Source organism: Mesorhizobium sp. M7A.F.Ca.US.011.01.1.1 (assembly GCF_003998295.1).
Taxonomy (GTDB): domain Bacteria; phylum Pseudomonadota; class Alphaproteobacteria; order Rhizobiales; family Rhizobiaceae; genus Mesorhizobium.
In genome coordinates, this window is the sequence record NZ_RZRT01000001.1 from 56,498 (window position 1) to 112,415 (window position 55,918).

The 55,918-nt window shown below is 60.6% G+C and carries 55 protein-coding genes, 1 tRNA gene and 1 pseudogene (2 of these 57 cut by a window edge); 25 read left to right on the plus strand and 32 right to left on the minus strand.

Going from position 1 to position 55,918, the window contains the following annotated elements; translation table 11 throughout:
• Positions 1–69: the end of an aldo/keto reductase family oxidoreductase gene (locus EOA13_RS00270; RefSeq protein ID WP_127288720.1), read on the plus strand. It extends 804 nt beyond the left edge of the window; 69 of the gene's 873 nt are visible here — the last part of the coding sequence; the start codon falls outside the window, past its left edge; the stop codon is at positions 67–69.
• Between the two features lie 177 nt (positions 70–246).
• Here the strand turns inward: EOA13_RS00270 and EOA13_RS00275 are convergent, their stop codons facing one another.
• Positions 247–1,305: a glycerophosphodiester phosphodiesterase family protein gene (locus EOA13_RS00275; RefSeq protein ID WP_127288722.1), complete on the minus strand. Its 1,059-nt coding sequence runs from the start codon at positions 1,303–1,305 to the stop codon at positions 247–249.
• 96 nt (positions 1,306–1,401) lie between these two features.
• Positions 1,402–2,610 (minus strand): acyltransferase, encoded by a 1,209-nt coding sequence (locus EOA13_RS00280; RefSeq protein ID WP_127288724.1) that lies wholly within the window; start codon positions 2,608–2,610, stop codon positions 1,402–1,404.
• 123 nt (positions 2,611–2,733) lie between these two features.
• Between EOA13_RS00280 and speB the strand changes: the two genes are divergently transcribed.
• From speB to EOA13_RS37820, 4 genes and pseudogenes are all read left to right on the plus strand, one after another.
• A complete protein-coding gene (speB, locus tag EOA13_RS00285; protein WP_127288726.1) occupies positions 2,734–3,741 on the plus strand; it encodes an agmatinase in 1,008 nt (335 codons plus the stop codon).
• Positions 3,742–3,771: 30 nt separating this feature from the next.
• Positions 3,772–4,698, plus strand: a complete 927-nt coding sequence (gene argC, locus EOA13_RS00290) for an N-acetyl-gamma-glutamyl-phosphate reductase (protein ID WP_127288728.1) — start codon at positions 3,772–3,774, stop codon at positions 4,696–4,698.
• Positions 4,695–5,536, plus strand: a pseudogene (locus tag EOA13_RS00295) (aminoglycoside phosphotransferase family protein). The gene argC and the pseudogene EOA13_RS00295 overlap by 4 nt, the downstream one beginning before the upstream one ends.
• 231 nt (positions 5,537–5,767) lie before the next feature.
• Positions 5,768–5,932 carry a hypothetical protein gene (locus EOA13_RS37820; protein ID WP_164779930.1) on the plus strand — a complete coding sequence of 55 codons (165 nt, stop codon included), beginning with the start codon at positions 5,768–5,770 and terminating at the stop codon, positions 5,930–5,932.
• A gap of 19 nt (positions 5,933–5,951) precedes the next feature.
• Here EOA13_RS37820 and EOA13_RS00300 read toward each other — a convergent pair whose 3' ends face one another.
• Positions 5,952–7,043 (minus strand): COX15/CtaA family protein, encoded by a 1,092-nt coding sequence (locus EOA13_RS00300; RefSeq protein WP_127288730.1) that lies wholly within the window; start codon positions 7,041–7,043, stop codon positions 5,952–5,954.
• A 198-nt stretch (positions 7,044–7,241) separates the two neighbouring features.
• Here EOA13_RS00300 and EOA13_RS00305 point away from each other — a divergent pair, with 198 nt between their 5' ends.
• Entirely contained in the window at positions 7,242–7,457 is a 216-nt protein-coding gene (locus tag EOA13_RS00305; protein ID WP_013532215.1) for a DUF2842 domain-containing protein, read from the plus strand.
• A gap of 15 nt (positions 7,458–7,472) precedes the next feature.
• On the opposite strand, the gene EOA13_RS00310 is transcribed toward EOA13_RS00305, so the two are convergent.
• Positions 7,473–8,531, minus strand: coding sequence for a polysaccharide deacetylase family protein (locus tag EOA13_RS00310; protein WP_127288732.1), 1,059 nt, complete (start codon positions 8,529–8,531; stop codon positions 7,473–7,475).
• A 91-nt stretch (positions 8,532–8,622) separates the two neighbouring features.
• Here EOA13_RS00310 and EOA13_RS00315 point away from each other — a divergent pair, with 91 nt between their 5' ends.
• On the plus strand, positions 8,623–9,846 hold the full coding sequence (locus EOA13_RS00315; RefSeq protein WP_127288734.1) for a GNAT family N-acetyltransferase: 1,224 nt from the start codon (positions 8,623–8,625) through the stop codon (positions 9,844–9,846).
• A 4-nt stretch (positions 9,847–9,850) separates the two neighbouring features.
• Positions 9,851–10,687 carry a GNAT family N-acetyltransferase gene (locus EOA13_RS00320; protein ID WP_127288736.1) on the plus strand — a complete coding sequence of 279 codons (837 nt, stop codon included), beginning with the start codon at positions 9,851–9,853 and terminating at the stop codon, positions 10,685–10,687.
• A gap of 46 nt (positions 10,688–10,733) precedes the next feature.
• Here EOA13_RS00320 and EOA13_RS00325 read toward each other — a convergent pair whose 3' ends face one another.
• A complete protein-coding gene (locus tag EOA13_RS00325) occupies positions 10,734–13,004 on the minus strand; it encodes an exopolysaccharide transport family protein (protein ID WP_127288738.1) in 2,271 nt (756 codons plus the stop codon).
• Between the two features lie 257 nt (positions 13,005–13,261).
• Here EOA13_RS00325 and EOA13_RS00330 point away from each other — a divergent pair, with 257 nt between their 5' ends.
• The 5 genes from EOA13_RS00330 (at position 13,262) to EOA13_RS00350 (ending at position 19,030) form a co-directional block, all read left to right on the plus strand.
• A complete protein-coding gene (locus EOA13_RS00330) occupies positions 13,262–13,825 on the plus strand; it encodes a polysaccharide biosynthesis/export family protein (RefSeq protein WP_013532220.1) in 564 nt (187 codons plus the stop codon).
• Positions 13,826–13,835: 10 nt separating this feature from the next.
• Positions 13,836–14,966, plus strand: coding sequence for a glycosyltransferase family 4 protein (locus EOA13_RS00335; protein WP_127288740.1), 1,131 nt, complete (start codon positions 13,836–13,838; stop codon positions 14,964–14,966).
• A gap of 94 nt (positions 14,967–15,060) precedes the next feature.
• Complete coding sequence (locus EOA13_RS00340; protein WP_127288742.1) at positions 15,061–16,596, plus strand: undecaprenyl-phosphate glucose phosphotransferase; 1,536 nt, start codon at positions 15,061–15,063, stop codon at positions 16,594–16,596.
• Entirely contained in the window at positions 16,593–17,849 is a 1,257-nt protein-coding gene (locus EOA13_RS00345) for an O-antigen ligase family protein (RefSeq protein WP_127288744.1), read from the plus strand. The genes EOA13_RS00340 and EOA13_RS00345 overlap by 4 nt, the downstream gene beginning before the upstream one ends.
• Positions 17,850–18,259: 410 nt before the next feature.
• On the plus strand, positions 18,260–19,030 hold the full coding sequence (locus EOA13_RS00350; protein WP_127288746.1) for an outer membrane beta-barrel protein: 771 nt from the start codon (positions 18,260–18,262) through the stop codon (positions 19,028–19,030).
• Positions 19,031–19,398: 368 nt separating this feature from the next.
• Here EOA13_RS00350 and EOA13_RS00355 read toward each other — a convergent pair whose 3' ends face one another.
• Together EOA13_RS00355 and EOA13_RS00360 are read right to left on the minus strand one after the other, a co-directional pair.
• A complete protein-coding gene (locus EOA13_RS00355) occupies positions 19,399–20,511 on the minus strand; it encodes a site-specific integrase (protein WP_245490272.1) in 1,113 nt (370 codons plus the stop codon).
• Complete coding sequence (locus EOA13_RS00360; RefSeq protein ID WP_127288750.1) at positions 20,394–20,696, minus strand: helix-turn-helix domain-containing protein; 303 nt, start codon at positions 20,694–20,696, stop codon at positions 20,394–20,396. The genes EOA13_RS00355 and EOA13_RS00360 overlap by 118 nt, the downstream gene beginning before the upstream one ends.
• Positions 20,697–20,993: 297 nt before the next feature.
• On the opposite strand from EOA13_RS00360, the gene EOA13_RS00365 reads away from it, so the two are divergent.
• The 4 genes from EOA13_RS00365 to EOA13_RS00380 all read left to right on the plus strand — a co-directional run bounded on the left by EOA13_RS00365 (position 20,994) and on the right by EOA13_RS00380 (position 23,624).
• Positions 20,994–21,449, plus strand: coding sequence for a MucR family transcriptional regulator (locus EOA13_RS00365; RefSeq protein WP_127288752.1), 456 nt, complete (start codon positions 20,994–20,996; stop codon positions 21,447–21,449).
• A gap of 34 nt (positions 21,450–21,483) precedes the next feature.
• The gene (locus EOA13_RS00370) at positions 21,484–22,278 is read left to right on the plus strand and encodes a TIGR02391 family protein (protein ID WP_127288754.1); all 795 of its coding nucleotides are present in this window, start codon (positions 21,484–21,486) and stop codon (positions 22,276–22,278) included.
• Between the two features lie 530 nt (positions 22,279–22,808).
• Positions 22,809–23,021 (plus strand): hypothetical protein, encoded by a 213-nt coding sequence (locus EOA13_RS00375; RefSeq protein ID WP_127288756.1) that lies wholly within the window; start codon positions 22,809–22,811, stop codon positions 23,019–23,021.
• 42 nt (positions 23,022–23,063) lie between these two features.
• Positions 23,064–23,624 (plus strand): hypothetical protein, encoded by a 561-nt coding sequence (locus tag EOA13_RS00380; protein ID WP_127288758.1) that lies wholly within the window; start codon positions 23,064–23,066, stop codon positions 23,622–23,624.
• Here EOA13_RS00380 and EOA13_RS00385 read toward each other — a convergent pair.
• Positions 23,621–23,845 carry a hypothetical protein gene (locus EOA13_RS00385; RefSeq protein WP_127288760.1) on the minus strand — a complete coding sequence of 75 codons (225 nt, stop codon included), beginning with the start codon at positions 23,843–23,845 and terminating at the stop codon, positions 23,621–23,623. The two genes, EOA13_RS00380 and EOA13_RS00385, sit on opposite strands and share 4 nt — an antisense overlap.
• A 749-nt stretch (positions 23,846–24,594) precedes the next feature.
• Here EOA13_RS00385 and EOA13_RS00390 point away from each other — a divergent pair.
• The 3 genes from EOA13_RS00390 (at position 24,595) to EOA13_RS00400 (ending at position 28,273) form a co-directional block, all read left to right on the plus strand.
• Complete coding sequence (locus EOA13_RS00390) at positions 24,595–25,056, plus strand: hypothetical protein (RefSeq protein ID WP_127288762.1); 462 nt, start codon at positions 24,595–24,597, stop codon at positions 25,054–25,056.
• On the plus strand, positions 25,053–25,607 hold the full coding sequence (locus tag EOA13_RS38490; RefSeq protein ID WP_245490273.1) for a hypothetical protein: 555 nt from the start codon (positions 25,053–25,055) through the stop codon (positions 25,605–25,607). Before EOA13_RS00390 ends, EOA13_RS38490 begins: the two co-directional genes overlap by 4 nt.
• A 1,439-nt stretch (positions 25,608–27,046) precedes the next feature.
• Positions 27,047–28,273 (plus strand): hypothetical protein, encoded by a 1,227-nt coding sequence (locus EOA13_RS00400; protein WP_127288764.1) that lies wholly within the window; start codon positions 27,047–27,049, stop codon positions 28,271–28,273.
• A 353-nt stretch (positions 28,274–28,626) separates the two neighbouring features.
• Here the strand turns inward: EOA13_RS00400 and EOA13_RS00405 are convergent, their stop codons facing one another.
• The 13 genes from EOA13_RS00405 to EOA13_RS00465 form a co-directional block, all read right to left on the minus strand.
• Positions 28,627–29,241: a CBS domain-containing protein gene (locus EOA13_RS00405; protein WP_127288766.1), complete on the minus strand. Its 615-nt coding sequence runs from the start codon at positions 29,239–29,241 to the stop codon at positions 28,627–28,629.
• Between the two features lie 147 nt (positions 29,242–29,388).
• A complete protein-coding gene (locus tag EOA13_RS00410) occupies positions 29,389–30,573 on the minus strand; it encodes a phospholipase D family protein (RefSeq protein WP_164779932.1) in 1,185 nt (394 codons plus the stop codon).
• Positions 30,552–31,082, minus strand: coding sequence for a hypothetical protein (locus EOA13_RS00415; protein WP_127288770.1), 531 nt, complete (start codon positions 31,080–31,082; stop codon positions 30,552–30,554). Before EOA13_RS00415 ends, EOA13_RS00410 begins: the two co-directional genes overlap by 22 nt.
• A gap of 5 nt (positions 31,083–31,087) precedes the next feature.
• Positions 31,088–32,005 (minus strand): hypothetical protein, encoded by a 918-nt coding sequence (locus EOA13_RS00420; RefSeq protein WP_127288772.1) that lies wholly within the window; start codon positions 32,003–32,005, stop codon positions 31,088–31,090.
• Positions 32,006–32,211: 206 nt separating this feature from the next.
• Complete coding sequence (locus EOA13_RS00425) at positions 32,212–35,640, minus strand: DEAD/DEAH box helicase family protein (protein ID WP_127288774.1); 3,429 nt, start codon at positions 35,638–35,640, stop codon at positions 32,212–32,214.
• Positions 35,640–36,170: a hypothetical protein gene (locus EOA13_RS00430; RefSeq protein WP_127288776.1), complete on the minus strand. Its 531-nt coding sequence runs from the start codon at positions 36,168–36,170 to the stop codon at positions 35,640–35,642. The genes EOA13_RS00425 and EOA13_RS00430 overlap by 1 nt, the downstream gene beginning before the upstream one ends.
• 68 nt (positions 36,171–36,238) lie before the next feature.
• Entirely contained in the window at positions 36,239–37,072 is an 834-nt protein-coding gene (locus tag EOA13_RS00435; protein WP_127288778.1) for a DUF3883 domain-containing protein, read from the minus strand.
• A gap of 2 nt (positions 37,073–37,074) precedes the next feature.
• Positions 37,075–38,253: a restriction endonuclease subunit S gene (locus tag EOA13_RS00440; RefSeq protein WP_127288780.1), complete on the minus strand. Its 1,179-nt coding sequence runs from the start codon at positions 38,251–38,253 to the stop codon at positions 37,075–37,077.
• Positions 38,250–39,839: a class I SAM-dependent DNA methyltransferase gene (locus tag EOA13_RS00445; RefSeq protein ID WP_127288782.1), complete on the minus strand. Its 1,590-nt coding sequence runs from the start codon at positions 39,837–39,839 to the stop codon at positions 38,250–38,252. Before EOA13_RS00445 ends, EOA13_RS00440 begins: the two co-directional genes overlap by 4 nt.
• 28 nt (positions 39,840–39,867) lie before the next feature.
• Positions 39,868–40,596 carry a hypothetical protein gene (locus EOA13_RS00450; RefSeq protein ID WP_127288784.1) on the minus strand — a complete coding sequence of 243 codons (729 nt, stop codon included), beginning with the start codon at positions 40,594–40,596 and terminating at the stop codon, positions 39,868–39,870.
• Between the two features lie 234 nt (positions 40,597–40,830).
• Positions 40,831–44,328: a DEAD/DEAH box helicase gene (locus EOA13_RS00455; RefSeq protein ID WP_127288786.1), complete on the minus strand. Its 3,498-nt coding sequence runs from the start codon at positions 44,326–44,328 to the stop codon at positions 40,831–40,833.
• Positions 44,315–45,085: a Hachiman antiphage defense system protein HamA gene (locus EOA13_RS00460; protein ID WP_127288788.1), complete on the minus strand. Its 771-nt coding sequence runs from the start codon at positions 45,083–45,085 to the stop codon at positions 44,315–44,317. Before EOA13_RS00460 ends, EOA13_RS00455 begins: the two co-directional genes overlap by 14 nt.
• A gap of 20 nt (positions 45,086–45,105) precedes the next feature.
• Positions 45,106–45,969, minus strand: a complete 864-nt coding sequence (locus EOA13_RS00465; protein ID WP_245490274.1) for a restriction endonuclease — start codon at positions 45,967–45,969, stop codon at positions 45,106–45,108.
• A 292-nt stretch (positions 45,970–46,261) separates the two neighbouring features.
• Here EOA13_RS00465 and EOA13_RS00470 point away from each other — a divergent pair, with 292 nt between their 5' ends.
• Both EOA13_RS00470 and EOA13_RS00475 read left to right on the plus strand, forming a co-directional pair.
• A complete protein-coding gene (locus EOA13_RS00470) occupies positions 46,262–46,819 on the plus strand; it encodes a hypothetical protein (protein WP_127288790.1) in 558 nt (185 codons plus the stop codon).
• A 96-nt stretch (positions 46,820–46,915) separates the two neighbouring features.
• Positions 46,916–47,353 carry a hypothetical protein gene (locus EOA13_RS00475; RefSeq protein ID WP_127288792.1) on the plus strand — a complete coding sequence of 146 codons (438 nt, stop codon included), beginning with the start codon at positions 46,916–46,918 and terminating at the stop codon, positions 47,351–47,353.
• An 88-nt stretch (positions 47,354–47,441) separates the two neighbouring features.
• Here the strand turns inward: EOA13_RS00475 and EOA13_RS00480 are convergent, their stop codons facing one another.
• A complete protein-coding gene (locus EOA13_RS00480; RefSeq protein ID WP_127288794.1) occupies positions 47,442–47,756 on the minus strand; it encodes a hypothetical protein in 315 nt (104 codons plus the stop codon).
• A gap of 273 nt (positions 47,757–48,029) precedes the next feature.
• Positions 48,030–48,488, minus strand: coding sequence for an XRE family transcriptional regulator (locus EOA13_RS00490; protein WP_245490275.1), 459 nt, complete (start codon positions 48,486–48,488; stop codon positions 48,030–48,032).
• A gap of 277 nt (positions 48,489–48,765) precedes the next feature.
• Here EOA13_RS00490 and EOA13_RS00495 point away from each other — a divergent pair.
• Positions 48,766–48,842, plus strand: a tRNA-Pro gene (locus EOA13_RS00495).
• 130 nt (positions 48,843–48,972) lie between these two features.
• Here the strand turns inward: EOA13_RS00495 and EOA13_RS00500 are convergent.
• Together EOA13_RS00500 and EOA13_RS39530 are read right to left on the minus strand one after the other, a co-directional pair.
• Complete coding sequence (locus EOA13_RS00500) at positions 48,973–49,434, minus strand: YbaK/EbsC family protein (protein ID WP_127288798.1); 462 nt, start codon at positions 49,432–49,434, stop codon at positions 48,973–48,975.
• 187 nt (positions 49,435–49,621) lie between these two features.
• On the minus strand, positions 49,622–49,906 hold the full coding sequence (locus EOA13_RS39530; RefSeq protein ID WP_127289389.1) for a helix-turn-helix transcriptional regulator: 285 nt from the start codon (positions 49,904–49,906) through the stop codon (positions 49,622–49,624).
• Positions 49,907–50,190: 284 nt separating this feature from the next.
• Here EOA13_RS39530 and EOA13_RS00510 point away from each other — a divergent pair, with 284 nt between their 5' ends.
• Complete coding sequence (locus tag EOA13_RS00510; RefSeq protein WP_127288800.1) at positions 50,191–50,805, plus strand: hypothetical protein; 615 nt, start codon at positions 50,191–50,193, stop codon at positions 50,803–50,805.
• Positions 50,806–51,296: 491 nt separating this feature from the next.
• A complete protein-coding gene (locus EOA13_RS00520) occupies positions 51,297–51,521 on the plus strand; it encodes a hypothetical protein (RefSeq protein WP_127288804.1) in 225 nt (74 codons plus the stop codon).
• 52 nt (positions 51,522–51,573) lie between these two features.
• Here EOA13_RS00520 and EOA13_RS00525 read toward each other — a convergent pair whose 3' ends face one another.
• The 7 genes from EOA13_RS00525 to EOA13_RS00555 all read right to left on the minus strand — a co-directional run.
• On the minus strand, positions 51,574–51,876 hold the full coding sequence (locus EOA13_RS00525) for a hypothetical protein (RefSeq protein ID WP_023810245.1): 303 nt from the start codon (positions 51,874–51,876) through the stop codon (positions 51,574–51,576).
• Positions 51,877–51,968: 92 nt separating this feature from the next.
• Entirely contained in the window at positions 51,969–52,508 is a 540-nt protein-coding gene (locus EOA13_RS00530; RefSeq protein ID WP_023810244.1) for a MerR family transcriptional regulator, read from the minus strand.
• Positions 52,509–52,632: 124 nt separating this feature from the next.
• Positions 52,633–52,956, minus strand: coding sequence for an integration host factor subunit alpha (locus tag EOA13_RS00535; protein WP_013532231.1), 324 nt, complete (start codon positions 52,954–52,956; stop codon positions 52,633–52,635).
• 103 nt (positions 52,957–53,059) lie between these two features.
• A complete protein-coding gene (locus EOA13_RS00540; protein WP_023810242.1) occupies positions 53,060–54,031 on the minus strand; it encodes a beta-ketoacyl-ACP synthase III in 972 nt (323 codons plus the stop codon).
• Positions 54,032–54,040: 9 nt separating this feature from the next.
• Positions 54,041–55,111: a phosphate acyltransferase PlsX gene (gene plsX, locus EOA13_RS00545; protein ID WP_127288806.1), complete on the minus strand. Its 1,071-nt coding sequence runs from the start codon at positions 55,109–55,111 to the stop codon at positions 54,041–54,043.
• Positions 55,112–55,224: 113 nt separating this feature from the next.
• Positions 55,225–55,773 (minus strand): DUF177 domain-containing protein, encoded by a 549-nt coding sequence (locus EOA13_RS00550; RefSeq protein WP_127288808.1) that lies wholly within the window; start codon positions 55,771–55,773, stop codon positions 55,225–55,227.
• Positions 55,770–55,918: the 3' end of a ubiquinol-cytochrome C chaperone family protein gene (locus tag EOA13_RS00555; protein WP_127289391.1), read on the minus strand. Its footprint extends 400 nt past the window's final position; the window shows 149 of its 549 coding nt (coding positions 401–549); its start codon lies beyond the right edge, outside the window; it ends in the stop codon at positions 55,770–55,772. Before EOA13_RS00555 ends, EOA13_RS00550 begins: the two co-directional genes overlap by 4 nt.

Sequence of the window (55,918 nt, forward strand, 5' to 3'; positions counted from 1 at the left end):
GCTGCGGCTGAACTCGAATTGCCACAGGATGCACTCAGCGAACTGGACGGCGTGGCGCTGGCGGCTTGAAGCTAGCCAATCTCCCCCCTCGAGGGGAGATGTCGCCAAAGGCGACAGAGGGGGTCGGTCCGACAGGGTTCGACCTCTCCCGCGGCAGAGGAGGTTGGCGCTCTGTGCGCGGTGACCCCCTCTGGCCTGCCGGCCATCTCCCCCTCAAGGAGGGAGATTGCAGCTCCAGCGCCGGCTCTAATTGATACTCGCCGTATTCGCCGGCTCAGCCGGCCGCGCCTCGTCGGCATAAGGCACGCGAAAACCGTTCGCCGCCAGCCAGCCAATGGCCGCCTTCGGCTCGTCGGTCTGGATGATCGTGGCGCCGCGATCGGCCCAGAAACCCCAGCTTTCGCGCGGCAGGCTGGCCTGCACGGCCAGCTCGTCGCCGCGGCCGCCGGCAAGGAAGCCGCCCGGCTTGTTGGCGATGGCGTAGGTGTCGGCCCAGATGTGCCAGTTGCCCCTCACCGCGGCCGCGCGCATGCGCGTGCTGAACAGCGGCCCGCCGGTCTCGGTCAGCGTGTCGGCGCCTGCCCGCCAGTTGATCAGCTCGATCGCGCGCGGCGAAAAGGCATGGTCGACCGTCCGGGCGAAGCCGGCATCACGCACCGCATCATCGGCGATGATCGGCATGAACTGGAAGCCGCCGCCGATAGCGGTCATTGCCGCCTTGACCGTGGTGATCCGGTTCTGGTTCCACAAATTCTCCTTGACGATGACCTGCTCGGCCATGCCGAGATCGCGAGCCACCGCGATCATGCCCGAGAGGTCGCCGACGTCGAGCTTGTTGTCGAGGTTGATGAGGATCCTGTCCCTGGTCGCCATCAGCATCTCGCGCAACGTCGAGACTGTTTCACCTGTCACCGCACCGGTGCCTTCGACCACCAGCCTGCAGGTCTTCAGTTCGGCCAGCGTGTATTTGACCACCTCGCCCTTGCAGGTCGTGGTGCGGTCGAGCCAGCTGTCATGCATGACGACGAACTCACCGCCCTTCGAGCGCCTGATGTCGACCTCGACGATTTCGGCGCCCATGGCGATCGAGCCTTCGACGGCGGCGATCGAATTTTCCGCATAGAGCGTCTTGCCGGCCTGCATGCTGCCGGCGCGATGCGCGGCCACCATGACGTGGTCGCGCCATTGGTTGGCATGTTCGAAGCGATCGAGGATCTGCCTAGCGCGGGTTTCGCCGGCCAAGGCCTGGCCGGAGGCAGCCGCCAGGGCCGTGTAAAGCAGAAGGCTCAGCCAGATGGTCCGCATCGAGAATCGCTCCTTGCCGGATCGACACCCGGATAGGCGACGCCCGTGACAGGGAGGTGAACGAAGCCGGCTAGCGGAATACTCGCAGCAGGTGCCTCAGATGCGTTTCGAGAGCCGGCGGAACCACGCCATGGCCGGCATCTCAATGAGGCGCCAAGTGATCCAGGAGGCGGCAATGGTGGCGGCGAGCATGACGGCGATCGCCACCGCTCCCATCCAGCCGGCACCGAAGCCGGTGGCAGGCTGGCCGCGCAGCATGAAGTCGCCGATCAGGCCGAGGCCGAGCTTGCGCTCGACAAGCCCGGCGACGTTGATCATGCGCGCCTGGACGAAGATGTGGACCATGTAGATCGAATAGGACAGCGCGCCGAGCGTCAGCATGAACGGGGCTCTCAGCAAGGCGCTGATCCAGCCGCCCTCATGAGCGAACAGAAACAGCGCCAGCGCGAACACCAGCGGGGCCGCGATGCCAAAATCATTGTCGCCGGCCAGCGAGACGAAAAGCACGATGACGGCCACCATGACGATTTCGGCAAGGGTCCAGTCCATCCGTGGGCCGCCCCTGGCCAGGGCCTGTCGCGCCCCTGCAATGGAATCATGCTGAAACCAGGCCAGCAAGGCGCCGAGCGAGAAGCCATACAGGCAGCGGATGAAGCCGAAATCGAAGGACACATCCATATGATGGGTCGAGAAGCCGAGCAGGAACAGCGGTGCGGTGACGGCGGCGGCAACGAACCATATCCAGGCGCGCGCGCCGGCGACGAAGACCACGCCGGCAAACAAGAGATAGGCGAAGAACTCGGCCGAAATGCTCCAGCTCGGCGCATTCCAGGTCAGCTGATCCTCGAAGCCGACACCCTGGAGCAGGAGAAGATTGGCAAGCAAACTCTTGAGATCGAAGCCGCCGGTGAAGGGAGCAGCCCCGGTTCCATGCAGTTGCGGCAGCATCAGCCGCAGCAGCTCGAAGCCGGCAAAGGCGGCAAGCATGAGCAGGTGCAGCGGGTAGATGCGGCCGAAACGGACCAAGGCGAAGCGCGCGACCTGTTCCGGCTGGTTCAGCCGATCGCCGTAGCTGCTGGCGATGACGAAGCCGGAAAGGACGAAGAAGAAGTCGACGAACAGGTAGGACGAACCGATGAAGGCGCTTTGCGAAATCGTCGAAGCGGTCGGAAAGTGAAACAGCGCCACCAGAAGCGCGCAGATGCCACGCCACGAATCGAGCACCAGGAAGCGTTCACCGGCGACCGTGCCGGTGTGGGTCGACGCCGCGGCACGGGTGGGGTTGAGAAACGCGGTCTGCGTCATGATGATACAATCCTGTCTTGCCGTGGCACTCGGGCAGCGCCATTCCGTCTCGCCAAGCTGTGACTGGCATCTTCCGTGCCGGTTCTGTAGTTGTTGCAACCCGATGAAAAACGAGGAGCCGTAATGGCGAACAACAACATCGACAACGCCTTCACCGCCCGTTCCAAAACGGGCGCCGCGTTCGAGCCGACCTATTCCGGCGCGCTGTCGTTCATGCGGCGCAAATACACCAAGGACGTGAAGGGCGCGGATGCTGTGGTGTGGGGTATTCCCTTCGATGCCGCCGTCACCAACCGGCCCGGCGCCCGCTTCGGGCCGCAGGCCATCCGCCGCGCCTCGGCGATCCTCGACAACGACCCGCAATATCCGTTTTCACGCGATCTGTTCGAGCATCTGGCGGTCGTCGACTATGGCGATTGCCTGCTCGATTCGGGCAATCACCAGAAGACCCCCGGCACGATCGAGCGCGAAGCGGCCAAGATCCTCAAATCCGGCGCCTTCCTGCTGACGCTCGGCGGCGACCATTTCGTCACCTGGCCGCTGCTCAAGGCGCATGCCGCCATCCATGGTCCGCTCGCCTTGGTGCAGTTCGACGCCCATCAGGATACCTGGCCGGACGACGGCAAGCGCATCGACCACGGATCCTTCGTCGGCCGCGCCGTCAAGGAAGGCATCATCGATCCCGACCGTTCGATCCAGATCGGCATCCGCACCCATGCGCCCGACACGTTCGGCATCAAGATCCTCCATGGCCATGAAATCGAGGAGATGCGGGCGTCCGACATCGCCTACGCCATCGTCGACCGCACCGGCGGCAAGAAGACCTATCTCACCTTCGACATCGACTGCCTCGATCCGGCCTATGCGCCTGGCACAGGCACGCCGGTTGCCGGCGGGCCGTCCTCGGCGAAGATCCTGTCGACACTGCGTCAACTCAACCAGGTCGATATTGTCGGCGCCGATGTCGTAGAGGTTGCGCCGGCCTATGATCACGCCGATATAACGGCGATCGCCGGCTCGATGGTGGCCATGCAATATCTCGGCCTGCTGGCTGAGCGAAAGGCCCGGCTTGAAGAGTTGAACAACGGCAACCACAATGGTGCCGCAGTGATTCAAGGTCAGGGCATATAATCTTGAAATATCAGGGAATTTGATCAACCCATGAAACCGAAAATCTTCATCGACGGCGAACACGGCACCACCGGCCTGCAGATCAGGGCGCTGCTTGCCGAGCGCAGTGATCTGGAGATCATTTCCATCCCGACCGAGCGCCGCAAGGAAACGGCTGCGCGCGCCGAGTTCCTCAACGCCGCCGATGTCGCGATCCTGTGCCTGCCCGACGACGCGGCGAAGGAAAGCGTCTCGCTGATCGCCAACGACACCACCAGGGTTATCGATGCGTCGACCGCGCATCGCGTGGCTGAAGGCTGGGCATATGGCTTCGCCGAGATGGACAAGGCGCAGGCAAAGACGATTGCCTCGGCAAAGCGCGTCGCCAACCCCGGCTGCTGGCCGCAGGGACCCATCGCCACGCTGCGGCCACTGGTCGCCGCCGGCCTGCTGCCGGCCGATTTCCCGATCACCGTCAACGGCATTTCGGGCTATTCGGGCGGCGGACGGCCGATGATCGAGGACTACGTCGCCAAGGGCGAGGACGCCTCGGAATTCCTGCCCTACGGCCTCACCCTTCAGCACAAGCACGTGCCGGAATTGAAGGCCTATGCCAAGCTGTCGCATGATCCGATCATGCAGCCGGCGGTCGGCAATTTCGCGCAAGGCATGATCACCGTCGTGCCGCTGCAGCTTGGCGGCCTCGACCATGTGCCGACCGGTGCGGAGCTGCATGCCGCGATTGCCGACCATTTCGCCGCCATCAAGGGCGGCGTGGTCGAGGTGGCGCCCTATGCGCATTCGGAGCGCGTGCCGGAGATCGATCCGGAGATCTACAACGGCACCAACCGGATGAAGGTCTATGTCTTTGCCAACGACAAACGGGCGCAGGCCCTGCTGCTGGCGGTCTACGACAATCTCGGCAAGGGTGCCTCGGGCGCCGCCGTCCAGAACATGGATCTGATGCTCGGCCTCTGATGGACACGCCCGCCTTTCCGGTGCGCTGGAACGTCAGCGCTCCCGAACTCATTGCCGAGACCTTTTCGAGCCGCATCTGGAAGGTTTTGCGCGAAGACGGATCGCCGGCGATCGTCAAGGCGCTCAAGCCTTTCGATGACGTCGCCGACGAGTTGCGCGGAGAACATTATCTCGCCTGGCGGCGCGGCGAAGGCGCGGTGCGTCTGCTCGGCCGCGACGGCCACAGCATGCTGCTCGAATATGCCGGTGAGACCTTGTTGGAGCAGGTGCTCGACCAACAGGGCGACAACGCCGCCACCGCAATCGCGGCCGAGGTGATGGCGAAACTGTTTTCACAGGGGAAAGACCCCTTCCCGACCGAGCTTCAGCCGCTCCGGGAACGCTTCGCCGGCCTGTTCAACAAGGCAAATGCCGATCGCGACGCCGGCCATGACGGCCTCTATGTCGAGGCCGCCACTATTGCCGACCGGCTGCTGGCCGATCCGCACGATATCAGGCCCTGCATGGCGACCTGCATCACGAGAACATCCTGCGCGGACCGCGCGGCTGGCTGGCTATCGATCCGAAGGGCGTGCTCGGCGATCCCGGCTTCGACGCCGCGAACATGTTCTACAACCCGCTCGACCGGGACGAGCTTTGCCTCGACCCGGAGCGGATCGCACACATGGCCGGGATCTTTGCCAGAACGCTGGGCCAGACACCGCCGGCCATCCTCGATCATGCCATCGCCTACGGCTGCCTGTCGGCGTCCTGGCATCATGAGGACAACAATGCGGTCGAGGAGAATCGCGAATTGTCGATCGCCGAGGCGATCCGAGCGGTGCAGGCAGGCTTCTGATCGCACAGGCAACGGCGCGGTAACCGCTTGTTCACCACGATAGGCTACTGACTGGTCTCGGCTCCACTTCGGGATTGTCATGGTCAGCGCGATTTCGGGTTCCTCACCGGCAACCCAGTATTCCTCGTCCAGTTCGTCGAGCAATGCAGCCCAGGAGGCCGCGCTCGAAAGCAGATCCAGGACCTGGAAGACCAGGTCAAGGCGATCACCGATCAGGTCAAGGCCGCCCAGGTGCAGCAGGATATCGCCACGGCCCAGGCCAGGCTTGATGCACTCAAGGCCTCCGACAAGGCAGCCAAGGCCGATCAGGGCCAGTCCGCGCCGTCCGCTGCGGCGTTGCGGCAGGCGGAATTCGATGGCGAGAAGACGACATCTACAAACGAATTCTGGATGTAGTTGGCCGATCGATTCGAGGTCAGGCCCTGCGTGCGATTTCGTGCGGCAAGGGATAGGCGCCCTTGGTGCCGCGCCAATGGGCGGCTGCAAACCCCAGGACGATGAGCGCAAATCCCTGATGCGTTAGCGCCATATGCAGCGGCACATGCATCAGCAGCGTGCCGATGCCGATCGAGGCCTGCACCAGCACAGCCAAGAACAGCAGCGTCGCGCGGCGCGCATGCGTTGTTTCAGGCAGCCGCCGGCGCGTGGCGATCACGTGCCACAACGCCACGACGAATACCGTGTAGGCGCCAAGCCGATGGACGAACTGCACCGTCTTTGGGCTCTCGAAAAAATTGCGCCATGCCGGCTCGAGGATCAGCAGATCGCCCGGGATGATCTTGCCGTCCATCAACGGCCAGGTGTTGTAGCTGAGGCCGGCGTCGAGCCCGGCGACCAGGCCGCCGAGATAGATCTGGATCAGCGCCAGCAGCACGATGAAGCCGGCCAGCCTCTGCGTCGATCCATCGGCGGCAGGCTCGGAATGCGGCGCCAACCCTCGCGCGACCACCATGGTGGCGGTGAAGATCAGCGCGGCAAGCGTCAGGTGGGTCGCCAGCCGGTACTGGCTCACGGACACACGGTCGACCAGTCCTGAAGCCACCATCCACCAGCCGATGGCGCCCTGCAGGCCGCCAAGCAGGAGAATGCCCACGAGTTTCGGGCCCAGGCCGCGCTCGATGCGGCGCGTCGCCCAGAAAAACAGCAGCGGCAACGCAAAGACCAGACCGACGCTGCGGGCCAGGACACGGTGCGCCCATTCCCACCAGAAGATCGACTTGAAGGCCTCGATGCTCATCCCCTTGTTGAGCTCGGCATATTGCGGGATCTGCTGGTAGAGCTGGAATTCCTCTTGCCACTCGGCATCGTTGAGCGGCGGGATCACGCCGTGGATCGGTTTCCACTGCGTAATCGACAGGCCGGAATCGGTCAGCCTGGTGGCGCCGCCGACCAGCACCAGCGCAAACAGCACCAGAAGCACCACATAGAGCCAGCCGCGCAGCAGCGCCCGGTTATGCAGGTCGCGGTCGCGGGCGACGTATGGCGCGGCAGCTGATATGGCAGCCATGATCTTGTCCCGGCAGGTTGATTTGGCGGATTGGTGGACCATCGCACCCGTGCTGGCAAGACCATACGGCGCGGCACGCCGTCGCGCCGCGTCTCACCGGTTGCACAGTTTCGCCTCAAGGCCTATGCGAGGCCAATACCCCTTGAGCCTGCCAAGCCGCCTGTGCAAATTCCGGCATACTCGATCAGGAGACCAACCATGCCCCTGCGCCTGAAAAAGCTGATCGGAATGTTTCTGCTGGTGGCGCTGGTCATCATCTATGCGCTGGTCGCATCGATCTTCGCGGTCGCCCGGCTGTCGGAGTCGGGTCCGTGGGTGCATTTCCTTTTCTTCCTGCTCAGCGGCCTGCTCTGGGTGCTGCCGGCAATGGGCATCATCAAATGGCTGATGCTGGAGCCGAGGGCCAAGCGCTAGGCGAAACCGCCAGCGTCAGATGGTGACGACCATCTTGCCGGCATTGGCGAGCGGCGTCGTCACGCCCGACAGCATGGTGCGGATGTGGGCGAGGCTCTGGTAGCGGCCGTTGACGGAAATGCGCGGCAAGGCATGCAGGAACCCGGCATGTTCGGCGCGCAGCACGCCGTGGCGCGTCGTCACGGCGGAGGTATAGCCGGCGTCGCGGGCAAAGCCCACTTCGCGGCAGCCTACGGCACTCGCATAGCCATAGGGGTAAGCGAAATGGCGGGGCTCTTCGCCCAGTTCGGCCCGCAACATGGCGCGCACGTCACCGACCTCACGCCGGGCATCGGCTTCGGAAAGCCGCTTCAGATTGCTGTGGTTGATCGTATGGGCGCCGATCGTCACCAGCGAATGCGCGGCGATGCGGCGGATTTCATCCCAGTTCATCAATGTGCGCAAGCGTGGGCCGTCGGAGTCGACGCCATTTGAGCGAGCCAGATCGCGCAACACCGCCTGCAGGTCCTCTTCGCGGATTTCGGAGGTGAGATAGGCGTGCAGGCGTGCATTGGCCTGCAGCTTCTTCGCGGGGGTCGAGCAATCGATCGTCAGGGGACCGTTCGGCCGCGTCAGAGTGAGGGTATCGCGCGCGTTGACGATGTCCTCGACAACGTCCCACCACAGGTCGGCGGTGCCGTTGATCAGCCCGGGCGCGACATAGATGGTGATCGGCGCGCCGTGCTTCTCGAGCACCGGCAGCGCCTCGACCATGTTGTCGCGATAGGCATCGTCGGCGGTGATCGTGGCAAACTGACCGCCTTTGCCGCCCGCCTTGATGCACTCCACTGCCTCGTCCATGGAGACGAAGGCATAGCCATGCGCCTTCATGTCGGCGATCATGGCGTCAAGGAAGCCGGGCGCGATATTCAGATGCCGGTTGACGCTGTCCGGCTTTTCCGGCGTGGCGGTAACACGGTGCAGCATCAGGATGGCGCCAATGCCGCCGATGAACGGCTTGGCCAGCGGTGCAAGGCCGGTATAGCGGGCGACGTTCAGCGCCAGTTTCCGGATTGCCTCCCCGCCGTCGATCATTCATTCACCTTTTGCGCCTAGGCTGATCCAAGCACGGAATGCGCCTATGCGAACCCCCAAATCGCGATCAATACGCCCTAAGGATTGAGGTATGGTTGACGCAACTGCGTCATTTGACGGCAATCGGCTTGCGGCGACCGAGGCGGCGTCGCGCCACTTGCCATGGGACCACGCCGGCCTGTCGATTTCAGTGGTGTCCGCGGACGGCCTCGCGGCCTATGCCGAGTTCTGCCGCTCGGCTCTGTTTGGGCCGGCGCAGAGTGCTGCCTGGGTCCAGAATTGGGCGGGCGAGACACGACCGGACCTGCTCGTCGCGACGCTGAGTGCCGAGGGCAAACCGGTTTTTTCGCTGGCGCTGGAGGTTGCCTCCAAGGGGTCGTTCCGGATCGCCCGCTTCATGGGTGGGCGCCACGCCAACGGCAATTTCGCCGCCGCGGACCCGAACTGGCTGGCCAAGGCGGATATACCGGCCCTCCGATCGGTACTGGCGGCCATCGCCAAGGCACACCCGGACATCGATCTGGTCGCGCTCGAGCGGTTGCTGCCCGATCTCGACGGCGTCGCCAATCCGCTCGCATCGCTTGACCATTTTTCCAGCCCCAATCTGTCGCTGGCCGTCGATCTCGCCGGCGGCTTCGATGCGCTGCTTTCCCGCGCGAGCGGCAAACGCAAACGCAAGAAGCACCGGTCGCAGATCCGGAAATTCGAGGCCGTAGGCAGCTATCGACGCATCGAGGCCCGCACCCCCAACGAGGTGGACACGCTGCTCGACGCCTTCTTCGAGATGAAGGAGCTCCGCTTCCGCAAGATGGGCATCGCCAATGTTTTTGGCGACGCGCAGGTACGCGGCTTCTTCCGCGCGCTGTTCATGCAGGCGCTTGCCGAGGACAAGCCTTCCTTCGTGCTGCACGGGCTCGAGGTTGCCGGCAAGCTGCGCGCCATCACCGGTTCAAGCCGCTCGGGCAAACGCCTGATCTGCGAATTCGGAGCGATCGCCGAGGACGATCTCGGGCACGCCAGCCCCGGCGATTTCCTGTTCTTCGACAACATCCAGGAAGCCTGCGAGACCGGTTTCGAGGTCTATGACTTTTCGGTCGGCGACGAGCCTTACAAGCGGCTGTGGTGCGATATCGAAACGCGGCATTTCGAAGTGCTGGTCCCCTTGACGGTGAAGGGCCGCATGCTGGCGCTGACGCTTCGGCAAGGCGCGCGGCTGAAAGCCTTCATCAAGAACAGCCCAACGATCTGGAAGCTGACCAAGGTGCTGCGCCGCAAAGCCGCCGGCCAGGCAGCGCCCTCGGAAGAAGATAGCTGACGCCATGAAGCCGATCATCCGCACACTGTCCCTGCAGGAACTGGCGCTTCTCGTCGACTGGGCGGCCGCGGAAGGCTGGAACCCAGGTCTTGAAGACCCGGCGATGCTCCAGGCGGCGGACCCCGAAGGCTTCATCGGCGCCTTTGTCGGCGACGACATGGCCGCGGCAATTTCGGCCGTGGCCTATGGAAGCGAATTCGGTTTCATCGGCCTCTACATCTCCCGGCCTGACATGCGCGGCATGGGCTACGGCAAGGCTGTGTGGGACGCCGGCATGAAAAGGCTCGCTGGCCGGACCGTCGGCCTTGACGGCGTCGCCGAGCAGCAGGCCAATTACCGGCGCAAGGGCTTCGCACCGGCCTACGAGACCATCCGCTTCACCGGGCGCAAGGCAGGCCCGGCGGTCAGGGACGATGGGTTGCGGATGATTACAACGCAGCTCCTGTCCGATGTCATCGCCTATGACTCCCATTGTTTTCCGGCGCCACGATGGGCCTTCCTGCAGCGATGGCTGCAGGAACCGCATCATGGACTGGCGGCGATCGGTTCGCGCGGCGTGACCGGCTTTGGTGTGGCGCGCCGCTGTCGATCCGGCTTCAAGATCGGCCCGCTGTTTGCCGACGGCATGGAAACCGCTTTGCAACTCCTGGAGGGACTGGCCGGTGCCTGTGAGGGCGGCGAGCTGCACATCGACGTTCCCGCCGATAATACCGGCTTCATAACTGCGCTCGATGCGGCCGGCTTTGCGCCGACCTTCACCACCACGCGCATGTACAAGGGTCCTGCCCCGGAACTGGCCCTGCAAAGGGTGTTCGGCGTAACGACGCTTGAACTGGGATAGATCGGGCGAACCGCAGAACGGTTCCGCCAAGCGATCCGCGGCTCCCTCAGGCAGCGGCGGTGCGCCGTCCCGGGACCGGATTGCCGGGCGGTTCGTGGCCGAGCGGCGTCACCAGCGTCAGGTCGGGGTAGCCGTTCTCGATCAGCTTGACCGCAGCCTGCGTCACCTCATCGTCGGCCTCCAGCATGGAGAGAAAGACCTCGGTGGCATCGCCGGTCAGGCGGCCGATGCCTTGCGCGTCGGCCGGTCCGCACTCGACCACGACAAGGTCGTAGGCTGTCGTCAGCGACTGCATGATGATCGGCAGCCGGTCGGCGGCACGCATGGCACGAACCGGATCGGCGGTTCCGACGGGAATGACGTGACAGTCCGAGTAGAGATCGGCGTGGATGACGTCGCTGAACTGCGCTTCCGAAGCGAGCAGGTTGGTGATGCCCGGGAAAAGGCCGCTGTCCAGCATCGGCCGCGAGGCGGCCCCCGACGCGGTGAGGTCCAGCAACAGCACGCGCAGCCCGGCGTCGGCGACCTCGCGCGCCACCAGGATCGCGGATGCAGCCGCCTCATCGCCTTCCGGCGAGACGAATATGGCGCGCGCCGCACCGCTGGAGATCAGCTTTTCAGCAGCTTTCTCGATATCGATCTCGCCCAGGGTGGAACGCGCCGGTTCGGGCTCGACAGCCGTTTGCTCTGTCGCCGCAGTTGCGGGCATTGCGACCACATCCGGCGCCTCGGCCATGGCCGGCATCGCGGCGGCATAGGGCTCCGCATCTGCTTCATCCGCAAGGTCAGGCAGCTCCCGGCGAACGACGGGTTCCTGCAGGATGGCAGGCTCGTGGCGGACAATTGGCTTGGCGACCGGCGGCTGCGCCACATGGGGCATCGCGACCTCATCGATCCGTTCGAAACGGGAACCGCTCGCCGGCCGCATCGCGCGGCCTGAAAACAGCTCCCGCAGAAGCGTCACGATGGCCATGATCAGCAGCGATGCGGCGAAAGCCGCGCCGACGATCGGCCCGACCTTCGGGAAATAGGCCTCGGAGGGAACCGAAGCCTTCGAGGCGATCCGGGCGTCGACGGGCAGATAGTTGCGATCCTGGCGCGAAGCGGCTTCGCGGTAGTTGGTCAGGTAGAGCTCGAGTTGCTGTCGCTTGGCGGTCGCGTCGCGCTGCAGTGCGTCGAGATCGACCTGTTGTTCGCCGGCCTGCGCCGAAGCGGCCTTCAACGTGTTGACGTCTGCGACAAGCTGGTTCTCGCGGGCCTTTGCCGTCTCGGCCTGCGTCAACAGGCCTTTCATGATCTTCTGGGCCTCGCTGCGGATCTGTGCGTCGAGATCGGACAGTTGCGATTTCAGCGCGCGAATGCGCGGATGATTGCCAAGCAGTGTCGTCGACAGATCGGCGATGTTGGAGCGCAATTCGACCTGTCGCTCACGCAAGCGCTGGATCAGGTCCGATGACAGAACCTCCGGCACGGCATCCAGCGAACCGCCATTCTGCAGCGCCCTGCGCACACCGTCGGCGGTCGCTTCGGCAGCGGCGCGGTTGGCGCGCACTTTCGACAGTTCGCTCGACAGTTCTGAAAGCTGCTGGGTGGCCAACACCGAATTGTTGCCACCCATCAGAAGATCGGACTGGGCGCGATAGGCGGCGACTTTCGCCTCGGCATCCTTGACCTGCCGCTGCAGGTCGGCGATCTCCGGCGCCAGGAAGTCGGCGGCGGCGCTGTTCGATTCGAGCTTGGCCGCCCCTTGTCCCGCTATATAGGCGGCGGCGATGGCGTCTGGTATGGCGGCCGAGAGCTTGGGATCTTCCGATGAGAACTCGATGGCAATGATGCGGGTCTTCTCGACGCCGTAGACGTTGAGCTTCTCGTGCATTTTCTTGAGCACGCGCTCTTCCGTCGGAATTTCCATCGGGTCGCTTTTCAGGCCGACCAGGACCAGAGCGCGGCTCAGCGCCGACATGTCGAGCGCTTCATTGAACTCGGGCAGTTTTTCCAGACCGAGCTTTTGCGAGACCTGCTTGAGGATTTCGTTGGAGGAAATGATCTGGACCTGGGTGGCGACGCCCTGCTCGTCGAGAATAGGCTTGTCGGTGTCGTTGTTGTTGCTGGCCGGCCGCGTATAGATGGATTCGCGCGGCGCGATCTCCACCTGCGTCTCCGCCTTGTAGTGCCGGGTTGCCAGCGAGGCAAAAGCGAAGGCCAGCCCGGTAGCCAACAGGACGACGAGGACTATACGCAGCCAATTCCTCGCCAGGCTGGCGAAGAGCTGCCTGAGATCAACGTCGACATCTGCGGCCGCGGACTGAACGGACATGCATCCCTACTCCGATACTGGGTCAGCACGCACCGTAAACAACTATGGTAACTCAGCCGTTAAGATCGCGGTAAGTTTCCGTTAGGGTTTACTGGCGGGCGACAAACAAAACCGCCAAAAATCACAAAAACTCTTGCCGATGCGCCTCGTGTCGGCGCTCCCTTTACCGGCCATTAACCCTAACAGGATGATAACGGACCTCGATCCCTAGAGTTGCTGCGACGTTGCAGCGACCAGTCGAAGGTACCTGTCCGGCCATGAAAAGCACTGCTTCCCTGTTTCGCGCGCTGCTTGCCGTATCGATGCTGGCTGGCTGTTCCAGCTACCGGCCGACGCCGGCGGCCTTTCATGAGGTGCTCGATCAGCCCTATCGTCTTGGCGCCGGCGACCGCGTCCGCGTCACCGTGTTCGAGCAGGACGGGCTGACCAATACCTACAGCGTCGATCAATCCGGCTATCTCTCCTTCCCGCTTGTCGGCGCCATACCAGCGCGCGGCCACACCGCGCAGCAAATGGAAAAGGAGATTGCCGACAAATTGCGGCAAGGCTATCTGCGCGATCCCGACGTTTCGGTCGAGATCGACCGCTACCGCCCGATCTTCGTCATGGGCGAAGTGGGTGCCGCCGGCCAATATTCCTATGTTCCCGGCCTGACGGTGCAGAAGGCGATCGCCATTGCCGGCGGCTTCACGCCGCGCGCCAACCAGGAAAGCGTCGACATCACCCGCGACATCAACGGCAAGGTGATGACCGGCCGCGTGGTCACCTCCGACCCGCTGCTGCCGGGCGATACGGTCTACGTCCGCGAACGTCTGTTCTGACAGATACCACGTGGCGGACAGGCTCAGGATCGTCCATTGCTTTCGCTCACCCGTCGGAGGAATTTTCCGGCATGTGCGCGACCTGGCCGAGGCGCAGGTCGCCGCCGGGCATTCCGTCGGCATCGTCTGCGATTCGACGACAGGCGGCGCGTTCGAGGAACATTTGTTCGAGCAGATGAAGGACATGCTGGCGCTCGGCATTCATCGCACGCCGATGCAGCGCCACGTCGGTCCCGGCGACCTTGCCTCGGCCTGGCGCACATACAGGATCATCAAGGAATTGCGGCCGGACGTACTGCATGGGCACGGCGCCAAGGGTGGCGCCTATGCCCGTCTGTTCGGCTCATTGTTGCGGGTATCAAGGTCTCGCGTAGCCCGCCTTTATTCGCCGCATGGCGGCTCGCTCCACTATGACGAGAACACGGTCATCGGAAAGCTGTTCTTCGCGCTCGAGCGCTTCATGGCTCGCTTCACCGACTATCTGCTGTTTGTCTCGGACTATGAGCGGCGGACCTATCGCCACAAGGTAGGCGAGCCGCCCATTCCCAACACCCTCGTCTATAACGGCCTGCGCGCCACGGAATTCGAGCCGGTGATCACCGCGCCGGACGCTGCCGACCTGCTTTACATCGGCATGATGCGCGACCTGAAGGGACCGGACATCTTCATCGACGCATTGGCGCTCGCCGGCCCGCGGTTCGGCCGCGCGCTGACCGCGGTGATGGTCGGCGACGGCGACGACCTTCCGCGTTACCACGGGCAAGTGAAACGCCTCGGGCTCGAGCGCCATGTCCGCTTCCTGCCGCCGATGCCGGCCAGGGAGGCCTTTGCCCTTGCCGCGCTTATCATCGTTCCCTCGCGCGCCGAAGCCATGCCCTATATCGTCCTGGAAACGCTTGCCGCGGGAAAGCCGATGATCGCAACCGCGGTCGGCGGCATTCCGGAGATATTCGACACCGGTTCCCCTGCCCTGATCCGACCTGACCCGATCGAGCTCGCCGACAGGATGAGCCAGGCGCTGGCCGACCCGGCCGCCTATCGCGACCTGATGCCCGATGGGGCCAACCTCAAGGCACGCTTCGGCGCCGATGTGATGGCCGCCGACATCGAGAAGGCCTATTTCGCCGCGCTCGACAGGTAGGCGCAGGACCAAGCCGTTCCAAAGCCATGCGTTGTTTCAAGGGTTTCTTAGCTCTCTTTTGCTATGACCGGGGGGAAGCTTGCGGAAAGCCCTCATGAACGAGATCGACCCCGCGCGCCGCTTTTCAGCAGAGGCGGTGCGTAAATTCGACGGCCCGGCCGATGGCGACACGCCAAGCGGCATGAACGATGTCGCCCGCCAGGTCGCCTCGCAGTACAGGCGCGATACGATGTCGCCGATCATGGTCAGCGGTGTCCTGCGCATGGTCGAATTCGGCTTGCTGTTCCTGTCCGGACTCGCCGTCTATTTCCACTATGTCGGGTTCTTCAACTATCTCGCCTGGCAATATCCGGTGACGATCGCAGCGGGCTCGTTCCTTGCCGTGGTGCTGCTCGACGTCACCGACTGCTACCAGATCGTCGCCCTGATGCGGCCCATCGCCAATTTCGGCCGCGTGCTGCTCGTCTGGGCCGGCACTTTCGCCCTGATGGCGCTGACGGCATTCGTCATGAAGATGTCGCAGGACTATTCGCGCCTTTTGTTCGGCAGCTGGTTCGTCACCGGCTTCGTTCTCATCTTCGGCCTCAGGCTGGTGATGTCGAAGCTGATCCGGGCCTGGGCGCGCGATGGCCGCATGGAGCGGCGCGCCGTCATCGTCGGCGGGGGCAAGGCGGCGGAAATCCTGATCCGCTCGGTCGAAAAGCAGCCCTACAACGATATCCGCATCTGCGGCATCTTCGACGATCGCGGCGACAAGCGCTCGCCGCCCATCGTCGCCGGCTACCCCAAGCTCGGCACCATTTCGGAACTGATCGAATTCGCCCGCATCGCCCGTATCGACATGCTGATCGTATCGCTGCCGCTGACCGCCGAATCGCGCGTTCTGCAGTTGCTGAAGAAGCTGTGGGTGCTGCCGGTCGACATCCGGCTTTCGGCGCATTCCAACGCGCTGCAATTTCGCCCGCGCGCCTATTCCTACATCGGCGCGGTGCCGATGCTCGACATCTTCGACAAGCCGATCAACGACTGGGATTCGGTCGCCAAGCGCGCCTTCGACATTGTCTTCAGCCTGATCGGCATCGTCGTGTTCTCGCCGGTGATGCTGGCGACCGCCATCGCCATCAAGCTCGACAGCAAGGGGCCGGTGCTGTTCCATCAGAAGCGGCACGGTTTCAACAACGAGATCATCGAGGTCTACAAGTTCCGTTCGATGTATACGGACAAGGCCGATCCGACCGCCAAGCAGACGGTGACCAAGAACGACCCGCGCGTCACCCGTGTCGGCCGCTTCATCCGCAAGACCTCGATCGACGAGCTGCCGCAGTTCTTCAACTCGCTCCTGGGTTCGCTGTCGCTGGTCGGCCCGCGTCCGCACGCCATCGCCGCGCAGTCGCATAATTTGCTCTACAACGAAGTGGTCGACGGCTATTTCGCCCGCCACAAGGTCAAGCCCGGCGTCACCGGCTGGGCGCAGATCAATGGCTGGCGCGGCGAGATGGACACCAACGAAAAGATCCGCATGCGGACGGAGTATGACCTCTACTACATCGAGAACTGGTCGCTGCTGTTCGATTTGCGGATCCTGTTCCTGACGCCGCTCCGGCTCTTGAACACGGAAAACGCCTATTGAGCGCGATCAGCCATGATCTGCCGCGCGCGGCGGTCAACGCCAAGCTGGTCGCGCTGATTTCCTCGGGCGCGGTCTTCCTCGGCATTCTGCTGTCCGGCTTCGTCATCAGCGAGCCGGCGCCCTATGAGCTCTACATGGCCGGGCTGATCGCCATCTGGGCGCTTTTCGGCTTGAGGATTTCCCGCGCGGCCACGCCGCTGCTGGTGCTGCTGGTGACGATGAACATCGGCGGCATGATCTCCATGACGCAGATGGCGGACCTTGCCAACACGCCGCTCTACCTCGCCGTGTCGCTGTTTCTCGCCTTCAGCGCGGTGTTCTTCGCATCGATCACCGCCGTACAGCCGAACCTCTACCGGCTGATCTTCATTGCCTATGTGGTTTCGGCCGTGGCCACCTCGCTGCTTGGCATTGCAGGCTACTTCCATGCCTTTCCGGGCGCGGAGATGTTCACCAAATACGATCGTGCCGCCGGCGCCTTCCAGGATCCGAATGTGTTCGGCCCATTCCTGGTGCTGCCCGGCATCTATCTGCTCTATCTGCTTTTGACCGGACCGGTGACACGCATGCCGCTGCTGGCGGTACCGCTGCTGATCATCACCGCCGGCATCTTTTTTTCCTTCTCGCGCGGCGCCTGGGGCATGTTCGCCGTCTCGGCTGTCCTGCTCACCGGCTGCCTGTTCCTGCAGAGCGCCAGCGGCAAGTTCCGGCTGCGCGTGGTGGTGATGACGATGGCCGCGCTGGCGCTGCTGGTCGTCGCCATGATCGTCATCCTGCAGCTGCCCGGCGTGTCGGAGATGTTCTCCAACCGTGCCCATCTCGAACAGAGCTACGACACCGCCCGCCTCGGCCGCTTCGCCCGCTACGGGATCGGCTTCCAGATGGCGATGGAGCATCCGTTCGGCATTGGCCCACTGGTCTTCGGCACGATCTTTGGTGAAGACACCCACGACATCTGGCTGAAGATGCTGATGGACTATGGCTGGCTGGGCTTCGTATCGTTCCTCACGCTCGTCGCCTGGACGATGGCAGCCGGATTCCGCATCCTGCTGCGCGACCGGCCTTGGCAGCCGTATCTGTTGTGCGCCTATGTCGCCTTCATCGGCAACATCGGGCTCGGCACCTTCATCGACATCGACCACTGGCGCCATGTCTACCTGCTGCTCGGCCTGATCTGGGGCGCCATCGCGCTGGAATACAGGCACCAGCGGCTATTGCGGCCGGCCTTGCAGGGCTCGCCGGCACCGGCATAAAAGTCGCGGGAGTGAAGGGCTTCACGCTGGCCTTCGGTGGAGATCCCGCCCGCCCTACATCACGGCGATGACAGCTTCGAGAGCCTGCTTGCCGAAACGGAATTGAACAGCTGCCCGAATACGAAGTTTCTGATGGATCTCCTGACTAGATCAGGATGACGTTTGGTTCATCCTGATCTATCTCTTTGTTGGAGCATGAACTTTTCCGAAAACCGGTTCCCACTTTTCGGGATCATGCTCTGGGCACTCTACATGCGCTTTACTCCGCTTCATTTGCGTTTTGAAGCGTCTGACCCAATGTAAGTCCAGTTCTCGACGGACGGTCGGTCCATGGCAAAATATGCTGTTGCGGCAAGAATGTCACATACTTTTATTAAGGTACCGGCTATTGTCGTGCCCGAGGGAATTACTTGGGTTGGGAGAAATACGTGAATAGATTTTTAGCAGCTCTCGCGGTTGCCGCCCTGTCGGCAAGCACGGCCTCCGCAGCCGACATGGTGGCGGCACCGATCGCGGGGTCGACCTATGACTGGAGCGGTTTCTATGTCGGCGGCCATGTCGGCTTTGCCAATGGCGACATCACGGCGACGGATGTGACTGAGCCCCTCGGCGGCTTTTTCACGGATTCGGTTCCCGCAGGCACCGAGGGCTTTGACTTCAACAAGGGCGGCGTGGCCGGCGGTATTCATGCAGGCGCCCAATGGCAATGGGGCCAATGGGTTCTGGGCGGCGAGGCCACCTGGACGGCAACGGGCATCCGCAAGACCATCACCAGCCCCTACTTTCCGGACAGCGACACCGAGACCGCCAAAATCTCGAATTATGCGACGGTCGTTGGCCGCGTCGGCTACGCCTTCGATCGCGTGCTGATCTACGCGAAAGCCGGTTATGCCGGCGGCAAGGTGGATTTCCAAGCCCGAGACAACGACGCCCTCGTCACCTACGAGAAGAATGAGTGGCAAAACGGTTATGCAGTCGGCGCCGGCATCGACTATGCCCTTACGAACAACCTCTCACTTGGCGTGGACTACACCCACATTGACCTCGGCCATAAGACGAGCACGGGCAACAACGTGTTCGATGACGGAAGTCTCGGTGATAACCCTGAGACGTATCGTACAGAGGCAAAGGTCGATGCCGTAATGGCCCGGCTAACCTACAAGTTCGGAATGGGTCAGTAGTCCATCGACATCATTTTCGCGGATCAGATCAAGCGAAAGGGGAGCTCGTCAGCGCTCCCCTTTCGTCGTAGCGGGTTGTCACATCGCGACGCGGAGACGCCAGCTCCAGACTAACTCCCAACGCTACCGTCCGGCACATGTTGTCGGGGCGGATTTGCGCGGTCGAGTTATCCACAGAACGACTCGCGAACACCTGCGGCCTATCCGTGGGGATATATGCCGCTACCTGCGTTTGGCTGCTGTTCGGTTCCGTTATGTTATTGGCATGCCTTTTTGCCCTTGCGCCGGAACCCTTGAGAATATAGGGCTTTGCGCGGTCCGGAGTGTAGCGCAGCCCGGTAGCGCACTTGACTGGGGGTCAAGGTTGCTCAGGCCGATTTCTTATTTTCTTTCAAGCCATTAAGTGCCGATTCCGTTCCGCCGGTGTGACTTCCGGTGTGATTTGCTGCATCCATGGCAACACGCATGTCCTCGATCATCGCGTGTGCGTATTTCGCCGTCGTGGTGATGTTTTCGTGGCCAAGCATTCGCTGGACCACCTTCATGTTGCCGGCACGTAGAGTTCGCGTGGCGGCGGTGTGACGCGTATCATGGAAGCGGAAGTTCTCCACCCCAGACTTGGCGCTATAGCGGCGCCAGGCGGTCTTAAAGCCTTCCATCGTGATGGGATAACGCTTGCCGCGAATAAGGCTTAGGCGCTTGCTCGTCCTTTTCGCGACATAGGTGAAGACTGCAGTCGAGTGGTTGCCCTGGAGGAGCGAAAGCAGCTCGTAGACGGCATTCGTCATCGGAAGGATGCGGGTCTTGTCGCCTTTGCCTACGACCGTAATGGTCCTGCCAAAGAAATCCACGCGCGACCAGGCAAGATCGACAATCTCCATCCGCCGGCAACCGGTCAGTATCGCGAAGCGCACAGCAGGTGCATAGTCGTCGCGCATGGCGGCCAGAAGACGCATCTCTTCATTCACGCTGGCCTCGCGCACACGCTCCTTCGGCTCCTTGAGCAAGTGACGGCTCCAGTCGATGTCCGAGACAGGCACCTTCCAGGTCTTCTTTGCACGCGTCATGATTCCGCGCAGAGGCACAGTCGCCGTGCGATTCACCGTCGCGTTCGTGACGCCATCATTGCGGCGCGTAGACACCATGGCTGCGACCATCGAATCCGTAATGCGGTCGAGCGTGACATGCTTGCCGAAATGGCTGAGAAGCCGGCCTAGGAATCGGAAGCAATTGTCGGCATTTGAAAGATGCTGACCTACCTCGTGCCAGTAGCGAGAGGTCGCGATCTCCAGGGTCATTGGACCTTCGGCGGTGAAGGCAGCAGCGATTTTCAGTTTGGCGCGTGCCTCTCGCCGCTTCTCATCTAGGATGCGTTCCGCCTGCCGCTTGTTGCTCGTGCCCGTGGCGCCTGAAAATCGACGACCGTGAAAGATGAAGTCGTAGTGATATTCTGGTTTGCCGTGTTTTCGATATACTGACACGCGTTCCTGCTCCGCCGCACGATGAACTGAAGCACGTCTTCTTGTCGGTAGCGTCGCGTCGGCCGCCTGCCATCGAGACCAATATTCACCCAAGGCACTTGGCTGGCGTCGGTAAGCCAACGTAAGTGCTTTGGGCTGATCGCGAGAAGTTCGGCCGCTTCGGCTGGAGTAAGAAGGCGCTGCATATGTCCAATTATAGCGGAGAACCAGAAGGACTGCGGTTTACGCTACGTCACTTAGCCATCCTAACGATCACCGGCCGCTCCCATCGAAGCTCCACTAGGCGCCGAAAGCGGATCGTTGCTCGCCGGCGGCATGGAATAGGTGCGCGCTCATCCACTCGCGGCTCTTGCCTGTTGGCAGCGCGCTGGTCACGGTGCCTACCATGCCGATCACTTCACGCAACCACTTACGCGGGTGGAATTTCTCCGAAAACTGGCTAAGAGATTTCAGCCATAGCCGCCGCAAATAGGAGTTATTGCATGTCGGAAGAGAATGAGAACAGCCGAAGCCGACTGATCGAGCTCACTGCGGATGTCGTGTCCGCCTACGTCAGCAACAACCCTGTGCCGGTTGCCTCACTCCCAGATTTGATCGCAAGCGTGAATTCGTCGCTTTCGAAGATCGGCGGACCGGTCGAAACCGAGACACCGACCCAGGCTCCCGCGGTCAATCCCAAGCGATCGGTGTTCCCCGACCACATCGTCTGCCTCGAGGACGGGAAAAAGTTCAAATCGCTGAAGCGTCATCTCGACGTGCACTACGGCCTGACGCCCGACGAATATCGGGCCAAGTGGGCATTGAAGTCGGACTATCCGATGGTCGCGCCGAACTACGCAGCCCAGCGGTCGTCGCTGGCAAAGGCAGCCGGGCTCGGCCGGAAGTTGTTGGCCAAGCCGACGAGGAAAATGACTGCCAAGAGCAAAGCGAAGGCGTGATCCGCTGGCCAGATGGTTTTGAAAGGGAAATAGAATGGCCCGCCGACCGGAACCAACTTTACGCTCAGCGAACCTATCGGACGCGCAACTCCGCGCGGCTCTCCCAAAGCTGAAGAAGCGACTTCAGGAGCTATCTTCGTTCGACGTCCTTAGCTTGACGGAAAAGGACGGCGGGAATGTCCTCGATAGTTTTTCAACCAAGATCAATTCCACTCTTCGGGACATTTTTGGAGCCGATACGCTGGAATATGCAGAATACAGAATCGAGACATTCAAGCCTGTATTTAATGTCTGGTTTTCAGGGATGGACGACTCGCTGAGGGGCAACATCGATACGGTCGATGAGAAAGTCCGAGGTGGTATCTCCAAACTGAAGTCGGTCATCGAAATTTTCGAAGAGCGGGTAGGTGACGAGAGCGAGAACAGCATAGAAAGGACGGTCCGCGCTTACGGCGGGCTCGATCTCCAGCCCGAAATCGCGCGCGCGGCAAACAGGCTTTATCAGGACGGCCACTATGCCAACGCTGTAGAGGCCGCGGTGAAGGCACTCAACGGGTTGGTGCGTCTCCGCAGTGGGCTTGAGTTCGATGGCACGACACTGATGGAGCGGGCGTTCAACCCCTCTAACCCAGCACTGAAATTCAACGCCCTTCAGGATCAAAGCGACAAAGACGAACAGAAAGGCTTCATGCAGCTATTTAGCGGTGCTGTCTCGGGTCTGCGGAACCCCCGAGCACACGGGTTCATCAATGACGATGCAGAACGGGCCTTGGAGTTTATCGCCTTCGTCAGCCTGCTCGCGAAGCTTTTGGACGAAGCTCAGCCGTAGTCTGCCGCCAAGCCTACTCATGGCGCCAGATCACGCGCTTCTCCCAACGGATCTGCACGTTAGGCGCCGAAACCGGATCGTGTGGGCGTGCTCGCCGGTCGTGTGGAATAGCTGCACTCGCATCCATTCGCTGCCGCACTTCTGGCAGCGGGCCTTATCCCGCACCTCGTCGATCGTGACGTTGCCGACGACCCCCGCAACTCGCGGGCGATGATTCGAGCAAGGAAATGAAGAAGCCTGCCTTCGTGCGGCGGTTCGATATTGGCTTGCGCTGAAGCTGCTTCTTGCCGGGCTTAAGGCTGACTGAACGACCTTGACTGCCTACACCCACTAGGTCACTCTTGCACAGTGCCTCGAGAGAACCGGCGCCGGGCACTCTGAGTATCACGCCGCGTGATAACCGACGATGGGGGAGCCCTTACGTCGTAGACAACGAGCAGCACGGCTGCCCAACACAACTCCTTGAACATCAACTGGCTCGCGGACCTGCTCATGCAGGTCTGCAGCCCACGATCATTTAGGAGAAAACTATGTCGAAATTTGTTGAGTATCAGGACGGTGATGTGGAAGTGACTTCCCGCAAGCCGCTGAGAGGCACGCTGGAGTTGGTCACTGACGATGACGACACGGTCGATATGTTGCTCGACCGCGAAAATGCCGAGTGGCTGATGGGCGCGCTCGCTGAATTCCTCATACAGGGGGAAGGCGACGACATGCCCAAGATTTCAATCGATAGGCGGTGATCCGGCTTGCCCTGCTAAGCTAATGGCGGCATCCTTCTAACCATGGGGGATGCCGCCACGAAAAAAACGAAGGTTGTCCACGGCAAGGACCTGACGGCCTACGGCGTCTTCCGCTTCGCCCAGACCTACAGGATAAGCGCCGACGCCCTGGCGAAGATCGGGCCGCAGATGTCGGACCATCCACGGAGGCTTCTTTACTTCCAGGCCTTGGAAAACTACCTGCGATGTTTTCAGTTACTCGGCGGCACGACGCCGGAGGATGTCCGCGACTACAACCACCACTTTGCTGACAGGCTAACAGCCTGCAAGGCCCTAGGACTGCAGTTGCCAAAAGAGGTCCAAGACTTCATTCAATCGCCAAAGCGGTCGAAGGAATATGTCAAAATCCGATACGACTATAGGCTCGATAGCCAAGCTGCACCGTGGCAGGCGGAGCGAACTATGAAGCGGCTTCGAGCGGTGGTGGCAGAGGTCGAAAAGGCAGTCGACCTGGCCGTTCAGGCGTCGAACCCAGAATTCATAATGCTTGGCGATATCAAGCTAACCAAGATCTCCGCCTCCGGCCCTGAAAATGTGCCGGTGAGGTCTTCGACGGACGTTTAGCTTCGCTCCCAAAAGTCCTTTAGCGATGCGTGGCGAAGCTTCTCCTCGCCCTTCAGGAACTTCACTCGGCCGATCAGGCCGGGATTCAGCCATTCGGCCTTTTCCTTCGCGAGCCCTTTCGGTGCCGGCGCGCCGGCATTGTCACTCAAGGCCCGCCGCTTGTCGGCTTTGAAGGTGACTACGGCGCCGCCCATGTAACGGAACTGGTCCGACAGCACCATCGTGGGCTTACCCGCCTCCGGCTTCACTCTGATGATGTCGATTCCTTCTCGACGTGGCACGTGAGCTTGCGCCAGTTCATCTTCGCGCCACTGCGGCAGACGCCAGCCTTTAGACGATGACCCCTCAGCCGGTTTCGCATGCCGCTTCTGCCTTGGAAGGAGGGACAGCCATCACGAATGTTCCCAACTGCAGGCAGTCTATCGCGGGAAAGCGGCCGGCGGTGACGTCCCGACGAGCGGAAGCACTTCTAAATCTGCAGGACATGCGGGGGAGCTGGAGGCGCCCGGAGGCGCCTGCGAGCGTCTTGATGCAGAGGCCAAAGCCGAGGTAGATCGGCAGCTCCGGCAGGTGCCTGGTTTAGGTGGGTTCTTAAAATACCTATCCGCCGACCGAATCCTGACCTTCCGCCTTTCAGCGAATACCTATTTTCTGGACGGCCAGCGATCGGCCGTGAGCACGAATACCTATTCATAGGTTCTTGCGCGCGACGCTCTTAACCTGCCGCGTCCCAAGCACAGCAGCGTTACAAATGAAATATACAGAACCGCAGTGCAGACAGGAGCTCTGGGTGGCTATGCACGACATCGGTCCGACGGAGTTCCTGGTCGAGGACGAAAAGGTAGGTGTCCGAGCAGCATCCTCACCGAGGGCGAAAGGAAGAGGCGCTCAAAAAGGCATTCGAAGGCCCACTGTTTCCCGCGATCGAGTTCTAGGCTAACACCTAGCACACGCTAAAAGGGGGATGCAGGTGGCAGAAGTTGAGGATCCGCAAAAGCCGCGACGAACCAAACCTCGTCAGCAGACCGCGCCCGATCTCGAGGAAGAGCTGACAAGGCTCCAAGCGACGCTACGAGAGACACAACAGGCTCCGAGCAAGGAAGATGAGAGAGCGACGGCGCCCGTCCCGGATGACATCCAGGATCTCGCGGACGAGGAAGCCGCGATCGAGAAGGAAGCGGACTCTCTAAAGAAACAGAGGGAGCTTGAGCGCGAGCTGGCGAAATTCACAGCCAACGCGCTTGATCGAGCGTCTACCTCCCTACTGACTTTGGGCCTCATAGGACCTGGAGTTGGGTTCCTCTACCATACAACCTTGCTGGCTACTCTGACCGACTCGGAGCTCGTCGTGGCCACCATAAGTTGCTTGGGACTAGCGTTCGTCCTACATTCAATGGGTAGAGCTGTCCTCAACGAGGTATTCCTGCGATGAGCGCACCTTTTTGGATCTTCATGGCTGCACTAGCGGCGATTTGTGCCTGGGCATTCGTAAGTCGGAGTCTGCTCTCACATCGCGTCGCTAAAAATGCCAAGGCAGAAGAGGCTCTAAACACTCGCATCGCGGTGTTTAAGGACCGGGTCAGAATGCGCAATACTCGCATCCTGGAAAAAGAGGCTGCCGATCGCGGAGAGAAGCCAGTCGTTGATCAACCTCAAGGTCCGTCAGCGCGAACGTTTTACGCCGGCGAGGACGTCGCGATGAAGCTTCGTGAGGACCACTTGTTGGCCGGCGGTCCCGCCTTTGGCAGCTATAGAGGACATATCCTTGAGCGTATTGAGGGCGTGGGCGGAATTCGCAACGTTTATGCACCCGTTCTCCGCGCGCTGGGTCCAATCGCATTGATCGACAATGAGGAATATGAGCTGGAATATTTTGCCCGGAGGTTCGGGCTCAACGCGCAGGATGTGAGGGAGCTGATCGAAAGACGCCGCAGCGATCCCGAGGCTGCTATGCCGGCGTTTCTGCAGAAAACTCGTTGGTAGCAGTCCCGTCTGTTTGGGTGCTACCTAGCTGTTTCATGCAAAATTTTTCGCTAGCCACTTTCGCTTGCGCCCGAAATAGGATTGAGGCGCGGACCAGGATGAGAAAACTTGCCGTCATCGTCAGGGCAGCCCCGTGGGCTCTGATGGGAATTGCTCGTCGTTCTCGCAACCACAAAAGCGAAGGCAATGCGGAGATGCACTGACCAACCGATGCATCGCAGCAATCCGAATCGGCAAACTGGCTCGACAAAAATCGGGGAATGGCTCGCTATTCGTCCTCGGAAGCAGGTGGAATCTGTCTCCCGTGGAAATCCATCGAAGTCCTAGGGTGGGGGTGCAGATGCGATGGGGATGCCTTTTGCAACCACCGCAATTTTTGGCCCCAAACCTCCTCTACCGCTCGCGATGAAAAAGGTGCCGATACCTCGACAACCGAATACGTTTCGCCACTACCTTAGATTGCAATACCCCGTTGACACTCAACCTTGCGGGTGTCAACCAAACCACCAAATGTGTCAACTACCGGCCCTCGACCAGGCCATTTCAGCTATCCCAGGCCGCCATATGTCAACCGCTCTGTCAACCAAAACACCGGCAAAACCAACGCTAAGTTGACGGAGTTTTACGTTTGCTTGACACTTTTGGGCCGATTTCGGTTTTTTACCGATCTGTCAACGTCAGCGGCCGCTAATGGACCGAAGCGACAAGACACAGGCAAGCGCACAGAGCGACGGAAACACGCTCGACGCACCAGTCGAGCGCAGCAACATTGGAACACTCTGGTAACGCTACTTGTTAGCGAGAGCGAACTCCTTACCCCGCAAGGGTGAAAACATATTTTCAACCTCTGCGCTTCGCTCGGTCGAGTGTCGTGCCAGGCTTTGGCATGAGTGGCTCCCGACCGTTGGTTTGTGCCGTGCTGATGGTCGCCTCTGGATGCGAACGACGAATCCGACAGACTGCTCGAATTCAGCAAAGGAGGCGCCTTAGTCTGCCTTCGTCATGTCGGGCATTGAACGAACGCCGACTTTCCTCCTGTCCCATCTTTGCAAGCGTTGATCCAATGGCAATCCACATGCTCACTTGAGGGTGCCAGAGTTCTCGGCACCCTCCCTAAGGCAACCAAGGCTGGGGGCTTACATCAAGGCTTCCTCAACAGGCCCGCACCTCTCCTAGCGAAGAGCGACGTAGAAGCGATCTGTTGATTGACTGGAAGGTTGGGATGGCCGCCGTGTGTATGAGCCAATAAAGCGTGTGAGGTGTTGGGCCGTAGCGGCCCACCAGCGCGTTCGGTGAGAACGAAGTGTTTGGGGCGCCGGACAGCACGCCAGCCCCCCAAGGGCCATCTATGAGTCAGCAAACGGCACCGCAGTGCTCTTGGCTATGTTGTTGCCGCGACTCACCGCACCCGATACGTCGGTGACCTCGCATGGCATGGCATGGCGCAGATGAAAGCAGCGGTCCCCCTTTACGCAATCAAGACGAAGGCTCACCTCGGTGAGCTCGCCTTCCGGCGGCGAGCCATGGCGAATTCGCAGGCTCGCCTGGCCGGGCGCTACGCGTTGGAGCCGGAGATCGATTTGGATGCGTTCCACTGTCGAGCGGTAATTGACTGGGTTACGATCAGCTTCTGGCTTGGCCGGAAGACACAGTTTCAGTGGTTGCAAAACGATATCGAGGCTATCCTAGGCAGGAAGCCGTTCGTGCAGCCGCTAAGCGAAGAGCCAGGAGGCTTAGCAGATACCTTCGACGTGAAAATCCAAGAGCCCGATTTGCGAAAGATCAGGACCGCCTGCGAGCTGGTCAGCGACAAATACGGTCAAGAGGTTCTGCCGTTCATTCGCGCCATTGAGATCAGCGTCGACTTCACTCCAAAGCAGCCAGACGACGGCATCCGCGCAAAGCTGTTCACGGTGCTCACACGGCACTTCTGGACCGACCGGGATGTCATCTCCGACCGCTTCGACCGCCCTCGCTTCACATGGGGGAAGAACAAGGAAGAGACTGGACACGTTCTCAGGCACATCGAGGGCGGGCCGGAAGGCGTCAATGAAGGCCTTCTGATCTCGACGGTGCGAGACCGCTCACCATTCGTCGATAGCAACTACTATATCGGCGCCAAGGGCTCGGATATTTCCTGGCGCATCATGGACAAGGTGATCGACACACAGAACCATCAGGCCGGAACGGCTATCCAACTCGACGAGGCTGACAAGCGTGTGCGGATCGAGGTCACGCTCGATCGTCCGGCAGTCTCGGCGCTCGGCGTAACCTACCTCAAGGACCTCGCCCGAATGCGCTTCGCTATGCTTCAGGGAATGTTCTTCACATTCATGCTTCCGACGTTCGCAGACGTCGGGAAGGCTGGCCGCTCCGTGAATTCGGCCATCAAGGCCTGGCACGATCAGCAGCGGACAGAGAAATTCCTGAAAACCGGAGTGATCGGGCTAAAGCCCATGGATGAGGCCCGAGAGCGGCAAGCGATGCACTTGCGAAAGCAAGAGCGACGGCTGTTGGTGGCACAGGGGTTGAAGATGAAGCGGCCGCCGCGCGTTGGAACCCAGAAAGCCGGAACCTTCCTTGCTTACGACGAACTGAACGGGCGCGTCAGCGATGCACTACGTCACCTTGGGGCGCGCGTCGCGGCTGCCTTCTCCGAGGAGTGAATGTGCAGAGGACGTCTCCGGGAGGACGACGGTGGTGTAGTAAGCCTTATAAAGGAAGTTATTAGGTCCCGCGACGCCGGATTCGGACTGGGGCTTGGCATCCAAGGGTTGCGCAGCGGCTGCTTTCCGAAATGTTGCGGGAAAAACCTGCACACTTCTTTCCCATGAGCGACACCGCCCGCTGAAGGGCTCTATGACCTCTCAATGCCACGTCAGCGATTTCAAGCAGTCCATTCAATGCGCGTCGCTTCAGGCTCCGGCTGAGATTGCTAAAACATCCCACGGCGTGATGAGTCGTTGGAGCGTCTCGGTCTCCTTGCCCGAAGCAGTCACGAAGGCAGCACCAACCCGCGTTAAGGGCGATTGGACGGAAAGGACATCTCGACGAGATCGTCGAGTGGAGTTCTCGGGCCTACAAATCTGAAGATCTCCATGCGTTTCGCGTCAAGACGGCAACTAGGGAGGATGTCCGAGATCAGCATCTGCCGAGAGACGATCGTTTCCGGCTCTGCCCACAGGTGATCGAACATAGCTGCCTCGTTGAAAACCCCGATGACGGCATCATGCCTATCCAGGATTGGGACATGGCTGAAGCCATGCTTTTTCATTTCGTTGGCTAGCTCGCCCAGCTGGTCGTTTAGACTGGCAGTCCTGATCTCCCTTCGCGGAACACCGACGGAGTTGGCTGTGGGAGGGTTTCTCAGATGGTTGAGCAGATCCTGCACCTCCTTAAGAAACGGCTCGGAAATCCGGATGGCATCCCCTTTGGAACGATGCTTCGGGTGTTGAAGCGCATTTCGCACATCACGGATGTAGACAAGCAGTGCGCGATTCTTTTTGACGAACCCGTCGCGTTCTGAAGCCTTTTCGATCTCCACCGAATGCAACGTCGGCGTGCCAGCGCGCCGGTTTACCTCGCGTGCAATTTCCTCGAAAAGGCGGATGAAGCTCTCGTTGGCGTCATTCATTCGGTCGCCTCTCATTGGCGGACTTTGCACGCGCGGGCGTGTCGGCGAGCTCATCAGGCACGCCGGTGGTGGATAGTAAACCTCGCGCTGGCTTCCACGGAAGCGTCATCGTTCGTAAATCGATTCTGGTGGTGCGCACGAAGGCCATCAAGGGATCTGAGGCCAATCGAGCTGATCGAGGGCGTCCTGCGGGAGCTTGCCGTGCAGATCGAAAGCAGACTGAAGCCGTTCGGCAAGCCATCCACGCCCTTCGTTCGAAAGTTCGACGGCCGCTTGCTGCATGTAAGCGCGGCGTGGATCGGTATTGCCTTCTCCCTGCCTCGCGTTCCGCTGTGTCGGAATAAAAGAATCCGACCCAAGCGTGGTCATCAGTTCACTCATCGAAACGCCATTCGCCATTGTTCCGGCGACGAACTCCGCATTAGAGACTCGAACGTATCGAGGCCAGTTCTGCTTGAACGGCCGTAGTTGTATGTCCTCCGGAGTCGCATCATCGCGGCCAGGGACATGCCGCAATCCAATTGCGCGGCCAAAGACGCGAATGTCATTCGGATCGCTAGTCAAACGCGAAATGAATATCACCGCTCCGTCGCGCACGCCTGAAGGACGCTTGCTGGCTGGATAAGACAAGCCCCAGTGACAACCAGCACGCTCGACTTCGTCTATCGTTAGCAGTGATAGCGGCGCGCGATTGCTACCTTGCCCAAAAAACTTCACGAACGCCTGCGGCGCGTCGGAAACGGAAACGGGCGAACTTTTGAGCGGTGGGACCGTCACGCCCGCATCGGCACCGAAATCGCCCAAGCCAGCAAAGCTGTTGCGGCGCCCGCCCTCCAAACGACAGCGAGTTACGATCTGGTCCCAGAGGTCAAGCTGCGGGACCATTAGGTCGGTGCCACCTCGCCTCCAAAGATCGTCAAAGTATCGGCGGCACGCCGCGATGATCTCCTTGTCATCAGAAACAAGCCCGAATTCATGGTTCCGATTGAGCGCGGCCTCAGTCAAGTTGGCCGATGTCACGATCGCTCGTTTCGATCCGAACAAATACATCTTGGCGTGCAGATTCCTGACGCCTCGCACGGCGCCGCCTGATGCCAGTAATCCGCGAAGCGCCGCAATGTCGCTGACGCCTTCCGCAAAGTCTGCGAGATTAAACCGCGTGATCGCCTTGAGGACTTTTGGCCTCGCAATGAGCAAGCGATGCACCGCTCCAACCTTAATGAACGGAGAAATGATTCGTAGCTCGTCTGCTTCGGTGTGAAGGGCTTGGGAGATTTCCTGCGACCATCCCTTATCTACAAATCGAGTTGTCATTTTGGATACGGCCGGCATGTAGACCAACCCAGGGCGGTGCTTTGGCTCTTGAACCCTTCGTATCGCGGGTTCAGGCGGCATTGCAAAAACGCCTCGAGCAAGTTCAGAAGCCGCATCCCGATCTCCTCATCAATCAGAAAGTTGACTCGATCGACGTTATGCCTGATCCATTGTCCAGCGCGGGGCATGTCTGCTTCTGTCAGGCCGTGCCGTTCGCGCTCCGCCAGAATAGATGCGGCTAGCGTGCTTAACGCGCTGCCGGCATTGTAGTGCTGGCTCGTGTATCGTGCTTGGCTCTTTGCGCCGACTTTCCCGACCTTCAGAACCTCTGGTCCGAGGGCGAAAACATAGACAGCCATTCGTCCAGGCGGCAGCCTTGTCGGCGGCACATGCGGCGCAGGCAGTTTCTCGATATTCACGGCACCAGCAGACAGTTCGACACCAGCAAGCCTGGCGACGGCGATAAAATCATCGGCGAGTTGATCGGCGGTCAGAATGAATGGAGTTGGGTCGGTTCGAACGCTCATCGGTCTCATCCACGCTTTTCGAACTGCCTTGCCCACGTTTCGCCTGCAACGACGCGCAGCCCATCCGGCTGATATCCCTCGGCAACGAGTTCATCTCTTAGTCCTCTGGCCGCTTCCCGAGCCTGTAGCCACAGCCCTTGATCGAGCAAATGACGAATTTTCGGATGAATGCTCACAGTTACATCTGCGCTCTCACGTTCCGACGCCAAGTCGGTCTCCTCGGGCAACGATGCGACACTAAGCGGAGGCTCGTAGTAATATCGCCATTCTTCATCAGGCTGCGGGAGTTCAATTGGCTCCTTCACATCCGCCTCGGGGTCTTTCCAAAAGAACTCAAGCAAGTCAGCTTTGAAAAAAGCGAAAGACCCTATGTGCAGTGAACAGGGAATGTTCTTGACCGACACCAGACGTTGCGCCTGCAACTTCGCCTTCTGCTTGTCGTCCCAGGATGGCTGGAAAGAGCGGCCCTTGCTCTCAAAGGCATGCCAATCACCGGCATTGTTTTCTCCCACTAGATCCGGGCGAGACCTCCCAAGAAGATCGGGATTGAGATAGGGACGAAACACATCGAGGTGGAGCAGCCAAGGAGTATGCAGCAAGCGAGATGCGAACAGCTTACAGAGCGCCATGCCCAGAAAGTAGCTGACCATGCCCTTCTCGGTGGGGTCGAGTGCTGCAAAAGCATCAGTTCGCTTTAGGCGGCCACCCCAAGCCTGTTCAACCGCTATACGGACGAGCGACAGGCGAAATATCGCCTCATAGAAAGAGGCAGGCCCATGTTGGAAAACATGAAGCGTGCTTGGACGTCCAATAGTGATCGCAGCCCACAACAATTCGTCCCATGTCGTTTCAAGAGTTCCGACGCGTCTCACGTTGTAGACACCGGGAAAGGACTGGCTCCGATAATCAATACGCAGCGTCATCCCGTCGCCTCATTCCGAGCATTTCATTGACGGCGCCGCTGTCCGCCGGTGCCCTCGAACAGATGTGAGCCATACGCACGTGCGGTGAGACTTGGTTCGCTCTGCGGTGCCCTCTCGGAGAACCTTTGGCAACCGGGGTCGCGTTATCCGCGTCCATATCAACGATACCTCATACATTGCTGGTCGCCGAGCCATCCGGCCACAACTCACACCGACGCACTTTCGCTAATCTCTCGGATTCGGTCGATAAGAGTGGCTACCCGGCCTTCATCAAAAACCTGTTCAGGCCCTGTGGGAGCGATGTCTGTAAACGGCGCCTCGTAGAGCTGGGCGGGATCCATCGAGCCGGCTTCGGTCATGTGCTCGATGACCAAGCCGATGAACTCGATTTGCTGGTGCGTGGCGGCACCTTCCGCTAGAAATTCGCCGAAGGCGTCGCTTACGGCAGAACGGTCGAGTCCGACCAGCGAGCGCACGAAGCGACCGAAGCCGCGGCTGGCCTCCTTGGCGCGCTCAATATCCTGCGGACCAGCAATCCCCGCCTCCAGAAGCAGCCGTTCGAGTTCCGTCAAATCGTATGCGGTCAGCGGCTTGCCCTGATGTAGCTTATCGAGAACCTGGTTGCCGGAAAGACCACGCAGGAAATGCCGAGCCTTCGCCTTGAAGCGGGCGAAATCGGCCTCTCCGACTTGCGGCAGATCGATCTCCTCACCGGCGCCGATCTCATCCGCGAAGTTCGAGTAGACGATCGCCCTGCGGCCCTTTTCGATGTGCTGGATCAGATTGCGCAGGCGCAGCCGCGCTAGCTCTAGCAATGGAACGGTAACGCCCTCCCACCACTCGGCGGTCTGGATCTCTTCGATGAGCGCGGCCTGGGCCGCGATGCCCGGAATGGCCGTCTGGTCTTCAAGCGCGGATGCGATTTCCAGCACTTGCTTCTTCAGCATGTCGAAGCGCTTCGATCCCTTCAGCAGTGAAAGCTCAACCTGGAACATCAGCAGGTCGAAGCGCTTCGCTTCCTCGGTTCCCAGTTCACGCGACGATGGAAGCGGCGCAATGTCGCCGACCAGTTCATCGCGCGCCTCGTCATCGATGTCATTCCAGGCCTGGTCGGCTTGGTATTTCTCGACAGTCCGGCGCTTCCGGCGCACGATGAAGTTCTCGAGATTCAGGCCAGCGACAGTCTCGCGCAGAACGGCCAGCGCGCTCGCGCGCACCTCTTCCACGCTTGGCGGGTCTAGGCGATTGCCAGGCGCTTCGTAAGGTTGCTGTTCGGGTGCGGCAAAGCCGCCCGTCTTGCCATCCTCCTCATCCAGTGCACGCACAAGATCGAGCCGGGCGGCGAACAGACGGGCCGACAGGGACTTGGCAGCGCTAGGCTCCTTGATCTCTGGATTGGCGCCGAAAAATTCCAGGTTCTGGCAATAGTCGAAGACCCGAAAGAACTCCTTGTCCTGACCAGGGCCAAACAGGTTGACGCAGAGTCGCGTTCCGCGCCCCATCATCTGCCAGAACTTGGTCTTCGACCGCACCTGCTTGAAGAAGACCAGGTTCACCACCTCCGGCACGTCAATGCCGGTGTCCAGCATATCGACCGAGATGGCGATGTGCGCAGCCTTGTCCTTCTTTGAGAAGTCGTCGATCAGCGTCTGCGCGTAGGCGCCGCTCTCATAGGTGATGACGCGCGCGAAATGTCCAGCAAGTGACGGATAGGCCGCGTTGAAGCGAGCCTCGATATAGACAGCGTGTGCCTGGTTCTTGGCGAAGATGATGGTCTTGCCGAGCCGGTCGCCGCCTTCGACCTTCAACCCGTTCTGCATCAGGTGCGCGATGACCTGGTCAACGGTGTCCTGGTTGAACAGGCGCTTGTTCACCTCGGCCGCCTCGACCGTATCGGGAATCTCGTCCTCGCCCCATTCCAGCATGTCCCACTGATCCTTCTCCTCCTCGGAGAGATCGTCGTAGCGCAAGCCGGAGCGCACGATCTTCAGTGGCACGGAGATCGCCACGGGGGGCACGAGATGGCCATCGGCAACCGCCTCTTCGAGGCTATAGGCGTCGGTGGGCACCCCGTCTTCAAGATCGAAGAGCGAATAGGTATTCTTGTCGATCTCATCCTTGGGCGTCGCGGTCAGGCCGATGAGGAACGAGTCAAAATACTCGAAGATCGCGCGATAGCGTTGGTAGACCGACCGGTGCGCCTCATCGATGATGATGAGGTCGAAATGCCCGGGGCCGAATTTCGCCTTGCCCTCCTGTCTGCCATCGATGAGGTTCATCATCGTCGGATAGGTGGAGAGGAACACGCGGCCCTCGCCGGTGCGCTCTGTAACCAGATTGACTGGTGCCGAATCCGGAAGATGCGCCTTGAAGGCACCAGCAGCCTGGTTCACCAGGGCCACACGATCCGCAAGGAACAACACACGCTTCACCCAGCCAGCGCGCATCAGCAGGTCGACGAGCGCGATCACGGTGCGCGTCTTGCCTGAGCCTGTGGCCATCACGAGCAGTGCCTTGCGCTCGCCCTCATCCTCGAAGGCCTTAGCGATGGCGCGGATGGCGCGCTGCTGGTAGGGGCGCTTGTCGCCGGCAATCTTCGTATTGAGCTTTGTCTCGGCGAGCTTCCTGCGGCCCGTGCGGCGCTGTATCAGGAGCTCCAACTCGTCGCGCTTGTAGAAGCCGCCGATCTGGCGCGGCGGATAGCGCACATCATCCCAGATCCAGTGCTCGTAGCCGTTCGAGTAGAAAATCACCGGCCGCTGGCCGTAACGCGCTTCCAACCGGTCGGCATAGAGTTTTGCCTGCTGCTGGCCCTGACGGGCATCCTTGCGGGTGCGCTTTGCCTCGACCAGGCCCAGCGGCTTGCCATCCGCGCCCCACAGCACATAGTCGACGAAGCCGACGCCCTGCTCATTCGGCATGCCCTCGACGCGGAACTCAATGTCTTCCGGCCCGTCCAGCGCCCAGCCCGCCTCGCGCAGCAGAAGGTCGATGAAGCGGTCGCGGGTCTCGGCCTCGTTGTAGTCATGCGTGGAGGGAGCCGCCTCGGCGGCATGCCGGGCCGCCGCCACTTCGGCACGCAAGCGCTGCAATTCGGCGTCGAGGTTCTGCCGGTCGGACAGCAGCTTGGTCAGTTCGCCGTTCTTGGCGTCGAGCTCGGCTTGCTGCGCCTTCAGATGCGCGAAGGCTTTTTTCAGCGTCTCGTCGCGGCGCGCCAGCACCGAAGGGTCGAAGGCGAGACCATCCGCCGGCTTTGCCTTGCGCGCATAGGTGCGTGCCAGCCAGAAACAGACGTGGAAAAGCTCCTTGACCGCGCCGGCGGCATCGCCTGGCCGGATGGTCTTTTCCTCATGCACGGCGCGGTTGCGCAGCGTGTTGATGAACTTCGCCTTGGTGAACACGGCATCGCCCGCAGCGCGGCGAAAGCTCGGCTCATGCAGCAGGGCGGCGATGTTGTCCTGATAGGGCAACTTCAGGCCCGGATCGTTGCGGAAGGCCCATTTGACCGCGATCTCGACCGTCTTGCCGGCGAAGAAGGCGGCGGCCGTCGGCGACACACCCGCCTGCCTCTCGGCCTCCGCCGCCGCATCGTGGACGGTCGGGAACTCGGCGGCGAGGAAGGTGAAGTTAGACATCACAGCACCTGTGCCAGCCGGGGAAAATGCTTTGCAAAGGCTTCTCTGACCGGCGGCCAATCGGCTTGGAAGAGAGGTGCGTTGGAATTTACTGTGTTCATCACATCGTAGCCGGCAACACGCAGTTCTTGAGCAAGCTTGCGTTCCAATGCTGCCGTGCGATCGCGATAGGGAATGTGAAGGTCGAGCGCCAACTGCCAATGTGGCGCAGTTCTGTAGACAAATTCTGGGTGCCGATCGACTTCCGGGAAGATGGGACCGTAGGAGAACATACGAAACCTCTCGTATGAGTGGATTTCGCGATTCTTGAACCTGTCCTCTAAGTGACGGAGCAAAGCATTGGTGTTATCAGCATCGCCAAGGTGCTGCCCCATCCTACGATACACCGACGAGGCGTAAGGACTCGAGTTGTCTCCGGTGCGGCCGACATAAAGAACCTCGTCAGCTTCAACTTTCACCTCCCAGACGTAAAGCCAGAAACCCCTCTCGGTCATACCGCCAGGTAGATCTAGCTCGTAGATCGACGGCATCTTCCCTCCCCAAGTTCCACAACCCCAAATACTAGCTATAGTTTTTTGAGTTCAGATAGCAATTGCCTTCAGAACTGAGCTCGCCAGGTTGCGGCTTTCAACAGCACCGATCTATTCAATGGTGGAGTGAGTTCGAAGGCACGTGGCGCGCGCGCGAAATCGAAGAGCCGCACTAATCGGAAAGCATCCGGTCGCTCCTCCGAGAAGGATCGTTCGTTCTCCGAAAGCAGAAACGGGGTCTGCTTGTGACCCGTGGTGGTCTTGACCTCGATCAGCCGCTCGCGGCCAGCCGGATCGAACGAGCGGATGTCATAGCCGGCACCATCGCCATCCTCCACCGATACCCAGCGCACCTTCCGCGCAAGATCGTCGCGCCCAGCCACGCGCAAGCCAGACTGCTCCGCAAAGAAGACACGTTCCTCGCCGCTCTTGCCCAATTGTCGGTTGCGGGCGTCGCGGAGTGCCGGATCGAACTTCCGGATGATCCGCTCCAGCACACGCGGCACCGCCTCGAAATCCGTGACAGGCGGCGCCTCGAAGAAGATTTGTTGGGGCTCGTGCAAGCCGGGTGCGGACGCCGTCGGCATAGGGTTCTCAAAGAGCGCCGGATCACGGGTGATATAGCGCTCGACACCGTCGATCAGCGCGCGCTGGAAGTTCGCCATTGGCTTATATCCGGCGATCCACGGCATGCCGAGCCGATAGAGCACTGCGCTGATATTCTGGTGTTTGAATTCGATCGAGCCGCGGCTGCGTCCGATGAGTTCCTGCAGCGCCGCGTTGCGCTGCGCCTTCACGAACGAACGGCCCGCTAGTTCCAGTGACAGCATGTCGAAATAGTCGGCGACAATCAGTCCGATCTCGCGGTCGGTCCAATCACTGCCGGCCGGCGCTTCAGGCATGGTCAGAGCTGACCGGAAAAGGCGCGAGATTGGAGGGAGGAGAAGAGGTGCGCCTCCCCTGTCGAAACCTGCTCAACCTGCAACCTCATTCGTCTAAGCACACCCGTAGCTTTGACGAACTGTTTCTGTTCAGCCATGGATGGGAGATACATCTCGATTTTGACCATCCGCTTAAGTCCAAGATCGCGATTGGCTATTCCATGGGTATAGCGCTGAGACTGCGCATAGCAGAATTCTGAGTTTAACATGGCTTCAAGCAAATAGGGTTCGATCTTTGATACGTCCGTCTTGAGCAAAGCGACATGCACCCAGACCGCGAACTCCTTATCGGTGTCGACCACGGCCGCTAAACCGGTCGTGCCGCCCTTCGTATAAAGGATATCGCCAGCTTGGGGCCGACACTTTTTCCAATGAACAGCCGCATCTTTGGAGGAAATGAACTTTAGATCGTCCCAGACAATTCGCCCACGTTGGATGTGCCTCGTGGAAAGAAACGGAATGCCCGTCTCTGAATATTCGGGACTTACATGCCGTCCGTCGCTAGCCGAGTGGATCACGTCACCTAAAGCAATCCGTTCAAGACACTTCGGGTTTGTTGCCGGATCACCAAACATCTCCAGAAAAATCGACTGGGTGAGGCTGTCGAGCAGTCCGATGGCGCGCTTGCGCTTGCGGCGCAGCGCATCCGCCTTATCCAGGATCGCCGCGACCCGCCGCTGCTCGGGGAGCGGCGGGAGTGGGATTGCAATTTCGCTCAGGCTTGTGGCATTCACGCCGCCTTGGGCGGCTCCTTGAGTTCGCTTCTGAATCTGGCTCCAGTAACCTTGTGACTGGAAGAAGTGAGCAAGATACGCAGGGTAAATCCTGGACGATGGCTTTACCCTGATAAGATACGACGCAAACACCGCTCCCCTTGGCGGCGATTTTATCAGAAAGCTCTTGCCTGTCGTCGCACCCGTCCGGGCGAAAACGATGTCGCCGTCTGATAAGGCTGCGGAAAGCAATTTGGCTGGTGGTGCGTCGCAATAGGGCACAGTTGCCCAATCGACATACCCATCTTGGATATCGGTTATGCGTAGGAACTTCGTTCCTGTGTCGATCGTGGAGGCAGACGCCGTAACTCCATAGTCTATTGCGTCTGCAATCTCGGCCAGTGGCTTGGTGGGGAAAGCAAAGCTCACAGCATCGCCTCCAGTTCCTCCAGTCCCTCAGCGATCTCCCTTTCCAGCGCCTTCAATTCCGCTATGATCTCCTTTGGAGGCATGTGCTCTTGTGCCTCATGCACCACCTCCTTGTAGCGGTTGATGGAAAGATCGTAGCCGGCCGCCGCGATCTCGGCCTTGGGCACGCAAAAACTCTGAGCGGTGCGCGGGCGCGTCCATTCGGCAGAAGACAGCCCGTTTGCCCTGAAATCCGCCCAGCGCGTCGCGATGTCCGGCAAATTGTTCTTCGCCAGTTCCTCGTCGGACAGCGTCAAGTTGACGAAATGGCCGGCTTCGTGGTGCCCCGGCGTCGGCCCGAGTTTTTCGGTCGGCAACAGGGCATTGCGCTTGTCGTCCAGCGAAAAGCCGTCGGCCTGGCAGTCATAGAACCAGACGTTGTCCGTGCCCCCGGAGTTGGTCTTGGTGAACAGCACGATAGCCGTCGAGACGCCGGCATAGGGCCGGAACACGCCGGACGGAAGCTTGACGATGCCGTCGAGCCGATGGTCCTCGACCAGCATGCGGCGGATTTCCTTGTGTGCGGTTGACGAGCCGAACAGCACGCCGTCCGGCACGATCACCGCCGCGCGGCCGCCGGGCTTCAAGAGCTTCAGAAACAGCGCCATGAACAGAAGCTCGGTCTTCTTGGTCTTGACGATCGAGAGCAGGTCCTTGGCGGTGGTCTCATAATCGAGCGAGCCGGCGAAGGGCGGATTGGCGAGCACCAGCGAGTAGCGATCCTCGTCGTCGGCATGCTCCTGGCTGAGCGAATCCTTGTAGCGGATGTCGGGATCCTCGACGCCGTGCAGCGTCATGTTCATCGAGCCGATGCGCAGCATGGTGTTGTCGAAGTCGAAGCCGTGAAACATCTCCTCGTTGAAATGGTCGCGGCTCTCCTGGTCGTGGAACATCTTCGGATGGTTGTCGCGCAGATATTCGCCCGCAGCGACCAGGAAGCCGCAGGTGCCGCAGGCAGGGTCGCAAATGATGTCCTTCGGCGTCGGCGCCGTCATCTCCACCATCAGTGCGATGATGTGGCGCGGCGTGCGGAACTGTCCGTTCTGGCCGGCGCTGGCAATCTTGCCCAGCATGTATTCGTAGAGATCGCCCTTGGTGTCGCGGTCCTGCATCGGCAGCTTGTCGATGAGGTCGACCACCTTCACCAGCAGTGCCGGCGAGGGAATGGTGAAGCGCGCGCCCTTCATGTGCGTGGCGTGCGCGGTGCCGTCCTCCGCCATGGAGCGCAGGAACGGGAAGACGTGCTCGGCAACGAGTTCGAACATCGTGGCGGTATCTTTGTTCTTCAGCCGCGACCAGCGCATATCCGCATAGGCGACGCCGCCGTTCGCGCCGATGCCGTCCTTGCCGTTCGGGAAAATGCGCCGACGCATGGGCTGGCCGGTCCGGGTCGAGCGATTTTCCTCGAGCTGCTCGGCATCGTCCAGTCCGCGCATGAACAGCAGGTAGGTGATCTGTTCGATCACCTCGAGCGGATTGGCGATGCCGCCCGCCCAGAAGGCGTTCCACACCTGATCGATCTTCGAACGCAATTCACCTGTGATCATTATCTGCTTCTCAACTGCTTTCAGCCGTTCACTCTGCGGCGATAACTGTTTCACTTAGGCCTCTAGCGGCGCCCGAGTTCTCAAGCCAGGTTGCCCATCTCCCAACGAATTCGCGGAATCCATCCTGCGAGATGCGAAGAATGTTAAGCGACTCCATTGGCGGCGCGGTATAAATACATTCTTGGAGGCCGTCGGGGCAAAAGGGTGGTTTTTTGCTACGCTTTCCACTGATGAAAGCGAGCATATGCGCCTGGCCGTCAGAGGAGCGCCCATATTCATCAAGATACAGGATCCCGCCGTGTGACAGAGCATTGCGAAGACAGCTTGCAAACTGCGGCATATTCAGCTTGCGCGCCGCATCGTTTGCCTTGGTTGTCGCCAATGTTTCCGCCAACTCTCCAGGCAATCTGTCAGCGAGGTTGAAGATCGGCCAGCCTCCCACAAATGCCCAATCAATCCCCTCACAGAAATTGGTCTTGTCGAGCTGCTTGCCAAATTCAGCACGAACGTTTTCCGTCAGAATTTTGTCGATCCCGCTCTCGTCGTTGTGGTCCGCGGCTCCCGTTAAAGCGCGTAGGATACGCTCGGTAGGAAGCACGATCATCGGCGTCGCGAGTGCGAGGAGCAGCGTGGTCGTCAGAGCTCCGCCATGCCGTGAAGCTTGCGTTCGGTCGGCCTCCACCACGGGATAAAGCGTTTGCAAAAGATCGCTACACCGTAATGGCAGCTTGTGGCTGTAGTGCTGCGGAATGCCCAACGGCTCCATCCTCCCGAACGTTGACGTTTGATCACTATGGCGGTTTGCCTATTCGATCTAGCTCTTACTTGGCACGTCAATGACACGCCCGACAGGGCCGGATCTGTGACCTCTGCCAACGAAGGCAAGCGCCATCTCTTTTTAGCGTTGAAGCAGGTTCCGCTTCCTCGGCGATCTCAGAACCTCGGCATTGGCGTCGAAGCCACGTTCCGCCCCTTGACGCCTACATTTTCCCTATACCCACAGGTCGTCGGGGCCAAGATAGCTGAGATCTAGCTGGCCTTGTTCTGCACCCGCCACAACCCGAAGGAGCCCGCTACGCAAAGGATTCAGCGGAATATTTGCATGGCCAATGAGCGCACCATCCGCGGACAGAACCGCCGATCGACCTTGTAAGTGATGCAACTGCAGGGGCGTTCCAGCAGCGATCGGTGCCGCGATCCATTCCACCGGTGCCCAGTAACGATGATCTTTCCAAATTTTGGACTGCTGAGGTGCGAAACTGGTTAGGAAACTCGTCCACATCGCTCTGGTTTCAGCCGTAGGCCAATCCGGTTGCTCGCTCAGTGCCTTTACGACATCTGATGCGAGCCACTGTTGAAGCCCGACGGCGTTGGAAAATGTAGCGAAACTATCGTTCACGGCCTTGATGGCAGCCAAACGCGATGAGAACCCGGCTTGAATCAAGATCGAGGCGGGCCGCTGAACGGTGCCAGTCTCGACTGCCGAGACCGCTAGCCCGAGCTCGAAGTCTTCGAGATGGAATCCCAGGTCGCCGACGGCGTCGCCATTGGCAAGACCACGCACGCGGATAGCCTCCATCGCCCAGGGTAGGCGATAGACCAGACCACCCTCGACAAATTGCAGCGTCTTGGCTTCCTGACCCGCGGCGACCGCCGCAAGTGGCTGGCCAAGCAACCACAATCGCAAGACCTCACGCCAATTGTCCGGGAGCTTGTCGGGGATGAATGGGCTGATTGAGAAAACGCGTTCCGCGAGCGTCGTAATCGCGGCGACGGCCCCCTCGGCGTTGCCGTTGAGCAGATTTCCATTGGCTTCAATTAGAAGTTCGTTGCCCTCTATTGCCATTGCGTCCAGCGCATGACCGGTTGCAAGGCCTATCCCGGCGAGAAAATATCCGCGGCGGCGAATTGCTGTGGATTGCGCCCAGATATGGCGACTGCGCGAGGCCAGCCCGGCCTTGATCGCCGCCTTCGTTTCGTCATTGCGCCGGTTGAGGCGCCTTTCCCAGAGCGAGGATTGAAGGATGTCGTCAAGGGCGGCAGGAATATCAGCGTCCGCGATATCGTTTTCACCGATCAGGCTGAGGATCGCGGTATCGAGCGTCGCAAGATAGCTGTTCCAATCCGATTGGGCGCGTAGTCGATCCTCCGCGCTTTCGCCCGCAATTTCCGGAAAGGTCCATGCCTCTGCATTGTTGACGACGTAGTCGACGAGGTTATCCAGCGAGCCGCCCACGCGCTTCCGCATGCGCACCAGCAGCGTCACGACCAGCCGAAGCAGTCCGCTTTCCATTTCTCGCGAGGAGAGGTCGGCGATCAAGGCCTCCCACTGGGCAGTGCGCTTCGCGACTTCGTCGAAGATGGGGTAGAGAACGAGGCCCTCGACATCAACATAGGCGCGCCCGGCGCGGCCAACGACATTTTTGAATTCCGACGTCGCGATGCGCTCGCGGTTGCGGAACAGCGAATGGATGATGACCGTCGTCGCCGAAAGATTGAGCCCCTGGGCCAGCGTCGGCGACGAGATCGTCACTTTGAGGACGTTTTCCCGTAGGAGCCGCTCGACTTCCTTGCGGAAGGCTGTTGGCAGCGCGCCGTGATGGATAGCGACGCCAAGCCTCAGGCATTCGAGGATCGGATGATCGGCACCGAGCCATTCAGCGCCGAGCGTCAATGCGGTATTCAACACAGCCTGGCCGACCCGAAGCAGCGAGGCGAGAGCGCCACGCTTGTGGAGATCGATGATGCGATCTGCAAAAGGCTCGACATGCGCTCGCACCGGGCAGAAGACGAGCACGGATTGGCCATCGCTGACGAGGCGCCATGCGGTGGCGAGGCAGAGTTCGCCGAGATCGGACGGAAAGACTTTCTTCCGCTTACCGACCGGAGGCACAAAGCCGGTGAGAAAGCGCGGAACGAAGGGCTGTTCTTGGTCAACACGGAGGTTCAGACGGGCATTCTGGCCGTTCCACACCACCTCGCCATAGCGCAGACGGGTGGGCCGCCAATCATTCTTGACCAGGCCGCCGGGCTGGTCGCGGCGAAGCCATGCGGCGAAGTCCTCAAGTTGGTTGCCTTCGGGCAGGATCGCCGAGAGGCAGACAATTCGGCGCCCGCCCGCATCTGCGCGCCGTAGAAGCCGCTGGATCTGGACCTCGTAGCGAACCTCCCGTTCGCTGAGTCCGATCATGTGGCCTTCGTCGAATACGAGCAGACCGACATCGTCGAGCAGGCTCGGATCGTTCCGGAGCGCGAAATCCAGTTTTTCGGGTGTCGCGACCACGATGTGACGCTCGCGGATTGCGTCTTCGTCGAAGCCACTCACCCCGATGCTGCCATAGAGGGCGGAAATCGTTTTGCCCAGCGGCCCGAAGGTGCGCTGGAGGGTTGCTTCGGTCTGGGCTGAGAGAGCGCGCAGCGGTGTAATGAAGATCACGCGCCGGCCGGCGGCCAAGCATCGGAGGATGCAAAGCTCGGAGATTCGCGTCTTGCCCGCGCTGGTCGGCAGCGAGACGACGAGATCGTCAGACTGATCGGCGGCCCGCGTGGCGGCGGCGATTTGCGAAGGCCAAAGATCGATTTCGGCTTTGGGACGGCGAAGCAATGACGCGATGAAGAGCTCGCGCAGCGATGGCCAGGCGAGCGCATCGCCGCCTGCTGGCGCCAAGGGCAGACGCTCGTGGAACGTCGAACTCCAAAGATCGGAGAGTAGATGGCGCGCGATCCGGTGCGCCCACCATTGCGGGAGCAGATTGATCTCCTCGCAGATGTTCAAGCCCTCGCCGAGCCGCGCGAGAGCTTGTTCCATCAGGGGCCGGTCACCACGCTCCAGTGCGAGCAGGAACGTCGCGAGCGCCCCGAAGAAGCTGTCGATGAGGGCGAGATCAACCCCGTCGAACAGGAATGAGGATGCCCCATCGGGAGGCTGGACGGCAGCTTCGACCTGATCCCACTGTGCCTGGAAGGCGGCTGCGATCGCCGCATCACTGCCGGTCCCCAGGAGGCGGAAGTCGAGAACGGCAGTCTTCAACGCGCCGAGATCCCTTAGCATCAGATGGCCAAGTGCACGCTCAATCGGTGAGAAATTATCTTCTGCCCGGACGATCGTGAGGAGTGAATAAGCGCGGGCGGACAAATGCGCGAGATGATACGCGGCCGCGGCCATAACGAAATGGAAGTCGCGATCGCTTTCGCCGGGGGCTCCCTTGGCCATCACGGCTTCAAGCGCGGTCGCGGCCTGCTCGAAGGCGATACGTGCGCGCGTCGGGTCACCACCGAGCTCCCGCAATCGCAGACCAAGCTCAAGCAGCGAATATCCGTAGGAGTGGAGATCATAGCTAAGCTGTGGCGAGAAGGCCGGCGAACCAGCGGGGAGCACCCCGTCGCGCCAGATGATTGCGCGCGCTTGGCCACGCGCAATCAGCCGCGCGCGAAAGCCCGGCGTGACGGCTTCGTCAATATCGGCCTGAATGCTCTCAATTGTTGGCATTGGCGATCACCAGATCATAGACCGCGGCTACAAATGCGGCATGACCTTCGATCCGCAAACCGACGCTCCACTGCGCGATACCGCCCGCATAGGTCTGGAGCGAACCGGTCAGATGGGCTTCCGGGTTATTGCCTGACATAGTAAAGGTCAGATGGCGCAGGCTTTGGGCTTGGATGCCATGCTTGAGCTGTGCGTCGATAATGGCGTCGGCAAGTGCGTCGTTTCCGAGTTCGGCCAGCCGATCGGCAACAAAAGACAGCGCATGTGCAGATGGCAAGCCGCTATCCTTGTCGAGAGCAGCACGTGCCTCGGCGACCACAGCGGCCGTCAATGCGACCCGACTTTTCGCCTCGGTCTTGAGAAACAGCAGACCGGCCTGCGCATCCTGATGGATGCCGATCACATCGTCGCCGCGCATTGCCATGTTGCGATGGTCTTTCCAGCGCAGCCTCTTGATCGGCACCTGATAGCCGCCCTGGGCGGCAATCCATTCGGTAGCCATGATTTCGCCGAGGTCGCCAGAGCGGATCGACTTGCTTGTCGGCAATTTTCCTTCGACAAACTGCGCCGCTGCGGGTTTGCCAAGGCGGCGAAGAATGCCGGCAACCCGTTCCTCGGCGGCGTAGTGGGTGGGTATGATTGCGGCCGTTGCGGTAATCCCCGCGTTCAGCCGCACTGGGTCGCCGGACATCAGTCGAAGCGCATGCACTCCAATGTTGCTATCGGCAGTGTCACACCAATCATTGAATTGCACCATGCCGGTCCCGCTCCCTCGGGTCAGTGAGGAAAGAGGTCGCGGACACGGATAAAGGGCGAGCCGGTTTCGGCGGCTCGGCGCACTTTGCGCTCCAGGACGTGGTTGAGGGGGATTTCGCGGTCGAGCATCTCATAAAGGTCGTAGCCGTCCATGCAGATGACACGCTTGCCTCGGCCAAAGGCCACCAGGCCGTCTTCGGTGAAGCCGCTGTTACTCACGAAGAGGCCGCGCGTCCACGCGGCTTTCTGTTCGATCTTGCCGTGGAAGGTATGTAGCTCGGCGACCCCCATGGGGTGTCCATGCCATTTGGCCTCGACTAGGTAGGTCTCATTTCCGAACTGGAAGCTGCCATCGATCTGTTCGCCCTTCAGGCGGAATGGCTCCTGCGCAGCGAGGCCATGGGCATCGAACAGGTTCTTGAGAAAATTCTCGAACGCATAGCCTCGAGCCTGTGGGGCAAGCGATGATAAGGTGACAAGTTCACTTTTGATCTTGGCAAGCTTCGGTCGGTCGAAGGCGATCCGGACGGTCGCAGCAGCATTGTCCGACCGACCTTGAACGCGATTGATCACTTCAAGAAGCCGACCATGCGCGTTCTGGATCTTGTCGGGTTGCCCCGCTCGCTGTCGCAGCGCCTCTCTATATTCCCATAGTGCCCGCAGTGTTCGCACGACGGTGGGCTTATCCACGGTTTGAAGGAAGCAGCGCAGGCGCTTACCCTTGGAGCCGCCAGTGCGCGCATAGATTGGATCATCGATGTCAATGTTAAGCTCTTCGGCGAAGAATTGCGCGAATGTGCGGTCGGAAAAATTCAGGACATACCCGCCACCCATGTCGAAGACATCGTCGAGAACCATCATGTCGATCGCACGGATGTTGGTCACAGGATCCAAAATATATCGAGACTGTTAGGTGCAATTGCCTTAAGCGAATCGATATCAGAAACTCGATGAGGCTGTATAGTAACGCAGAAGAGACTACTAAAGAATATTGCCTTAGCAAAACAGCGCGTTAGCTAGTCCAACTTGTCCGAGCCGCCGGAGTCCCGTCAATCCGTGCGCATCCGGCTTCTCTACCAGCCGCTTCTATGTATCCCTCCGCTCTGAACGTTTGCAATAAGAGAACTCTATGCGCACCTCACTGTTTCACATCGACAATCACAACAAGATCACAGAGATGAAAGCAGCGCCCTACGAGAACGAGGACGCTATCCAGTCGCTCCTTGAAAGCCACCCGGAAGTCCTTGCCGGCGATCAATTCGCTGGTGAGGAGACACGTCGCTGGGCACTTGTTGCGCGAGAGGTCGAGGTGCCTGACGGCGAAGGTGGGTCAGCGCGATGGTCGCTTGACCACCTCAATCTCGACCAGGACGCGATCCCGACGCTTGTCGAGGTCAAGCGTCGCAGCGATACGAGAAGCCGGCGCGAGGTGATCGGGCAGATGTTCGACTACGCCGCCAACGGACCTTCGTATTGGGCCATCGGCGATCTCCAGACGTCATTTGCGAAAACTCACGCCGACTTGAGCAGCGATTCGATCGAGACCCTGCAGAAGCTCTTCGGCGACGGCGTAGATGCCGAGGCTTACTGGCCACGTGTCGAAGACAATCTGCGCAACGGTCGAATACGCATGATCTTTGTGGTTGACGACATGCCTCCGGAGCTGCTGCGCATCGTGGAGTTTCTCGCACGGCAAATGCGCGACGCGGAGGTCTATGCGGTCGAGATTCGGTAACACTTGAGCCCTGCTGGGCGCCTGCTATCGACGCGAGTTCTCGGCCGAACCCAGAATGCGGAAACTAAGATTGCCAAGACCCAGTCTGCTGTCGTGTTGAACGAGGCCGAATGGCTCGACCGATTGGAAGCCAAGCACGGAGCGGCCTCCCGAGCAACAGCCATCGATTTGATCGAACACGCACGCCAGCTCGGCCTCGATACCTTTGTAACGCAAGCCCAAAACCCCTCGGTTGGAACCCGACTCAAGGTGAAGGGGAGCACCCGTTATCCGTTCTTCCTCGTCCCTAATGGGAAAGCTTCGATCTCGCTGAGCTATCTGGTCTATGCGCCTGGCTTTGCAAGTGAAGAGAAACGCCAAGAGCTTGTCGATCGCATGCACTCGGCCGGCTTCGAGTTTCAGATGGCCAATCTCAATGGAGACATACGAATCCCATTGTCGGCCCTGGCGGCTCCAGACATTCGCGCGCGCTACCTTCAGGTTCTGATGTGGATGGTCGGAGAACTTCCAAAAGAAGCGTCCGTAGGCGGCTGACCAGATATCCCGACGATCGTTGGGAGAATCTGTAGGCCGCTCAGCCGGAGCCTTGTGAAAGGACAGGCGTGTCGCGGCATGTCCCAATCTAGCCCGGTAACTCCCGCCGCAGCTTCTTGAAGCGCTTGCTGGGCGGAAGAGCGGTCACGACGTAGCCGTTCGTCACAAGCACGAAATACCGCTCCCACAAGCGAGTGTTCCGGATCATGTATACGACCTTGGAGGCTGACCTGCGTTCGATAACCGTTGCGCGACCGGTCTCGATATCATTGAGCATCTGGGAGAACTCACCAGGAGCGAGAATGATGCCGTATCGTGCCAAGAGCTGCTGATGAAAATGCCAGTGCTTCTTGGGAATGGACTTACCGGTCCAACGGGGATCGAAGCCGTTTTCGTCTTGCATGATATGGTCCGAGTTGAGGTGTTCGACAACGCAGCAGGTTGATCACGCAACGCCTGATACGCTGCCGGCAGCGGCCGAGGACACTCGTCTGGCGTTAAGTTCGGGTCTGGAAGATCATTCGAAGCTTCTGCACCCGATCGAGAGTGGGTGCCGGATCCGAATCCCAGGATGCCAGCCTGATCGTCTCCAACCAGAAGCGTTCGTTGGACGTGATCTCTCGGCGATAAAGATGAGCGTTGCGACGCGAGCTCTCAGATAAATCCGGCTGATCCTTCATTTGCCGAAGACTCCCCGAATGGCCGACCGAGCCTTCGAGGTAAGGCTCGGATTGGTGCGGTCCGACGCACGGCGGATTTCCTCCAGCCATGCCACTTCGTTCTCGGTCACCAGGGTCCCAAAAATCTGCCTGACGGCTAGCTCTGTGGTGTCACCACCGAGCTGCTCGATCGCCAACTGGAAGAGCATCACGGGATCACACTCAAGGGCAGTAGCCAGAGCCGACACCCTGTCGAGCGGCAGCTTGGCGGTGCCGGCCTTGATCATGGCAAGCATGTTGGGGTTGACGAATCCCGCTTCGACAGCAATCGCAATCTGGGTCTTCTTCGGCCTCAGTTCGAGGACACGCTTTTCAAGATACTTTGCGAGCCTGGTGCCTGCGTAAGGCTTGCCGGAGCGGTTACTCATCGTCACTTTTCCTCTGAAATCGCAGCTTCGATGCGCTGCTAATTTCATTATAGCGACGGCCTGTTGGGGACTTCGTGGGGTCTATACAGGACTCAGAGGGTTGCGACGCATCAGTTTCAAGGACGCCGATCGTCCGGCTATGGCCAACTGCTTGGTTAGCAAGTTCACTGAGAGACAGGAACATATCCAGAACTTCCGGTGTGATTTTCGGTGTGACTTTTGGTCACCAAAGGCACACCGGGACACCGTTTGTTCCAGTTTCGTGGTTTTTGTCCGATTGGGCTCTTGCACTCCAACCCTTGAGAATATAGGGCTTTGCGCGGTCCGGAGTGTAGCGCAGCCCGGTAGCGCACTTGACTGGGGGTCAAGGGGTCGTCGGTTCGAATCCGGCCACTCCGACCATTTAAAGCAGGACTTGCCCCCGAAGTCCGCCTTTCCAGATACCCCGGTCAGTCCGGCCAAATCTCAGATCTGGGCAAAACCCCAGAACGTGTCCTGTATCATCCTGCCTGAACTCCGGGGTGGGCCTGCCCTACCCCTGGCACACATCCACCCACTCAGCGCCGACAATCTCAACCATGCGCTGCGGGCTAATCCGCACCGCGGCATTGGTGGCGCCTGCCGCAGGCACCACCTCTTCGAATTCGCGCAGCGATACGTCGCAATAGACCGGCAGCGGCGCCGGCAGGCCGAACGGGCAGACACCGCCGACCGGGTGGCTGGTCGCTTCGACAACTTCCGCGGCGTCGAGCATGCGCGGCTTGCCGCCGAACTGGTCCTTGAACTTGCGGTTGTCCAGCCTGGCGATGCCGCTGGTCACCACCAGCATGGTGCGGTCGCCGACGCGCAGGCAGATCGTCTTGGCGATCTGTGCCGGCAGCACGCCATGCGCCTCGGCCGCCAGGGTCACCGTCGCCGAGCTCGCCTGCGTGACGATGACATGGATGTCGGGCGCATGGGTGGCGAAGAAGGCACGAACGGATTCCAGGCTCATATCGAAAAACCGACGGTTCAAAAACGTTGTGGAGGGCGGATTACGGTCCAGCAGCCAGGGCCGCGGCACGCATAGGCACGTGCGATAGACAGATCGGCAAGTGCCAGGCTGAAGCAAAGCGCTGCGGCAGGTACAAAGAAACCCGCCAAGGGGCCTTGGCGGGTTCTCTGGAATGCGTGGTGCGGATCTACGCCAGCGATCGACCTTGCGCCGCCGGCGTCGGCGCAGCCGAGGTGATCAGAGCCTCCTGGGGAAGGTGAAGCGCGGACACAATACGACGCAGCTTCGACGGGTCGGTCACTCTGCCGCTTTCGATATCCTCAATTTCGTCCACCGCCAGGCCGCATGTCAGGGAGAGCTCTTCCACGCTGTAACCGCGGGTCTCCCGCATCGCTCTGAGGGTGTTGTAATCTGGCCCGCTCCCGTTGGTTGCCGGTTCGGAGTGGGGTTCGCTTTTCGCATTATGGGGCATTGGCAACTCCATGACTGAAAGAGTTTGATCAAATGAGGAGTGTTGCCTGAGACGGTCGGGAAGATGCCCTCTCGCCGGCGATTTGCCAAGAGCCAAAAGGGCCGTCACGGGATCGTGAACCAGGTGCTTGGCGCGGTCCTCTCGCGCACACGTCGCGATCAAGTTGTTTTGAAGGCCTGATCGGGCTTTTGCCGGCAGTTTCGCCGCGCCCATTCGTTATCTCCGGGTCGCTGGCGTGAAACCATCCGGTTCCAGCCAGCTCGTTCCCGGAAGGATTTTTTGCAATGAACTTGAAGACAGTCATGGTCGTGCTCGGCACGATTTCCAGCCTTTCCCTCACCGGCGCGGACGCCGCCCAAGCCGCAGACGCGCTGCGTGTGCGCGGCACGGTGGTCAGTTTTGAGCCCACGCTGCTCACCGTGAAAACCCGCCAGGGCGATACCGACGCGATCAAGCTCAAGGCTGGCTGGAAGATCTCGGGCGTCGCCAACGCCTCGGCAAAAGACATCAAGCAGGGCGATTTCCTCGGCATTGCCTCCGTTTCGAAAGCCGATGGCGGCAGTGGCGCCCTGGAGGTGGTGGTCTTTCCGGCCGCGCTGAAAGGCACTGGCGAGGGTGACCGCCCCTGGGACCTGCAGCCAAACAGCCGGATGACCAACGGCACAGTCGCCGACGTTACCGACATAAGCGGGCGATCGGTCACGCTGACCTATGACAATGGCCAGACCAAGAAGATTTCGATCCCCGACACCACGCCCGTCGTGACCTTCGCGCCGGCGACGCCGACCGACCTCAAGCCGGGTGCGACGGTCTTCGTCACCGCTGAGCGGGGCAGTGACGGCGCGCTGAGCGCCAGCCGCATCGTGGTCGGAAACAACGGCGTCGTGCCGCCGATGTAGTGGAACAGGCGGCCAATGGCCGCCTCTCGATCTTGCCGTGCATGGTGGCGGGAGGCTGAATTGGGCAGAAACAGTCCAGAAACAAAATTCTACAATCGGGAAATACTGACGAAAAAATTCAGGCGCGTAATTCCATTCGCGGCGGCCGGGCTATCGCCCCGATCCATACGCCCGCGAAACAAAAGGAAACGATCCATGAAGAAGTCCCTCCTCTCGGCCCTCGGGCTTGCAGTTGCATTGGCGTTCACGGTGCCCGTCATCGGTGCGACGAGTGCGGATGCCGCCCCGATGGCAAAGCATCATCGTCACCACCATCATCATCGCCACCATGTCCGCCACCACCATCATCACCGCCACCACCACCATGTGATCGGAAACAAGGCCTAAGCTCCGCAGACCGCCACCGAGAAGACCGGCCTTGGCTTCCTGTCCAAGGCCGGCTACTCCGCCCCGGGAGGCTCGATCGCGGATCGACAATTCACGCAAATCCAATGCGCGACGCCGGTGAGATCGTCGTCTATCCCGGCGCTGGCTATGGCACCACCACCAATCCGGCGTTCACCGGCGAATCGAGCGGCTCTGGCGGCTTGACCAATCCGCATTCCTGCGCCGGCGACACAGAGGTGTTGGGCGCCTCTATGCCGACACGCTCCTCGCCAGATGCCGGAGCGACAACAGACATGGCCGATCGCGAGGAAAATGACGGATCACCTTAGGGCGAGCCGTCACTTCTTCTTGCTCGTATCTGTGGGATTTGGGTTTTAGAATTCAGCGCCGGCTGAACAGCAGACTGGCGACAAGACCGAGCACCACAAGGCCGACCGCCGCGGCAGCCGCCGGATGGTCGCGGGCCGACCTCTCGATCACCCTGCCCTGTTTGCGGATTGCCGGCATGGCGTCGCGCAGGCGCCCGGCAAGATCGGAATAGGTGTCGAGCGCGGCATCGCGACCGTCCTCGTAGTAGGCGCCGCCTCGCTTCGCCACAGCCCTCTTCAAGCTGGCCAGTTCCTTGCTGAGAACCGCGACCTGCCTGTCGAGATCGATGTCCGAGAGGGTCGAAAATGATGCCATGGTATGTTTCCTTCACTTGCAGAAGGAAGCGTAACGTCTCACCGGAAGACGGGTTCCGGTTTTCGAACTATCGACGTCGCGTCGGGCCGCGGTCAGCGCACCTGGTCAAGCAGGCGCTTGCATTCCAGGAGGTCGAACAGCGCCTCCTGCAGCAAGGCCCTGTTGTCGCGCGAGAGTTTCGATGCATCCGGCTGCACCGGACCGTCCTCGTCGCTCTTGCCCAGGCCGAAAAAGCGGCGGCTGGGCTTCACCCGCGGCTGGCCGACCAGTTCGTCGTCCATGCCACGCGGCTGGGCCGCCGGCGTCAGCGGCACTTGGTCAGCCTGCCTCCGCTGCGAGATCGCCTCGACGGCGGCCATGTCGCCATTGCCGATGGCAACCAGGAAATGGTTGCCGTTCTCGCGCAACAGCTTCTGCACGCCCTTGATGGTGTAGCCCTGGTCGTAGAGCATGTGGCGGATGCCCTTGATCAGCTCGACATCCTGCGGCCGGTAGTAACGACGGCCGCCGCCGCGCTTCATCGGCTTGATCTGGTTGAAACGCGTTTCCCAGAAGCGCAGCACATGCTGCGGCAGATCGAGATCTTCGGCGACCTCGCTGATGGTACGAAAGGCGTCGGGGCTCTTGTCCATGGGCGAATCCTCACGCTGGACGATGATCCGGCCTACCTGCCGAATCGGGGCTTATTTCAGCGGTTTATCAAGCAATATTCAAGCCCGGCGTCATGGCGGCGGCAGTTTTCAACCGCGCAATGGACTACTTGCCGCTTTTGGCCTTGCCGCTCTGATGGGAGCGCAAGATACGGCTCTTCAGCACATTCGACGACTTGAAGGTCATCACCCGACGCGGCAGGATCGGCACTTCCTCGCCGGTCTTGGGATTGCGGCCGATGCGTTCGTTCTTGGAGCGGACGTGGAATGTCGCGAAGGACGACAGCTTCACCGTTTCGCCGCGCACGATGGCTTCGCAGATTTCATCCAGCACCGCTTCGACGAGCTCGGCCGATTCAGTGCGCGACAGGCCGACCTTCCGGTAAACTGCCTCGGCAAGGTCGGCGCGCGTAAGTGTCTTTCCCCCCATGCGACCGTCCCATCAGCTCAAAACATAAAATTCGGCACAACAACGGCAGAGCCTAAGTAATTGATCCGTCAAGGTCAAGGACCGAAACTGGACCGTTCGGCACTTACCAGCGAACCAGGACAGCGCCCCAGGTGAAGCCGCCACCCATCGCTTCCAGGAGGACGAGATCGCCCTTCTTGATGCGGCCGTCGGCGACGGCCACCGACAGCGCCAACGGCACGGAAGCAGCCGAGGTGTTACCGTGCAAATCGACCGTAACCACCACCTTTTGCTCAGCTATCCCGAGCTTCTTGGCGGAAGCGTCAATAATTCGTTTATTGGCCTGGTGGGGCACGAACCAGTCGAGATCATCGGCCGAGATACCGGCTTGCGCGAACGTCGCCTCGATGACGTCGGTGATCATGCCGACCGCGTGCTTGAAGACTTCGCGGCCCTCCATCCGGAGGTGGCCGACCGTACCCGTGGTCGACGGCCCGCCGTCGACGAAAAGCTTGTCCTTGTGCGTGCCATCGGAGCGCAGGCTGGCCGCCAGAACGCCATGGTCGGCGATCGTGCCCGCCCCCTCGCCTGCTTCCAGAATCATGGCGCCGGCGCCGTCGCCGAACAGCACACAGGTCGAGCGGTCGCTCCAGTCGAGGATGCGCGAGAATGTTTCCGAACCGATCACCAGGACACGCTTGGCCAGGCCGCCGCGGATGTAGAGATCGGCGGTGGTCACGGCATAGACGAAGCCCGAACAGACCGCCTGCAAGTCGAAGGCAAAGCCGTGATGCATGCCGAGCCGGTTCTGGATCTCGACGGCGGTGGCCGGGAATGTGTTGTTGGGCGTCGAGGTCGCCAGCACGATCAGATCGATGTCGGCGGGCGTGAGGCCCGCATTGGCAAGTGCGGCACGTGCCGCTGCTTCCCCGAGCGAAGCCGTGGTCTCGTCGTCACCAGCGATATGTCGCTGGCGAATACCGGTACGCTGGGCGATCCACTCGTCAGAGGTCTCGACCATGCCTTCGAAATCGGCATTCTTCATGATTCGGCGGGGCAGCGCGGCGCCCGTGCCGCGCACGACTGATCTGATCAAAGTTCTTTCCTATTCCTTTGCGTCGGTGACGACGTCGGATTTCCTAGATGACAGGGCACGCGGGTTGCGCGCATGAAACAGGTCCAGATCGGCCTCGATGCGGTCGAGGAGATTGTTGCGGACCATGTCATAGCCGAGTTCGATCGCGGCGGCGAACCCGTCAGAATCAGCACCGCCATGGCTTTTGACGACGATGCCGCTCAGCCCCAGGAAAACGCCGCCATTGGAGCGGCCGACATCCATTTTTTCGCGCAGGCGATCGAAGGCGCCCTTGGCGAAGATATAGCCGATCCTGGCCATCAGAGTCCGTCTCATCGCCGCGCGCAGATAGCCACCGATCTGGCGCACCGTGCCTTCCGCCGTCTTCAGCGCGATGTTGCCGGCAAAGCCTTCGGTGACGACGACGTCGACCACGCCCTTGCCGATGTCGTCACCCTCGACGAAACCGTGATAGTTCATCGAGGCCATGTTGGCTTCGCGCAGCATGCGCCCGGCCTCCTTGACCTCTTCCTGGCCCTTGATCTCCTCGACGCCGACATTGAGCAAGCCGACGCTGGGCCGGGCTATGCCGAAGACCGAGCGCGCCATGCCGGTGCCGAGAATGGCAAAATCAATGAGCTGTTGCGCATCGGCCCCAATGGTCGCGCCGACGTCCAGCACCACGCTTTCGCCGCGCAATGTCGGCCAAAGGGCTGCGATCGCCGGGCGATCGATGGTGGCCATGGTCCGCAGGCAAAATTTCGACATCGCCATCAGCGCACCGGTGTTGCCGGCGGAAATGCAGGCGTCGGCGGTGCCGGCCTTGACCGCTTCGACGGCCTTCCACATCGATGACTTCCAGCGGCCATGGCGCAGCGCCTGGCTCGGCTTGTCATCCATCCTGACCGCAATTTCGCAATGGAAGAATTCACTGATCTCGGCGAGCTTGGGAAATTTGGCGAGTTCCGGGCGCACGACCTCCTCACGCCCGTAAATGACGAAACGGATGTCGGGACGACGGGTCGCGACGGTCATGAGCGCTGGAATGACCACGGCTGGTCCGTGATCGCCGCCCATGGCATCGATGGAAATCCTGATCACGCGGTATTTATCTCACGGTTAGGCGGCAGGTCGCTTTAGCGACCGCGAAGGTTCGGCGAAAATAACGGTTTTGGGCTGCCGCACAACCGACTTTTCCGTTGCGGGCGAGCTTTTCAGGATTTTCCCAGCAAGGATCGCAGTTTTTGCTGAAATTCATTCTCCGCCGGTTCGGTCTCGCTGCCGGCGTTGAGCGATGCGCCCTGCTTGCGCGGATAGGGGTCGATGGCGAGCCCGAAATACTGTTCGGCGATTGCCCCGACATCGATCGTGTCACCGGAAAATGTCTCTGGACTGTCAGGGCCTTCCGCGTCGAGCAGGATCTCGCCGCCACCATCGAAACCCTGCCGTCCAAGCTTGGAATCCTCGGGCAGCAGCAGCGCTTCGACCGGTTCGTCGATATGCGCTTCGACAGGCTCGAGCGTGACGATGCAGGCCTGGGTGATGTCGGCTTCGACGCGACCGCTTATCTTCACGCCATTGCGCTTCCACGACGCGACCAGGAGCTCGGCGCGATAGGATTCGACCGAAATCAGCCCGTGTTCCTCGGCCAGCGCCGCACGCTGTGCGGCGTCGGCCTCGATAACCAGCGGCAGGCCCTTCTGCGGCAGGCGCGTGATGTTGGCGCGGAAAGAGACCGGGCTTTGCGGGTCAACATGCTTCATTGTTCAACCTCCTTGGCGGCGGGAAAGGTCAGCGTGCCGGAGACAATCGATTCGGATGTCTGCGCGGCCAGATGACTGCGCGCGTCGGTAACATAGTTGGCCAGCAGCGATGCTTCCAGCCAGGCGCCCGCGTCGGGCCGGACAT

What these genes read in the sequence shown, in the direction of transcription:
- EOA13_RS00275 (WP_127288722.1), bottom strand. Translation starts at nt 1,305, where the DNA reads ATGCGGACCATCTGGCTGAGCCTTCTGCTTTACACGGCCCTGGCGGCT.
- EOA13_RS00280 (WP_127288724.1), bottom strand. Translation starts at nt 2,610, where the DNA reads ATGACGCAGACCGCGTTTCTCAACCCCACCCGTGCCGCGGCGTCGACC.
- speB (WP_127288726.1), top strand. Translation starts at nt 2,734, where the DNA reads ATGGCGAACAACAACATCGACAACGCCTTCACCGCCCGTTCCAAAACG.
- argC (WP_127288728.1), top strand. Translation starts at nt 3,772, where the DNA reads ATGAAACCGAAAATCTTCATCGACGGCGAACACGGCACCACCGGCCTG.
- EOA13_RS00300 (WP_127288730.1), bottom strand. Translation starts at nt 7,043, where the DNA reads ATGGCTGCCATATCAGCTGCCGCGCCATACGTCGCCCGCGACCGCGAC.
- EOA13_RS00305 (WP_013532215.1), top strand. Translation starts at nt 7,242, where the DNA reads ATGCCCCTGCGCCTGAAAAAGCTGATCGGAATGTTTCTGCTGGTGGCG.
- EOA13_RS00310 (WP_127288732.1), bottom strand. Translation starts at nt 8,531, where the DNA reads ATGATCGACGGCGGGGAGGCAATCCGGAAACTGGCGCTGAACGTCGCC.
- EOA13_RS00315 (WP_127288734.1), top strand. Translation starts at nt 8,623, where the DNA reads ATGGTTGACGCAACTGCGTCATTTGACGGCAATCGGCTTGCGGCGACC.
- EOA13_RS00320 (WP_127288736.1), top strand. Translation starts at nt 9,851, where the DNA reads ATGAAGCCGATCATCCGCACACTGTCCCTGCAGGAACTGGCGCTTCTC.
- EOA13_RS00325 (WP_127288738.1), bottom strand. Translation starts at nt 13,004, where the DNA reads ATGTCCGTTCAGTCCGCGGCCGCAGATGTCGACGTTGATCTCAGGCAG.
- EOA13_RS00330 (WP_013532220.1), top strand. Translation starts at nt 13,262, where the DNA reads ATGAAAAGCACTGCTTCCCTGTTTCGCGCGCTGCTTGCCGTATCGATG.
- EOA13_RS00340 (WP_127288742.1), top strand. Translation starts at nt 15,061, where the DNA reads ATGAACGAGATCGACCCCGCGCGCCGCTTTTCAGCAGAGGCGGTGCGT.
- EOA13_RS00360 (WP_127288750.1), bottom strand. Translation starts at nt 20,696, where the DNA reads ATGCAGCGCCTTCTTACTCCAGCCGAAGCGGCCGAACTTCTCGCGATC.
- EOA13_RS00365 (WP_127288752.1), top strand. Translation starts at nt 20,994, where the DNA reads ATGTCGGAAGAGAATGAGAACAGCCGAAGCCGACTGATCGAGCTCACT.
- EOA13_RS00370 (WP_127288754.1), top strand. Translation starts at nt 21,484, where the DNA reads ATGGCCCGCCGACCGGAACCAACTTTACGCTCAGCGAACCTATCGGAC.
- EOA13_RS00375 (WP_127288756.1), top strand. Translation starts at nt 22,809, where the DNA reads ATGTCGAAATTTGTTGAGTATCAGGACGGTGATGTGGAAGTGACTTCC.
- EOA13_RS00380 (WP_127288758.1), top strand. Translation starts at nt 23,064, where the DNA reads ATGGGGGATGCCGCCACGAAAAAAACGAAGGTTGTCCACGGCAAGGAC.
- EOA13_RS00385 (WP_127288760.1), bottom strand. Translation starts at nt 23,845, where the DNA reads ATGGTGCTGTCGGACCAGTTCCGTTACATGGGCGGCGCCGTAGTCACC.
- EOA13_RS38490 (WP_245490273.1), top strand. Translation starts at nt 25,053, where the DNA reads ATGAGCGCACCTTTTTGGATCTTCATGGCTGCACTAGCGGCGATTTGT.
- EOA13_RS00400 (WP_127288764.1), top strand. Translation starts at nt 27,047, where the DNA reads ATGGCGCAGATGAAAGCAGCGGTCCCCCTTTACGCAATCAAGACGAAG.
- EOA13_RS00405 (WP_127288766.1), bottom strand. Translation starts at nt 29,241, where the DNA reads ATGAATGACGCCAACGAGAGCTTCATCCGCCTTTTCGAGGAAATTGCA.
- EOA13_RS00410 (WP_164779932.1), bottom strand. Translation starts at nt 30,573, where the DNA reads ATGCCGGCCGTATCCAAAATGACAACTCGATTTGTAGATAAGGGATGG.
- EOA13_RS00415 (WP_127288770.1), bottom strand. Translation starts at nt 31,082, where the DNA reads ATGAGCGTTCGAACCGACCCAACTCCATTCATTCTGACCGCCGATCAA.
- EOA13_RS00420 (WP_127288772.1), bottom strand. Translation starts at nt 32,005, where the DNA reads ATGACGCTGCGTATTGATTATCGGAGCCAGTCCTTTCCCGGTGTCTAC.
- EOA13_RS00425 (WP_127288774.1), bottom strand. Translation starts at nt 35,640, where the DNA reads ATGTCTAACTTCACCTTCCTCGCCGCCGAGTTCCCGACCGTCCACGAT.
- EOA13_RS00430 (WP_127288776.1), bottom strand. Translation starts at nt 36,170, where the DNA reads ATGCCGTCGATCTACGAGCTAGATCTACCTGGCGGTATGACCGAGAGG.
- EOA13_RS00435 (WP_127288778.1), bottom strand. Translation starts at nt 37,072, where the DNA reads ATGCCTGAAGCGCCGGCCGGCAGTGATTGGACCGACCGCGAGATCGGA.
- EOA13_RS00445 (WP_127288782.1), bottom strand. Translation starts at nt 39,839, where the DNA reads ATGATCACAGGTGAATTGCGTTCGAAGATCGATCAGGTGTGGAACGCC.
- EOA13_RS00455 (WP_127288786.1), bottom strand. Translation starts at nt 44,328, where the DNA reads ATGCCAACAATTGAGAGCATTCAGGCCGATATTGACGAAGCCGTCACG.
- EOA13_RS00460 (WP_127288788.1), bottom strand. Translation starts at nt 45,085, where the DNA reads ATGGTGCAATTCAATGATTGGTGTGACACTGCCGATAGCAACATTGGA.
- EOA13_RS00470 (WP_127288790.1), top strand. Translation starts at nt 46,262, where the DNA reads ATGAAAGCAGCGCCCTACGAGAACGAGGACGCTATCCAGTCGCTCCTT.
- EOA13_RS00480 (WP_127288794.1), bottom strand. Translation starts at nt 47,756, where the DNA reads ATGCAAGACGAAAACGGCTTCGATCCCCGTTGGACCGGTAAGTCCATT.
- EOA13_RS00490 (WP_245490275.1), bottom strand. Translation starts at nt 48,488, where the DNA reads ATGAAATTAGCAGCGCATCGAAGCTGCGATTTCAGAGGAAAAGTGACG.
- EOA13_RS00500 (WP_127288798.1), bottom strand. Translation starts at nt 49,434, where the DNA reads ATGAGCCTGGAATCCGTTCGTGCCTTCTTCGCCACCCATGCGCCCGAC.
- EOA13_RS39530 (WP_127289389.1), bottom strand. Translation starts at nt 49,906, where the DNA reads ATGCCCCATAATGCGAAAAGCGAACCCCACTCCGAACCGGCAACCAAC.
- EOA13_RS00510 (WP_127288800.1), top strand. Translation starts at nt 50,191, where the DNA reads ATGAACTTGAAGACAGTCATGGTCGTGCTCGGCACGATTTCCAGCCTT.
- EOA13_RS00520 (WP_127288804.1), top strand. Translation starts at nt 51,297, where the DNA reads ATGCGCGACGCCGGTGAGATCGTCGTCTATCCCGGCGCTGGCTATGGC.
- EOA13_RS00525 (WP_023810245.1), bottom strand. Translation starts at nt 51,876, where the DNA reads ATGGCATCATTTTCGACCCTCTCGGACATCGATCTCGACAGGCAGGTC.
- EOA13_RS00530 (WP_023810244.1), bottom strand. Translation starts at nt 52,508, where the DNA reads ATGGACAAGAGCCCCGACGCCTTTCGTACCATCAGCGAGGTCGCCGAA.
- EOA13_RS00535 (WP_013532231.1), bottom strand. Translation starts at nt 52,956, where the DNA reads ATGGGGGGAAAGACACTTACGCGCGCCGACCTTGCCGAGGCAGTTTAC.
- EOA13_RS00550 (WP_127288808.1), bottom strand. Translation starts at nt 55,773, where the DNA reads ATGAAGCATGTTGACCCGCAAAGCCCGGTCTCTTTCCGCGCCAACATC.